The sequence below is a fragment of the Marseilla massiliensis genome, from assembly GCF_023336985.1.
GTDB lineage: Bacteria > Bacteroidota > Bacteroidia > Bacteroidales > Bacteroidaceae > Prevotella > Prevotella intestinigallinarum.
In genome coordinates this window covers 1-57,671 of sequence record NZ_JAMBLP010000019.1, presented here as the reverse complement: position 1 = coordinate 57,671, position 57,671 = coordinate 1, and the positions used below count along the sequence as shown (strand labels likewise).

37 protein-coding genes, 2 tRNA genes and 1 pseudogene are annotated in these 57,671 nt (G+C 55.1%); 31 read left to right on the top strand and 9 right to left on the bottom strand.

The window, feature by feature from the left end; genetic code table 11:
* Positions 1–421 precede the first annotated feature (421 nt).
* The 10 genes from M3089_RS12125 to M3089_RS12080 all read left to right on the top strand — a co-directional run bounded on the left by M3089_RS12125 (position 422) and on the right by M3089_RS12080 (position 18,106).
* Positions 422–3,418 (top strand): SusC/RagA family TonB-linked outer membrane protein, encoded by a 2,997-nt coding sequence (locus tag M3089_RS12125; RefSeq protein WP_249084388.1) that lies wholly within the window; start codon positions 422–424, stop codon positions 3,416–3,418.
* 32 nt (positions 3,419–3,450) lie between these two features.
* The gene (locus tag M3089_RS12120; protein WP_249084387.1) at positions 3,451–5,277 is read left to right on the top strand and encodes a RagB/SusD family nutrient uptake outer membrane protein; all 1,827 of its coding nucleotides are present in this window, start codon (positions 3,451–3,453) and stop codon (positions 5,275–5,277) included.
* A 28-nt stretch (positions 5,278–5,305) separates the two neighbouring features.
* Positions 5,306–6,415, top strand: a complete 1,110-nt coding sequence (locus M3089_RS12115; protein WP_249084386.1) for a starch-binding protein — start codon at positions 5,306–5,308, stop codon at positions 6,413–6,415.
* Between the two features lie 31 nt (positions 6,416–6,446).
* Positions 6,447–9,671: a DUF4886 domain-containing protein gene (locus M3089_RS12110; RefSeq protein WP_249084385.1), complete on the top strand. Its 3,225-nt coding sequence runs from the start codon at positions 6,447–6,449 to the stop codon at positions 9,669–9,671.
* 7 nt (positions 9,672–9,678) lie between these two features.
* Positions 9,679–11,055, top strand: coding sequence for an alpha-amylase family glycosyl hydrolase (locus M3089_RS12105; protein WP_249084384.1), 1,377 nt, complete (start codon positions 9,679–9,681; stop codon positions 11,053–11,055).
* 4 nt (positions 11,056–11,059) lie between these two features.
* Positions 11,060–12,631 (top strand): alpha-amylase family glycosyl hydrolase, encoded by a 1,572-nt coding sequence (locus M3089_RS12100; protein ID WP_205107371.1) that lies wholly within the window; start codon positions 11,060–11,062, stop codon positions 12,629–12,631.
* Positions 12,632–13,354: 723 nt separating this feature from the next.
* Entirely contained in the window at positions 13,355–16,147 is a 2,793-nt protein-coding gene (locus M3089_RS12095; protein ID WP_249084383.1) for a DNA gyrase/topoisomerase IV subunit A, read from the top strand.
* Complete coding sequence (locus tag M3089_RS12090; RefSeq protein WP_249084381.1) at positions 16,134–16,952, top strand: DUF3316 domain-containing protein; 819 nt, start codon at positions 16,134–16,136, stop codon at positions 16,950–16,952. Before M3089_RS12095 ends, M3089_RS12090 begins: the two co-directional genes overlap by 14 nt.
* Complete coding sequence (locus M3089_RS12085) at positions 16,949–17,965, top strand: S41 family peptidase (protein ID WP_249084380.1); 1,017 nt, start codon at positions 16,949–16,951, stop codon at positions 17,963–17,965. The genes M3089_RS12090 and M3089_RS12085 overlap by 4 nt, the downstream gene beginning before the upstream one ends.
* A 59-nt stretch (positions 17,966–18,024) precedes the next feature.
* A tRNA-Leu gene (locus M3089_RS12080) sits at positions 18,025–18,106 on the top strand.
* Between the two features lie 252 nt (positions 18,107–18,358).
* On the opposite strand, the gene M3089_RS12075 is transcribed toward M3089_RS12080, so the two are convergent.
* Positions 18,359–19,189 carry a helix-turn-helix transcriptional regulator gene (locus M3089_RS12075; RefSeq protein ID WP_249084379.1) on the bottom strand — a complete coding sequence of 277 codons (831 nt, stop codon included), beginning with the start codon at positions 19,187–19,189 and terminating at the stop codon, positions 18,359–18,361.
* A 133-nt stretch (positions 19,190–19,322) separates the two neighbouring features.
* On the opposite strand from M3089_RS12075, the gene M3089_RS12070 reads away from it, so the two are divergent.
* Together M3089_RS12070 and M3089_RS12065 are read left to right on the top strand one after the other, a co-directional pair.
* Positions 19,323–20,168, top strand: a complete 846-nt coding sequence (locus tag M3089_RS12070; protein WP_249084376.1) for an aldo/keto reductase — start codon at positions 19,323–19,325, stop codon at positions 20,166–20,168.
* Positions 20,169–20,364: 196 nt separating this feature from the next.
* A complete protein-coding gene (locus tag M3089_RS12065) occupies positions 20,365–20,979 on the top strand; it encodes a sugar O-acetyltransferase (RefSeq protein ID WP_249084373.1) in 615 nt (204 codons plus the stop codon).
* Between the two features lie 316 nt (positions 20,980–21,295).
* Here the strand turns inward: M3089_RS12065 and M3089_RS12060 are convergent, their stop codons facing one another.
* Positions 21,296–22,177 (bottom strand): helix-turn-helix domain-containing protein, encoded by an 882-nt coding sequence (locus tag M3089_RS12060; protein ID WP_249084371.1) that lies wholly within the window; start codon positions 22,175–22,177, stop codon positions 21,296–21,298.
* A 193-nt stretch (positions 22,178–22,370) separates the two neighbouring features.
* On the opposite strand from M3089_RS12060, the gene M3089_RS12055 reads away from it, so the two are divergent.
* From M3089_RS12055 to M3089_RS12045, 3 genes and pseudogenes are all read left to right on the top strand, one after another.
* Positions 22,371–23,399, top strand: coding sequence for an efflux RND transporter periplasmic adaptor subunit (locus M3089_RS12055; RefSeq protein WP_249084370.1), 1,029 nt, complete (start codon positions 22,371–22,373; stop codon positions 23,397–23,399).
* Positions 23,400–23,434: 35 nt separating this feature from the next.
* Positions 23,435–26,530: pseudogene (locus M3089_RS12050) on the top strand (efflux RND transporter permease subunit).
* Positions 26,531–26,594: 64 nt separating this feature from the next.
* Positions 26,595–27,896, top strand: a complete 1,302-nt coding sequence (locus M3089_RS12045; protein ID WP_249084368.1) for a TolC family protein — start codon at positions 26,595–26,597, stop codon at positions 27,894–27,896.
* Positions 27,897–28,336: 440 nt separating this feature from the next.
* Here the strand turns inward: M3089_RS12045 and asnS are convergent, their stop codons facing one another.
* The 4 genes from asnS to M3089_RS12025 all read right to left on the bottom strand — a co-directional run bounded on the left by asnS (position 28,337) and on the right by M3089_RS12025 (position 32,936).
* Complete coding sequence (gene asnS, locus M3089_RS12040) at positions 28,337–29,740, bottom strand: asparagine--tRNA ligase (protein WP_205107383.1); 1,404 nt, start codon at positions 29,738–29,740, stop codon at positions 28,337–28,339.
* A gap of 21 nt (positions 29,741–29,761) precedes the next feature.
* Positions 29,762–31,240, bottom strand: a complete 1,479-nt coding sequence (locus tag M3089_RS12035; RefSeq protein ID WP_205107385.1) for a pseudouridine synthase — start codon at positions 31,238–31,240, stop codon at positions 29,762–29,764.
* A gap of 136 nt (positions 31,241–31,376) precedes the next feature.
* On the bottom strand, positions 31,377–32,723 hold the full coding sequence (purB, locus tag M3089_RS12030; RefSeq protein WP_249084366.1) for an adenylosuccinate lyase: 1,347 nt from the start codon (positions 32,721–32,723) through the stop codon (positions 31,377–31,379).
* Positions 32,724–32,861: 138 nt separating this feature from the next.
* Positions 32,862–32,936 (bottom strand) — tRNA-Val (locus M3089_RS12025).
* Positions 32,937–33,485: 549 nt separating this feature from the next.
* Between M3089_RS12025 and M3089_RS12020 the strand changes: the two genes are divergently transcribed.
* A complete protein-coding gene (locus tag M3089_RS12020) occupies positions 33,486–34,343 on the top strand; it encodes an enoyl-ACP reductase FabI (protein WP_205107389.1) in 858 nt (285 codons plus the stop codon).
* A 746-nt stretch (positions 34,344–35,089) separates the two neighbouring features.
* On the opposite strand, the gene M3089_RS12015 is transcribed toward M3089_RS12020, so the two are convergent.
* Together M3089_RS12015 and M3089_RS12010 are read right to left on the bottom strand one after the other, a co-directional pair.
* On the bottom strand, positions 35,090–35,968 hold the full coding sequence (locus M3089_RS12015) for a hypothetical protein (RefSeq protein WP_249084365.1): 879 nt from the start codon (positions 35,966–35,968) through the stop codon (positions 35,090–35,092).
* A 148-nt stretch (positions 35,969–36,116) separates the two neighbouring features.
* Positions 36,117–36,815, bottom strand: coding sequence for an SIMPL domain-containing protein (locus M3089_RS12010; protein WP_249084364.1), 699 nt, complete (start codon positions 36,813–36,815; stop codon positions 36,117–36,119).
* Positions 36,816–37,648: 833 nt separating this feature from the next.
* Between M3089_RS12010 and M3089_RS12005 the strand changes: the two genes are divergently transcribed.
* The 6 genes from M3089_RS12005 to M3089_RS11985 all read left to right on the top strand — a co-directional run bounded on the left by M3089_RS12005 (position 37,649) and on the right by M3089_RS11985 (position 43,108).
* Positions 37,649–38,347: a hypothetical protein gene (locus M3089_RS12005; protein WP_249084363.1), complete on the top strand. Its 699-nt coding sequence runs from the start codon at positions 37,649–37,651 to the stop codon at positions 38,345–38,347.
* A gap of 60 nt (positions 38,348–38,407) precedes the next feature.
* Positions 38,408–40,027 carry a tetratricopeptide repeat protein gene (locus M3089_RS12000; protein WP_249084362.1) on the top strand — a complete coding sequence of 540 codons (1,620 nt, stop codon included), beginning with the start codon at positions 38,408–38,410 and terminating at the stop codon, positions 40,025–40,027.
* Between the two features lie 269 nt (positions 40,028–40,296).
* Positions 40,297–40,425, top strand: coding sequence for a hypothetical protein (locus M3089_RS15805; RefSeq protein ID WP_262922176.1), 129 nt, complete (start codon positions 40,297–40,299; stop codon positions 40,423–40,425).
* Between the two features lie 110 nt (positions 40,426–40,535).
* Positions 40,536–41,852 (top strand): IS5 family transposase, encoded by a 1,317-nt coding sequence (locus tag M3089_RS11995; protein ID WP_249084361.1) that lies wholly within the window; start codon positions 40,536–40,538, stop codon positions 41,850–41,852.
* A 54-nt stretch (positions 41,853–41,906) separates the two neighbouring features.
* Complete coding sequence (locus M3089_RS11990; protein WP_249084360.1) at positions 41,907–42,497, top strand: hypothetical protein; 591 nt, start codon at positions 41,907–41,909, stop codon at positions 42,495–42,497.
* Between the two features lie 35 nt (positions 42,498–42,532).
* A complete protein-coding gene (locus M3089_RS11985) occupies positions 42,533–43,108 on the top strand; it encodes a hypothetical protein (protein WP_249084358.1) in 576 nt (191 codons plus the stop codon).
* A 71-nt stretch (positions 43,109–43,179) separates the two neighbouring features.
* On the opposite strand, the gene M3089_RS11980 is transcribed toward M3089_RS11985, so the two are convergent.
* Positions 43,180–44,190, bottom strand: coding sequence for an aspartate-semialdehyde dehydrogenase (locus M3089_RS11980; RefSeq protein ID WP_205107400.1), 1,011 nt, complete (start codon positions 44,188–44,190; stop codon positions 43,180–43,182).
* A 183-nt stretch (positions 44,191–44,373) separates the two neighbouring features.
* On the opposite strand from M3089_RS11980, the gene M3089_RS11975 reads away from it, so the two are divergent.
* From M3089_RS11975 to M3089_RS11935, 9 genes are all read left to right on the top strand, one after another.
* Entirely contained in the window at positions 44,374–46,521 is a 2,148-nt protein-coding gene (locus tag M3089_RS11975) for a cation:proton antiporter (RefSeq protein WP_249084357.1), read from the top strand.
* A 16-nt stretch (positions 46,522–46,537) separates the two neighbouring features.
* Positions 46,538–47,251 carry an ABC transporter ATP-binding protein gene (locus M3089_RS11970; protein ID WP_249084355.1) on the top strand — a complete coding sequence of 238 codons (714 nt, stop codon included), beginning with the start codon at positions 46,538–46,540 and terminating at the stop codon, positions 47,249–47,251.
* Positions 47,248–48,084, top strand: a complete 837-nt coding sequence (locus M3089_RS11965; protein WP_249084354.1) for a CvfB family protein — start codon at positions 47,248–47,250, stop codon at positions 48,082–48,084. Before M3089_RS11970 ends, M3089_RS11965 begins: the two co-directional genes overlap by 4 nt.
* An 883-nt stretch (positions 48,085–48,967) precedes the next feature.
* Positions 48,968–51,874 carry a hypothetical protein gene (locus tag M3089_RS11960; RefSeq protein WP_249084353.1) on the top strand — a complete coding sequence of 969 codons (2,907 nt, stop codon included), beginning with the start codon at positions 48,968–48,970 and terminating at the stop codon, positions 51,872–51,874.
* Positions 51,875–51,886: 12 nt separating this feature from the next.
* Positions 51,887–52,954 carry a helix-turn-helix transcriptional regulator gene (locus M3089_RS11955; RefSeq protein WP_249084352.1) on the top strand — a complete coding sequence of 356 codons (1,068 nt, stop codon included), beginning with the start codon at positions 51,887–51,889 and terminating at the stop codon, positions 52,952–52,954.
* A gap of 54 nt (positions 52,955–53,008) precedes the next feature.
* Positions 53,009–53,620, top strand: coding sequence for a WG repeat-containing protein (locus M3089_RS11950; protein ID WP_249084351.1), 612 nt, complete (start codon positions 53,009–53,011; stop codon positions 53,618–53,620).
* Between the two features lie 562 nt (positions 53,621–54,182).
* On the top strand, positions 54,183–55,664 hold the full coding sequence (locus M3089_RS11945) for a reverse transcriptase domain-containing protein (RefSeq protein ID WP_249084350.1): 1,482 nt from the start codon (positions 54,183–54,185) through the stop codon (positions 55,662–55,664).
* A 2-nt stretch (positions 55,665–55,666) separates the two neighbouring features.
* Positions 55,667–56,584: a hypothetical protein gene (locus M3089_RS11940; RefSeq protein ID WP_249084348.1), complete on the top strand. Its 918-nt coding sequence runs from the start codon at positions 55,667–55,669 to the stop codon at positions 56,582–56,584.
* 16 nt (positions 56,585–56,600) lie between these two features.
* A complete protein-coding gene (locus M3089_RS11935; RefSeq protein WP_249084347.1) occupies positions 56,601–57,485 on the top strand; it encodes a DnaB-like helicase C-terminal domain-containing protein in 885 nt (294 codons plus the stop codon).
* Positions 57,486–57,671 lie beyond the last annotated feature (186 nt).

Below are 57,671 nucleotides of genomic sequence, written 5' to 3'. Positions count from 1 at the left end.
GTTAGTTCACCCGGCGGGTCCGTGACGGCATCCGTCGGCGTGGCTGCCGACAATCCACACGGCGCTCCGTCGCGATGCCTGCAGTAGCCCGCCGGCCCCGCCATGCTTCACGCCGGCCATCTTCAAGCTGTCGGGCATGGCTAACGGTTGCCAATAGGCTGTGACACCGTGGATGAAGCAGGCCGCACGGCCCCTACGGCCGACTTGGTTTACGGCAGTGCCGCCGGATGAACCATGGCAGATGGCAACGCTCATCTGGCATACCACGACACGTCTATGCAAGACGGCCACTGCCAATACGGCAGCCCGCCGGCATAGCCATACACCACAGCATGACGGCCTTAAGCGGCAGCGCACCAACTTGGCTTAATGAGAAACAATTGTTTAAATAACTCTAAAATAACATTAAAACCCCAAGAAAATGAAAAAAGCATTTGAATGTTCTTGCATTTCTGCAAGAGGCAAGGCCAAGCGTCCGCAAGCCAGACGAGGCCTGCGCCTTAAGGTTGCCATGCTTCTGGCAGCTGTGTTTATTGCCTTGGATGTCTCGGCACAGTCCACCATCAGTGGGCATGTGAAGGACGACGCCGGTGAGGATATCATCGGTGCCAGTGTCATGGTCAAGGGAACTCAGAACGGCACGGTGACCGACCTGGCCGGAAAATTCCAACTGAAGTGCAACGCCGGTGCCACGCTGGTAATCTCTTACGTTGGCTACAACCCACAGGAGGTGAAGGCCGCCGACAAGATGGAGGTGACGCTCAAGGAAGATGTGGCCCAGCTGAACGAGGTAGTAGTGGTGGGCTACGGCTCGCTGGCCAAGAAAGAGATATCAAGCTCCGTGGTGCAGGTTTCCAAAGACCAGTTCAACCAGGGTGCCGCCAGCGACCCCATGGCCCTCATAGCCGGCAAGGTGACGGGCCTGAACGTGGCCTCTACGGCCGACGCCAACCCTAACGCGCTGACCAACATACAGGTGCGTGGCGCCGGATCGCTGACAGCCAGCAACGGCCCGCTGATTGTAATCGACGGCATTGCGGGCGGCGACCTGCGCAACATTTCCATCCAAGACGTTGAATCAATCACCGTGCTTAAGGATGCCGGCTCGGCAGCCATATACGGAACACGCGGCGCCAACGGCGTTATTCTGGTGACAACGAAGAAGGGCTCGGGCACCCCGGGGGTGACCAACGTGACCTACGACAGCTACATAGCCCTGAACATTGCCAAGCCAAAGCCCGACATACTTACGACGGAGGAGTTCCGCCGCTCGCGCCGAGGCCAGGATTACGGCGCCGACACCGACTGGTGGAACGAGATAACGCGCCCGGTAAGCTACAGCCTCAACCAGTATCTGTCTATCGACAGCTCTACGAAGAACGGATATTTCGGCCTCTCCGTGAACTACAAGAAAGCCAACGGACTTGACATCGTGAGCGGACGGCAGGAATATGGCGCACGCTTCGTGGGCGAGCAGCGCGTGCTTGACAACCGTGTGCAATTCAACGCATCGCTCTCGGCGCGCAAGGTGCACGAGGACTGGGGCAACGACGGGCTGTTCGACACGGCCCTCACGATGAACCCGACCATACCCGTGAAAAACCCCGACGGGTCGTACTACCAGCCGAACTCACCGACGGACATACACAACCCGGTGAACGACCTGCGCGAAAATGTTTCAGAGGGCGACCGCATCTATGTGCTGGGCAATGGCGACGTGAAGCTGAACATACTGCAACTGGCACAACACAGCCTTAGCACATCGCTGAGTTACGCACTGCAGTACAACGACCTGAAGAGCAACTTCTACACCCCGTCGACATCGAGCGAAAGCTTCTGGAAAGGCTATGCCGGCCGCGCAAACGTGAACTACCAGAAGTGGTGGACCAACCGACTGGAGTGGTTGGTGAACTATACGCTGACGATGGACAAGCACCAGCTGAAGGCCGTGCTCGGCTATTCGTGGGAACGGTCAAAGTGGGAGCAAAGCGGCAACGAGAACATGGGGTTCGTATATGACTCCATGGGATGGTACGGCATAGGCAACGGCACCTATCTGAGCGAGGGAAAGGCCAACCTTTGGGGCGGTTCGTCGGAATCGACGCTCATCGGTTTCTTCGGGCGCCTTAACTACAACTACAACGACATTCTGTATGCATCGGCATCTATGCGCCGGGAAGGCAGCACCAAGTTCGGCGTGAACAAGAAGTGGGGCAGCTTCCAGTCTGCATCGCTGGCCTGGGAAATAGCCAACACACCGTTTGCCGAGGGCATCAAGCCCACCTTCCAGAGCCTCAAGCCACGCATAAGCTATGGCGTCACAGGCCGCTCAGACTTCGATGCCTACCGCTCTCTGTCGACCTACAGCGGATACGGGGTCTACCTGATTGACAATGAGTGGATAAAAGGCTACGCCCCATCTCTGAACGCCAACCCCGACCTGGCGTGGGAGAAATCGACCGCCTTCAACGTAGGCGTTGACTTCGTGGCCTTCGACAGCAGGCTGCGCGGTAGCGTTGAGTATTTCGACCGCCGTTCGCAAGACCTCCTGTACAACTACACCGCCCCGCAACCACCATTTATCTACAACACCATACTGGTGAACGTGGGCACAACGAAGAACACCGGCATTGAGGCAAGCCTTGAATACGACGTGCTCTCGAAGACAGCCTTCAAGTGGACAACGGGCGTAAACTGGAGCATGGGCGAAACCAAGCTGACCAAGCTGTCGAGCGATGTATACCAGATGGCCTACCTTGACCTATACCAAAAACCCGGCCCCGGCTCGAGCGAATATTTCTTCCGAATAAAAGAAGGTGGCAAGATTGGGCAGTTTTATGGCTACGAGCACGCCGGCGTCGACAAGAACGGCATGCTGATGGTATACGACAACGAAGGCAAGGCGCAGCCGGCCGCCCAGGCCGACCCGTCGTGGAAGCGCAACATTGGCAACGGGGCGCCCAAGCACTTCCTTTCATGGAGCAACTCGTTCAAGTACAAGAACTGGGACCTGTCGATGCTGTTCCGCTCTGCCCTCGGCTTCCAGATATTCAATATGCGCAAGTATGGCATGGGCCTTCAGGGTGCAGGCACCGACAACGTGCTACGCACGGCATACACCGAATACAGCGACATCAAGTCGAGCGGCAGCGTTGTGTCAAGCTACTTCCTCGAGAACGGCAGCTACTTCAAGCTCGACAACGTTACTCTCGGCTACAACTTCACGCCGAAGAACCGACAGCTAATAGAGAGCCTGCGTGTCTACCTTACTGCCAAAAACCTGTTCACAATCACTGGCTATGATGGCAACGACCCATCCATCGTGACCTCTACGGGCATCACTCCCGGCATTGACACCAACTCGGCCTACCCGCAGGCCACACAGGTAAGCCTGGGCGTGACCCTGCGATTCCATTAATCATTAAATATAAAACCACGAATTAGATCATTATGATTACCTTTAAACATTATATATTCGGTGTTGCCTGCCTGATGGCAGGACTAAATGCCTGCACTGACCTTGACGAGAAAGTGTACGACCGCATCGATGCCGGTGCATACTACCAAAATGAGGCCAGTGTGAAAGGGGCCGTGGCAGCCATCTATTACCAGACATCTTCGACCTTGGCAGGCGAAAACTTCTTCCATCTGTCTGAATACCCGGCCGACCAGCTTACCTGGCGCTCATGGAATGGGGGCCTGTGGGGTTGGGACGAAGCCATGAAGACCGTGCTCTCTTGGCAGAACTGGACTTCAGAGTCGACCATCATCAACAATGCCTGGACCGGGGCATGGACTGCCGTCGGCCTGGCTAACCTGCTGCTCAGCGACATGGAAAACCTGAATGCGGCCAGCCTGAACATGAGCAACGAGAAACTGGCCCAATACGTGGCCGAGGTTCGTACCATACGTGCATGGAACTACTATTGCCTGTTCGAGCTTTGGGGAGGCGCGCTGCCTCTGAATGTCTCTGCCGGCAGCGATGTGCCGGGCACGGCCGACGCCGACTGGGACGCTTCATGCAAGAAGATATACAACTTCATAGCCAGTGAGCTCGACGAGACCGTCGACGCGCTGGCCAAGGAAGACGGCAGCCACACCACGGTAAACCGTGCCAACCAAGCCATGAACCGCATGCTGAAGGCCCGCCTGCTGCTCAACGCCGAGGTGTTCATCGGCGAAAAGCATTACGACGAGTGCGAAGCCCTGTCGAAAGAAATCATCAGTGGCACTTACGGCACTTACGGCCTCGACAGCAACTACCGCAACCTCTACAGCATTGACAATGTAAAAAGCCCCGAGGTGATATTCGCGCTGGCAGCAGAAGACGGACAGGGTGCCGCCAACGCCATTAGCAACGTCCGCACCATGATAGGCATGTGGTACGGATATGCCGACTACTTCGAGCAGAGCTACGACGGCATCGGCGCCTGGAACTGCGTATGCCTCGTGCCTTCATACGACAACTATGGCACGGTGCAGCCCACGGGCGGAACGAAAGGAGCACGCTGCTTCCTCGACGCTCCCTACAACGACAAGCTGGGAGCACCCTACGAGCGGTTCGACGACCGCGACATACGCAAGCAGAACTATGTGTACGATGCGGCCACAAAGACCCACGGCCCGGGCATGTTCCTCAAAGGAGAGATGCGTGCCAACTTCGGCAAAGGCGACATACTTACCGCCGACGCCGACCGCGACGGGCAGGCGCTGGTATTTGTAGACCAGCTTGGTACGTTCTTGAACTTAGGCCGCAACCTCGAGGTGGTGATGAATCCACGCTGGGGCGAGACCAACTCCGGCGTGCGCCTGGTGAAATATCCGCTATATCCCAACGACGACAAGGGAGGCTTCAAGAGCATCGACGACGTGCAGTTCCGCCTGGCCGAGGCCTACTACAATGTGGCCGAATGCGAGATGCGCAAAGGCAACAGCGGCGAGGCAAAGAAATACGTTGACGCTGTTCGCCAGCGTTACTACCGCAGCGGCGACCGCGCAGCCGCGCTGAGCATCCCCGGACCCGGCTTCGACAGCTTCGACATGGACTGGATGCTCTCCGAGTGGGGCAAAGAGTATTTGGGCGAGGGCAACCGCCGACGCACCGACCTGCGCCGCTTCGACAAGTTCACCCAGGGCACATGGTGGTTCTGGGGGCGCGCAACCGAAGACGGAGTGAACCTGCCGGCAAAGCGCGACCGCAAGTACGAATGGTACCCGCTGCCGCAGTCGGCCCTGTCTGTCAACCCGGGCCTCATACAGAATCCTAACTACAAATAAGTATTGAAGCATTGTAAAATTAAGCATTATGAACAAAAGACTATATCATCTGGCCCTGACGCTGCTGGCCCTGACGGGGCTCGTGAGCAGCTGTTCGGACAAGGAGGACATCGTATTCGAACATGAGCGTCAGCAGTTTGAAACACGTGCCGACCGCATACTGCTGGAGTTCATCGCGCCTTTCGGCACCACCGCCGACGACAAAATATACATCATCGGGGCGTTCAACGGCGACAGCGCAGCCATAGGCCAGGAGCAGTATATGCTGACCAAGGCACCACAGAGTGACGTGAAGTGGGGCATCTACCTCGACCCCAAGAGCTTTGTTGATGGAAAGACGCTGGCCGACGGCTTCCGTTTCTACTCCGCCTCGCAGGGAATGGAGTACACCATCGGCGGCAAGGCGGCCCTGCACACAGACAATCCGGGCGTCGGGACATTCACCAACGTGTGGGGACAGCGCTGGGAGAGCTACTATTGGAGCGATGGCGAAAAGCCCGAACCCGAACACGACGGCTACGTGGTCTACGTTGACGACCAGACAGGTTGGGACGCCCTGACGCTGTATATGTGGGGCGACGTGAACGACCTGAACGGCGGGTGGCCCGGCATGACGCCTACAGGAACGCTGGAGAAGGACGGAACCAAATGGAAGTATTTCGACATGGGCGCCGCAAACACGGGCCTGGCAGAGAACCTGATATTCAACAATGGCGGCAACGGACAACAGTTGCCCGACTTCGCCTTCACCATCGACCGCGACATCTATCTGCGTATCACAGCCAATGGCGTTGAAGAAGTTGGCCAGGAACCAAGCGTCAAGCACGATGGCTTTGCCGTGTTTGTGTATGACGAGACAGGCTGGGACGCCCTGACGCTGTACATGTGGGGCGACGTGAACGACCTGAACAGCGGGTGGCCCGGCATGGAGCCCACCGGCAAGCAGACCGTCAACGGAGTTGCCTACAAGTATTTCGACATGGGTGCCGCCAACGCGGGGCTGGCAGAGAACCTGATATTCAGCAACGCAGGAAACAGCCAGCTGGCCGACTTCGCCTTCACCATCGACCGCGACATCTATCTACACATCACCACATCAGGCGTCACAGAGATAGACCCGGAAACATTCCAGCCTTGACCGTGCATAACCTGTAAACCGATTCGCAACAATGAAGAAACTATCCATTATGCTCGCCGCCGCCTTTTGCCTGCTATGCCAGGCAAAAGCTGGCGACGGCATAACCCTGACACCCGCCAACAACACCGCGACAGAGAACTTTGACGGCATGTGGGATGCCACGGCATCGGCCGCCACCCTAAACATGCCTGACGGCTGGCGCATCGAGCGCCAGATGGGCGCGCCGCGAATGGTGGGTTCCTACAGTGCTGCCGCCACCGAAGTGATGTACTCCGGTGGCGCCGGCCTGCCGGGAAATGCAAAGAACGGCACTTGGAACTTCGGCTCGAGCGCCGCCCCAACAGACCGTGCCGTCGGCGGCCTGTCAACGACAGTAGACGGCGGCACGCGCTGCGTAAACGTCATGACCCGGTTGGTCAATGGCGGTACAATCCCCTTGAACAAGCTGACAATAAGCTACGACATAGAGAAATACCGGAAAGGCGGCAATGAGAACGGCTTTACGGTACAGCTATACTACTCTGCCGACGGCAGCAACTGGAAGAAGGCCGGCAGCGACTCCAAGACCGACTTTGCCAAGGACGACGAAACGCTCGGTGCTGCCGACGTGCCCATTGCCACAGCTTCGGTCGGCGGGAAGCAACTGAACACGGCCGTGGCTGCGGGCGGTTCGATTTACCTGGCATGGAATATCTCCGTGTCAAGGGGCACCACGCCCAACAAGGCCATGGGCCTGGCACTCGACAACGTAAGCCTGACGGCATCGTTTGGCGAGCCCCTTCCCGACCCCGACGGCGAAGACCCGTCACGCCCGCCCTTCGTGGCGTCGGGCATCTTCCTCCGTGGCGAGGTAAACGGGTGGCTGGCCGACAGCGCTTGGGAGTTCAGCGACGAGGGCAATGGCACTTATGCAATATACGACAAGGAACTGTCGGGCAACTTCAAGATAGCCGATGCAAAATGGACTTCGCTCTGCAACTACGGCAGCAACGGCAGCGCCATCATGGCCGACAGGCCCTATGCGCTGGTGCCGGGCACCGACGACAACATACCGTGCGGCTACATTTTCGACTGCAAGCGCATACTGCTGACCATTGCCGACACCGGGGCGACCCTCATGCTGGAAAGCAAGGAGGGGGGCAAACCCGGCGAACCGTCTGCATTGCAGTCGGTGGCATTGCAGCCTGCCGACGTAACGCTCGTGCCGCAACTGCCCGCCAAGGTCAAGGTGCTGTCGCTTAACAACAGCCTGATACATTACAACGACCAGGACTTCATGTTCAACGACATTGCCAGGGCCATGGGCAAGGACGTCCACTGGACCAAGCACACACTGCTTGGCAAGCCCCTGAGCACACATTGGGACGAGGGCGACGGACTGGCCGCCGACGGAAATCCCGGCGCCAAGATGCTAATACGCAGCGAGGCATGGTCGCACATCATACTCCAGGAGCAGAGCTCGCTGCCAAGAACCGACCCCGAGGCGTTCCGCAACAATGTCAGGAAGTGGGTTGAATACATACGCGAGCATTGCCCCAACCCCAATGCCGTGGTCATTGTACCAATGAACTGGGCGTACAGTGGCGACTGGACAAACTTCACCGACTTCAACAGCACGCTCCTGAACAACTGCCAGGACGTGGCACGCGAGACGGGTGTCACCATCTGCCCCGTTGGCCTTGCCTACCAACAGGCGTTCGACGCCGAGGGGGCGGAAGGCATTGCATCGTGGTACCAGGACGACCGGCACCCCACAGACAAGTCTACCTATATGGCTGCATGCATGGAATATGGCCTCATCTTCGGCGAGAGCCCGGCCACCATCAGTTATCACCCGGCCGCCGTTACCGACGCCGAGGCGGCCTCGATGCGCAGCTATGCAGCCAAGGCCCTGGCGAAGTTCACCAACTATGTAGACCACACAGCGGCCACCGTGCGCTTTACGGCTGTGGCACGCGACCAATATGGCAACGAGATGGAGGCGCCGGCCGATTTGGCCTACACTCTGACCGGCGGCGGGACGCTGGGCGACGACCATGTGTTCAGGAGCGACAAGACCGAAGGAACATTCAAGGTGAGCGCGCAAAACAGCCTGTTCAGCACCGTGGCAACGGTGAAAGTGGCACACGCAGAGACCGAGGTCACCGTATTCCCTGCCATAGAGATGGACGCCGACCACCTGTCGGCGGCCGAAGACTTCAACGCCATGGGCAGCGACGCCGGCGCCCGGCTCCCCCTGGCATGGCGCATTGACAGGCAGACAACGGCCCCGCGCAACGTAGGCAGCTATGCCGCAGCCCTCGACAACACGATGTATGCCGGTGGCGCCGCCCTGCCACCGAACGCAAAGAACGGCACGTGGAACTTCGGGGCGGACAATGGCGCCGACCGCGCCGTGGGCGGCATCTCGACCGGCGTCGCCGGCGGCACACGCTGCGTAAACATCTACGCCCACTTCATGAACAGCGGACGCAAGGACATCGGGAAACTTCACATAAGCTATGATGTTGAGAAATACCGCATGGGAAGCAACCCGGCAGGCTTCACCGTACAGATGTATCACTCCACAGATGGGCGCAACTGGACGTCGGCCGGCAATGACTTCTGCACCAGGCTGGCCCCCGATGCCACCACCGGGGGATATGACGACGTGCCCGGCGAGACAATACCGGTAAGCGCCGAGCTGGACGCAAGGATGCAGCCAGGCGTCGACTTCTTCCTGGCATGGAACATCACGGTGTCTTCCGGCGACGCGGCCAACAACGCCATGGCCCTTGCCATCGACAATTTCAGGCTCTGCGGCGAACTGCCTGCCGTACCCACGGCCAAGCATTACATCTATGTCATCGACGAGACGGGCTTCGACGCCCTGGGGCTGTATGCCTGGGGTGACGGCGAACTGTTTGGCGCATGGCCCGGCCAGGGCTGGGTCGACGAGAAGACCATTGGCGGCGATGCTTACAAGGTGTTCCTGCTTGATGCCGACGGCGGCACATACAACCTGATATTCAACAATTGGAACAATGGCAGGCAGGTGGCCGATTTCACCGTAACGGCCAACCGCGACTACTACCTGCGCGTCAGCGCCTCGGGCGTAACAGAGCTTACGCCGGCCGGCATCGCTGCCGTAGGCCTCCAACCGGCAGCCGACGGCAGCCACGCATACTACCTCAACGGCCGCAAAGCCGGCCCTTGGGGCAGCGGCAGGGCCAAAGGCATATACATTGTCAACGGCAAGAAATACGTCAACAAATAAAAACGGCATGAAGACATTTTACATTCCACTGCTCGCCTCGGCGCTGTTGGCTGCTGCATGCGGGCAGGGGGCACAGCAATTTGACATAGACAACACCAAGCCGGTGACGCCAGACAACCGCGTCATCTACCAGATGAACATCGGAGCATTCACGCCCGAGGGCACTTTCGCCGCGGCAGGGCGACAGCTGGGCCGCCTCGACACGCTCGGGGCCGACATACTCTGGCTCATGCCCATCTACCCGCGGGGCCACAAGATGAACAGCCCTTACGCCTCGATGGACTTTACCAAGGTTAATCCGGCCTACGGCACGGCAGACGACCTGAAGGGATTTGTAGGCGAAGCCCACAGGCGCGGCATGAAGGTGTGGCTCGACTGGGTGCCCAACCATGTGGCCGTCGAGAACCGATGGGTGGCCGAACACCCTGAGTTTTTCACCAAAGACGCCCACGGGCGGATGATACACCCGCACGGATGGGGCGACGTCTACGAGCTGAACTACCACGACGAGGGCCTTGTCGAGGCAATGAACTCGGCCATGAGGCAATGGATAAGCGTGGCCGACGTCGACGGGTTCAGATGCGACTACGTCAGCAGCCCCACCATACCGGTGAAGTATTGGCAAGACATCATTGCCGAGCTGAACAGCCACGGCAAGACCATAGAGTTTCTGGGCGAGACCGACATATCCAACCCTGAGAACAGACGCATCGACTCGTGCGGCTTCGACTACGACTACGCATGGGATTTCCAGGGAGAACTGGCCCGCAAGTTCAACGACAGCGACAACGCCGACTCGCTCCGGGCTATCTGCGACAGGCTTTTGGCGGCCTCGGCCAAAGTGAAGAACAAGCGGATGGTATACCTTACCAACCACGACCAGAACTACAACGACGGAGGCAACACGCTAAAAGACTTCTACGGCGACAACCGCTACCTGCTCACCGTGCTGGAGTTCACCTTCCATGGCATGCCGCTAATATACCAGGGGCAGGAAATAGGCGACCCCGACACACTCAACTACTTTACCGACGCCAAGGTGAAGTGGCACTTGGCAGACCGCAAGATGCTCAACACCGTGCGCACGCTGGTGGCACTGCACCACACCTTCGCCTCGCTTTCGGCAACAGCGCCCGTTGAATACATCGAGACTGCAGGCTCGCAGGTGCTGGCCTACAGGCGCGGCCCGGTGGTGGTGGCGCTCAATCTTGGCAGGGAGCCGGCGGCCGTGCAGCTAAGCGGCATCGAGGCGGGCCTCTACCAACAGTGGCTCGACAGCCGCACCATTGGCAGCGGGCCTGCCATGGCCGACGTCAAACTGGCACCCCAATCGGCCATACGGCTGCAAGGCAAGGGATATGCGGTATACGTTAAAAAACAGTGAACCTATGGGAAAGACGTCAAGACTGATTGCAGCGCTGCTGTGCTGCTGGGGCCTGGCCGCGCCACGCGCCATGGCAACCGACTATGTGGACGACATCAACAACGGTCATCACGCCGACGGACAGCATGTGGTCTATGAGATGAACGTGGGGGCCTTCACCGCCGAAGGCACCCTTGCCGCGGCACAGGCCCGGCTCAAAGAGTTGAAGCGCATAGGCGCCGACATTGTGTGGCTAATGCCCATTTACCCCCGTGGCGGGGGCATCAACAGCCCCTATGCCGCCACCGATTTCCAACAGGTAAACCCGGCCTACGGCACCATAGACGACCTGAAGGCCTTTGTCGGGGCCGCCCACGCCCTCGGCATGCAGGTATGGCTCGACTGGGTGCCCAACCACACGGCAACCGACGCGAGGTGGGTGGGCGAGCACCCTGAGTATTACAAGAGGTCGGGAGGCAGCTTTGTGCATCCCAACAACTATGCCGACGTATATCAGCTGGACTACGGCAACGGCGAACTGCGCAAGGCCATGACCGGATGCATGAAGTTCTGGATAGACCGGGCCGACATCGACGGCTACCGGTGCGACTATATCAGCAGCCGCGAGATTCCCGTGAGCTATTGGCAGGAAGCCATACCTGAGATAAAGGGCTGCAAGGCCGGCAAGGCCATCACGTTTCTTGGCGAGGCCGACATTGCCGCCGACGCCACACGCCTCAAGGCGGCCGGCTTCGACTACGACTACGCATGGCAGTTCCAGAGCCAGCTGGCCAATTTCGGCAACGGCACCGCCGCCGCACGCCCCAGGGCCTTTGCCAACACGCTGATGGCCCACCAGGACGGCATTGGCTTCGGGCGCATGCTCTACCTTACCAACCACGACCAGAACTACAACGAGAAGAAGAAGACGCTCACCCATAAGTATGGCGACAACCGCTACCCGCTCACGGTGCTCTACTTCACCGTCTGGGGGATGCCCCTTGTATACAACGGCCAGGAAACGGGCGGCAACCAGGCGCTAAACTACTTTACCGACGAAAAAATAGACTGGGCGCAAACCGACAGCAAGATGCTCAACACCATACGCACGCTGTCGGCCCTGAAACACTCGGTGGCTGCCTTCCGCGACGGCAAAGCCGCCGCCGACAACCACAGCGTCAGCTGGCTCACGGTGAACAACAACACATCGGTGCTGGCCTACAGCTGCAAGCAGGGCGACAGCGAGGCCGTGGTGGTGCTCAACTTCGGCACATCGGCCACCGCCGCAACCGTATCCGGGCTCACCGCCGGCGAATACGGGCTGTGGCTCGACAGCGAGACCATCGCCCGGGGCACGGGCCGCAAGGCCGTCAGCCTCGGCGCCACCCACACGTTTGAGCTGCAGGCCAAGGGCTACCGGGTGTACGTGAAGGGCCACTTCGCCGACGAGGGCACGGCAGCCATGAGCGCCATCACAACCGGCGCCGCCGCGGGCGGACCCGTCTATTCGCTCGGCGGCCAACGGCGTGGCAGCAGCGGCCAGCTGCCCGGCGGCATATACATCAGCAACGGCCGCAAATACGTGAAACGCCATTGACTCTTCATGATTTTAATAATTCTGTTTGTTAAGTAGCTATTGATAATCAATTATCATCAGGTTGTGCGCAGTTCGGTGAATGTCTTAGTAAGGCCGGAAGAGGTATCGTAGCCTGCTACGCTACCGACGAGGCCTTTGAAGACAACCCGGAAGAGCGCGCAAGGCGATGGTAAAGACAAGATGTCCGAATAAAATGGCTTGGCATCGGTTAATTTTTCAACAGATACTCATGTTTGGATGGCCGCCCTTGCCGGGCGGCCATTTTTGTTTCCTCCCCAAAAGCCACCCGCAGCGGCAGTCATTTTCATGCCGAGCCGTGCCGCAAGGTTGGCACCGGTCAACAGCCTGGCACTCAGCCGGTTGCACAACGGGCCGCATTCCATTCCAAAACCTGCCGTCTCAAGACATGGAACGGCCCCCCTTACCCCGCAATACATGCCATCTTGCAAACCGGTGCGGCGCATACCCAAACAAAAGGATGCAGCTGGCGGCTTCGGGAGCATTGACTCTGACGTGGTTCATGACCTTCCCGGTCACGGGCCGCCTGCAACGGCCCACCCTTGCCTTTGCATAAGGCAATGGCAGCAACAGCGGCCCGAAAACCACCACGAGAGCCGCCGGCAAGCCATGAGCACAAGCCCGCCGAAACCTTTTGCTGCGCAAAACTTGCCGAAGTCAGAAAAAATAAGTAACTTTGAGGCAAATTTGCGATAACAACAATTTATGAGCGACGAAATAAAAGACAACGACACCCTCGAAGAAACCAACGCCAACAGCACTGACAACACAAGCAACGAGACCGACGCCAAGCCGGCGGCCGGCAACCACACCGACGACACCGACGACGAGAACGAAACCGACGGAGAGCCCACAAAGCACTCCGACTACAAACCCGTAGACAGGTTTGACGCCTCGGCGGTGCACCACCTGAGCGGCATGTACCAGAACTGGTTTCTCGACTATGCCTCGTACGTTATACTGGAGCGCGCCGTCCCCCACATCGAGGACGGCCTGAAGCCCGTGCAACGGCGCATACTGCACTCGATGAAACGAATGGACGACGGGCGCTACAACAAGGTGGCCAACATCGTGGGCCACACCATGCAGTTCCACCCCCACGGCGACGCGTCGATAGGCGACGCCCTGGTGCAGCTCGGACAGAAAGACTTGCTTGTAGACACTCAGGGCAACTGGGGCAACATACTGACGGGCGACCGGGCCGCCGCGCCACGATACATCGAGGCCAGGCTGTCGAAATTCGCGCTCGACACGGTGTTCAACCCCAAGACCACCGACTGGCAGCTGAGCTACGACGGGCGCAACCGCGAACCGATAACGCTGCCCGTCAAGTTTCCGCTGCTGCTGGCACAGGGCGCAGAGGGCATTGCCGTGGGCCTGAGCTCGAAGATAATGCCGCACAACTTCAACGAGCTGTGCGACGCGGCCGTGAGCTACCTGCACGGCGAGGAGTTCAACCTGTACCCCGACTTCCCCACGGGCGGCAGCATCGACGTGAGCAAATACAACGACGGGCAGCGTGGCGGGACGCTCAAGGTGAGGGCAAAGATAGAGAAACTCGACAACAAGACGCTCGTAATACGCGAAATCCCCTACGGCAAGACCACCAGCACGCTCATCGACTCTATACTAAAGGCCATCGAGAAAGGCAAGATAAAGGCACGCAAGGTAGACGACAACACTGCCGCCGAGGTAGAGATTCAGGTTCACCTCGCGCCGGGAGTGTCGTCCGACAAGACGCTCGACGCCCTCTATGCCTTCTCCGACTGCGAGGTGAGCATATCGCCCAACTGCTGTGTCATTGCCGACGACAAGCCGCAGTTCCTCACCGTGAGCGACGTGCTGCGCAGCTCGGTAGACCGCACCATGGGCCTGCTGCGCCGCGAACTGGAGATTCGACGGGGCGAACTGCTGGAGCAACTGCACTTCTGTTCGCTCGAAAAGATATTCATCGAGGAGCGCATTTACAAAGACAAGAAGTTTGAAGAGGCCCCCGACGTCGACGCCGTATGCGAGCACATCGACAAGCGGCTCACGCCCTTCTACCCGCAACTGGTGCGCGAGGTGACGCGCGACGACATACTGCGCCTGCTCGAGATAAAGATGCAGCGCATACTGAAGTTCAACAAAGACAAGGCCGACGAGCTCATGGCGCGCCTCAAGGCCGAGATAGAGCAGATTGAGCGCGACCTGGCCAACATGGTCGAGGTGACGGCCAACTGGTTCCGCTTCCTCAAGGAAAAGTATGGCAAAGACCACCCGAGGCTCACGGAGATTCGCAACTTCGACACCATCGAGGCCACCAAGGTAGTCGAGGCCAACGAGAAACTGTACATCAACCGGCAGGAAGGCTTCATCGGCACGGGGCTGAAAAAAGACGAGTTTGTGTGCAACTGCTCCGACATCGACGACATCATCGTGTTCTACAAAGACGGCAAGTACAAGGTTGTGCGCGTGGCCGACAAGATTTTCGTGGGCAAGAACATACTGCACGTGGGCGTGTTCAAGCGCAACGACAAGCGAACCATATACAACACGGTATACCGCGACGGCCGCAACGGCCCCTACTACATCAAGCGGTTCAACGTGACGGCCATGACCCGCGACCGCGAATACGACCTCACCAAGGGCACGCCGGGCTCAAAGGTGGTATACTTCACGGCCAACCCCAACGGCGAGGCCGAGGTGATAAAGATAACGCTCGAGCCAACCGAGGTGAAGCGGCGCACCAACATATTCTTCGACCGCGACTTCTCGAAGATTGCAATCAAGGGCCGCGCCGCACAGGGCAACCTGCTCACGAAGAAAGCCATACACCGCATAGGGCTGAAGAGCCACGGCCACTCTACGCTCGGAGGGCGCAAGGTGTGGTACGACCCCGACGTAAACCGGCTGAACTACGACGACCACGGAAGGCTGCTGGGCGAGTTCCTCGACGACGACCAGATACTGGTGGTGCTCGAGGGGGGCGACTTCTATGCCACCAACTTCGACGCCAACAACCACTATGAGGACAACATTGCACGCATAGAGAAGTTCGACCCGCACAAGGTATGGACGGCTGTGCTCTACGATGCCGACAACGAGGGCTACCCATACGTCAAGCGTTTCTACATGGAAGCCACCAAGCGGAAGCAGAACTACCTGGGCGACAACCCCAACAGCCGCCAGGTGCTGCTCACAGACGTGGCCTTCCCGCGGCTGCAGGTGACCTTCGGAGGCAACGACGCCACCCGCCCGCCTATGGAGATTGACGCCGAACAGTTCATTGCCGTCAAGGGATTCAAGGCCAAGGGCAAGCGCATCACCACCTGGAACGTGGAAAGCATAACCGAACTGGAACCCACCCGGTTTCCCGAACCAGAAGAACAGCCAGACGACGACGACACCGACGACGAGCAGCAGGAAAACCTTGACCCCGACGCCGGCAAGTCGCAACAGCAGGTAATCGACGAGATAAACGGACAACTTAGCCTCTTCAACGATGAAGACCTTTAGAATGGCCATGGCCGCCATGGCCGCCCTGCCGCTGTGCTCAGCCGCCCAGGAGGCAGACTCGACGGCATCCGGACGGATAACAACGGCCGCATACATGGTTGGCGCGGGCCGGACAAAGGTGCTCGACACCTATCTGTCGCAAGAGCATTTTGCCGGGCCGGGGTTCACCTTCCTGGCCTCGGTGGAGCGGCAGCGCCCGGGCAGCCGCTGGCTGACGGCCATGCAGCACCAGGCCAACATATCGACAACGCGCGACCGAAGCCGACAGTCGCGCCAGCTGGAGGGCTCTTACAACTTCTACTGGGGGCGATACCACTGCTGGCAACTGGCAGCCGACAGGCTCACACTGATGGCCGGGGGAATGGTCGACGCCAACATAGGCTTCATATACAATACGGGCAACGGCAACAACCCGGCCCAGGCGCGGCTCCACCTCAACGTCATGCCGTCGGCGGCGGCCGCCTACAGGTTTTCAATCGGCAAATGCCGCATGGCCATACGCTACGAAGCGCAGCTGCCACTCATAGGCGTCATGTTCAGCCCCAACTACGGGCAGTCTTACTACGAGCTGTTCTCGCGCGGCAACTACGACCACAACGTGGTGCCCACAACGCTCGTCAGCGCCCCATGCCTGAGGCAGCAGCTCATGGCCGACGTCAACATCGGGCGCCGGACGACGCTCCGCTTCGGATATCTGGGCGACTACCAGCAGGCCGATGTCAACAACCTGAAGTCGCATGTCTATTCCCACCGCTTCATGATTGGCTTCGTCAAGCGGTTCAAACTAATAAGCTACCGCCCATGAAGCGCTTCATATCATACGTCATCATTGCCGTTGCCATGGCTGCAACGGTCACTTCTTGCGTCGACGAAGAGGAGTTCGACGACTCGCCCACGGGCAACTTCGAGGCCCTGTGGAAAATAATCGACGAGCACTATTGCTTCTTCGACTACAAGAAACAGGAATACGGGCTCGACTGGGACGATGTATACGCCAAGTACAGGGTGCGCATCAGCGACAACATGACGTCCGACCAACTGTTCGAGGTCATGGCCGACATGCTGTCGGAACTGCGCGACGGCCACGTCAACCTGTCGCGGGCGGCAGACTTCGCGCGCTATTGGAGCTGGAAAGAGGACTATCCCTCGAACTTCAGCGACACGCTGCAACGGCGCTACCTCGGCACAGACTACCTGATAGCGTCGGGCATAACATACCGCGTTCTCGACGACAACATCGGCTACATATACTACGAAAGCTTCAGCGACGCCATCGGCGAAGGCAACCTTGACGAAGCAATCAACAGGCTGATGCTGTGCAACGGCCTGATAATAGACATACGCAACAACGGCGGAGGCAACCTGACAAACGCCGAGAAACTGGCGGCGCGCTTCACCAACGAGGCTGTGCACGTGGGCTATATCTGCCATAAGACAGGGCCGGGCCACAACGACTTTTCAGAGAAGGAGGAACAATGGATTGAGCCTTCGTCAAACATGAGGTGGCAGAAAAAGGTTTGTGTGCTCACCAACAGGAGCGTCTACAGCGCCGCCAACGAGTTTGTGAAATACATGGCGTGCATGCCTTCGGTGACAATAGTGGGCGACAGCACCGGCGGCGGGGCCGGCCTGCCGTTCAACAACTCGCTGCCCAACGGGTGGGCAGTGCGCTTCTCGGCCTGCCCTATGTACGACACCGAGGGCCAGACAACCGAGTTTGGCATAGCCCCCGACTATAAGGTGTCTATCACTGACGATGATTTCGACAAAGGCATCGACACCATAATAGAATTCGCCCGCAACCTGCTAAAAGAATAAAAAAGCCGGGATATATTTGCAATTTAAGCAAATTATTCTTAACTTTGCACCGCTAAAATGCGCTTGTGGCGGAATTGGTAGACGCGCCAGACTTAGGATCTGGTGTCTCGCGACGTGTAGGTTCGAGTCCTATCAGGCGCACCCTGTCAAGCCCTAAGTCTCGGTTCCGATGACTTAGGGCTTGACTGCGTATTATGATGCCGCCCAAGCCAAGCCCACCCGATGAACACACAGGATTGCTGCCCGCCACGCCAAACGCCACCATTGCGCACGGAAGGCGCTACGGCCGCAACGACCCTGATTGCACCAACAGGCAAAGCGGCAAAGCCATCCAACCGCATGCCGCCGCCAACCGGGGCTGTGGCATTGCGGCACACGCCGGGAGCCACAAGGCTAAAAGCGCCCGGAGCGATACTCCGACGGGGTGATGCCGAGGCGTGAACGCACATAACGGCTGAAATAAGACAGCGACGAGAATCCCAGGCGCTCGGCTATCGACGTGAGCGTAAGGTCGCGACGGGCCAGCAGCATCACCACCTCGCGCATGGCAAAGCGCTCTATCCAGTATGAGGCCGGCCTGCCACTGACACTGCGGCACACCTCGGTGAGGTAGTGGGGAGTGACGCAAAGGCGCGAGGCATAGGCGGCAACGCCATTGCGGGCCGTCGGGCCACCATCGTAAAGCATCGATATGAAGTCGCGCACAATCAAGGCCGCACGCTCCATGGGCTGCTGAAGGCTGTTGCTACGGGCGTGAATGTCATACAGGTCGAGTATGTGCACCATGAGCAGGTGGCCCATCATCTCTTTGCGAAACAGGTGGCCGGGCCGCCCCACCCTGTCTGCCAGCAGGCCCATCACCTCGCGGCAGGTGCGGCACTGCGCCTCGGTAAGCCGCATGACCGGATTCTGCAGCAGCGACAGGTGGCCCACCACGCCGTAATTGCTGCGCAGGGCCATCGAGGCCACAAACGCCTCCGACAGGCTCATGGCCATGCAATTGCAGTCGGCCGAGGCGCTGATGGGCGAGGCAAACGACGTGTCGGGCATTATGACATAGTCGCCGGCACCTACGTTATAGGCCACCCCGCCAAACGAAAAGCTCATGCCCCCGCCCAGGCAAATCATGTGCAGCACCCGCCCTTGGCCCTGCCTGGGGTCATAGCCGCCGGCAATGTCTACAAACTCGATGCCGGCCATTTCCTCATCTTCTGCCAATCCCATTCCAACTTTGTCTTTATGTTTTATGCAAAGATACGCCAAAACCACGAAAAGTGAAAATTTCGAGCCGCTTTTCATAACGCCCGTTTGCCCTGAACACAGTAACTTTGCCATGAAAACATAAATACATCCGACGATGAAAGAAACAAGACTGAACAACGGGGTGACTATGCCGGCCATAGGCTTCGGCGTCTACCAAATTCCACGTGAGCAAACAGAACAGGCCGTAACCGACGCCATCGAGGTGGGCTACCGCATGATTGACACCGCAGCCTCTTACTTCAACGAGCGCGAAGTGGGCAACGCCATACGCCGTTGCGGCGTGCCGCGCAGCCAGCTGTTCGTAACCACAAAGCTGTGGGTGCAAGACTACGAGTATGACGACGCCCTGAGAGCCTTCGACGCGTCGATGGACAGGCTGCAGACCGACTATCTCGACCTGTGGCTGCTGCACAAGCCATACGGCAATTACTATGCGGCGTGGCGCGCAGCCGAGCGACTCTACAAGGAGGGGCGCATAAGGGCCATCGGCGTGACGAGCTTCTCTGACGAGAGGCTGCAAGACCTCTTCTTGCACAACGAGGTGAAACCGGCCGTCAACCAGATTGAGACGAACCCGCTTTTCCAGCAGAAAGCCTCAAACAAGTTCCTCAAGGGCGAGGGAATACAGCACGAGGCGTGGGCTCCATTCGCCGAAGGCCAGTGCGACATCTTCAACAACCCGACGCTGAAGGCCATTGCCGCCAACCACGGCAAGACCACGGCGCAGGTAGTGCTGCGCTGGCTCAACCAGCGGGGAATAGCCGTCATACCCAAGAGCGTGCGCCGGGAGCGCATGGAAGAGAACATCAGCATACTCGACTTCACGCTCTCCGACGTCGAGATGGAGGCCATATCGCTACTCGACACGGGCCGGAGCCCCATTTACGACGACAGCGACCTGAGCGTGACAAGATATATAGGCACACTGAAAATACACTGACCGAGATGAATACCCCAACACACGGAACAACGCCGCCACGCCCGGCCCGGCCAGCGGCGGCGGCAGGCATGGACGGGAACGGTGGCGAAGGCTGGCGCCACCGATTCTGTTATATCTATACAAACACAAGTAATGCGTCTACCGGCGGGAGGCGCCAAAATTGCTAATTTTGCCGGCGCAAACAAACAAAAGGCTCATGACAATGGCAACAGAGAAAGAAAACACAACAACAGACATCTTCGAGAAAGACCTCTCGGGGGCTATGGTGTCGCCCCTCGAACCGGGCTACGACCGACTAATCGGCGCCATTTTCGACACCATGAAGACGGCATACGAACTGAACGAGGGCTACCACACGCCCGACGAGGTGCGCTCATACCTCTCGCGCATCACCGGGCGCGAGGTAGACCCGAGCGTAACGCTGCTCCCGCCATTCTATGTCGACTATGGCAAAAACATCAGAATAGGCAAGAACTGCTGGATTCAGCAGGGCTGCACGTTCTTCGACCGCGGTGGCATAACGCTCGGCAACGGCGTGTTCATAGCCCCAAAGGTAAACCTGATTACCATCAACCACGACCCCGACCCGGCCAACCGGAGCGCCACCTACGGCCGCCCCATCGTCATCGAAGACAATGTGTGGATAGGCATCGGGGCAACGGTGCTGCCCGGGGTGACCATTGGCTACGGCTCTATAGTGGGGGCCAACAGCGTGGTGACGCACGATGTGCCGCCGATGACTGTGGTTGGCGGCAACCCGGCACGCTTTATCAAGAAAATAGTGACCGGCGGGGGCGACAGCGCCGACTGACACCCGGCGCCACCCGGAGGGCCGGGCCGCTGCACGCCGCAGCCCTCGCGCCACAGCCGGCAGTCAGGCCCCTGCGCCCTATGCGGGCCGGCAAGCCAAGCGGCCCCGGGGCGGCTGCCACCTGCCGGCAGGCAGCAGAGGGCGACAACCACAGATACCATTGCGCCATACGGCCCGTCTTGCAATGCAAAACGGGCCGTATGGCATCTCGTTACAGGCCGTTCGGCGTGGCCCGGCGCCCCTTCATCCCTGCCCGGCCATCAAGAACGGCAAGAGTGCATGCCGCGGGCCGCAGGGCCGCGGGCCCGGCGCCACGTCACTTGCGGCGCTCCCTGTACTGGCGGGGCGACATGCCCAGCGTCTTTCGCACATAAGTACCGAAAAACGAAGGGTTGGGGAAGCCCAGCTCGTTGCATATCTCCTTCATGCTCTTGTCGGTGTCGTTGAGCAGCCTAAGTATGTCGTTCGACACGAAATTGCTTATCAGTTTCAGGGCCGTCATGCCGCTCACCTGCTTGCATACGGCCGAAAGATACTTGGGCGTGATGCACAGTTTGTCGGCATAGAAGGCCACACTGCGCGGCCGCGGATATGTAGACGACAGCAGGCCGATGAAGTCGCGGAACACCTTCTCGGCCGAATGGCGCGGCCGTTGCTGCGGGTCGAGGAAACGCTCGAGCAGCCCGTAAAAATCGTATAGGCAGGCCTGGAACAGGGTTTCAACCAGCTTCTTGCCGTAACGGCGGTCTTGGCGGTTTATCTTGGCCTTTATTATGTCATAGTACATCTTGAACGACTGCGCCTCAGACGGCTCGAGCCTCAGCACCGGATTCTTGCTCAGAAAGAGTATCGCGTTCCACAAGTCGCCGCTGTTCATCTGCGACAGCTGCTGCACATAGTCCTTCGACATGCAGATGCAGCACCCGCAGATGTCGCCGCTGGTCTCGCTCCGCGATATGGTCATGCCCGGCAGGCACACCAGCAAGTCGTATGTCGACACTTCGTGCTCAACGCCATCGATGGTCAGTGTGGCGTGGCCACTCTGGCACAGGCTCAGCAGCAGGGCGTCGATGTTGACGTTCCTCACGGTGGTCATCCTGTCTGTGCTCTCAAACAGGGCCACCCCCTCGTCACTATAGGCTACCTTCTCGCTCAATTTCCTGTTGTTCAGCATTTCCGAAACTTTGTCTGTGTTCATTATTTCTTCTCCTATCCGGATGCAAAATAAGTCATATTTTACCACAAAGCCGTGTTTTACAATGCTATATTAGTGTCTAATTTTACCTCATTTGCTCTGATATGGAAAAATTAAACACTATTGAGGAACAAGCCCGGCGACATATATCACACTATTGGCATATTTTTGTAGCCCAAACAAACCAACCAACGCAATGAAAAATATGAACAAGAAATGCTATCCATTGCTACTCTCAGCAGCACTGCTGGCGGGCGCCTGCAACGACGCCGGGCAAGGAGAGAGCGCAGCCGGCGGGCCGGTATGTGTGAAGACCATGGCCGTGGCGGCCCCCACGGGGTATGCCCCCGACGAATACCAAGGCACGGTGGAAGAGGCCAACGGCACCGACCTGAGCTTTGCCACCATGGGCACTGTGAGCTCAATCAGGGTGAACATGGGCGACAGGGCGGCCAAGGGGCAGCTCATAGCCACCCTCGACGCCACAACGGCACGCAGCACCCACGAGGCCGCCCTGGCACGGGCCGACGACGCCTTCGGGCGCATGAGGCAGCTGCACGACAGCGGCAGCCTGCCCGAAATAAAATGGGTTGAGGCGCAGAGCAGCCTCAGGCAGGCCCGGGCTGCCGAACAGGCAGCGCGCAAGCAGCTGGCCGACTGCCGGCTCACGGCCCCGTTCGGCGGCGTGATAGCCGCCAAGATGGCCGATGCGGGCCGGAACGTGATGCCCGGCACGCCCGTGGCCCGGCTCGTGTCGGCCGGCGGGCAGCAGGTGCGCATGTCGGTGCCCGAGGCCGAAATAGGGCAGATAAATGTCGGCGACAAGGGCCGCATCGACGTGGCTGCCCTCGGAGGCAAGAGCTACCGGGCCACCGTCACCGAGAAAGGCGTCACCGCCAATGCCCTGTCGCGCTCGTACGACGTGAGGCTCAAGGTGGACAACGCCGACAGCCGGCTGCTGCCGGGCATGGTGGTCAGCGTTACGCTAAGCAGCCGCGGCGCTACGGGATACCCGGTGGTGCCGGCAGGAATAGTGCAGATTGACGAGCGCAACAAAACGTTTGTATGGGTGGTAAGCGACGGCAAGGCTGCCCGGCGCGACATCAACTGCGGCGAATACGTGGGCGACGGGGTGACGGTGACGTCGGGGCTGAAAGCCGGCGAGCGCGTCATCGTCGAGGGAAGCCAGAAGGTGTGCAACGGCACAAAGGTTAAGACAATTTGACAACTGCACCACTCTACGACAAAAAGCAATACATGATGGAAAACAAAAAGCGTAATTTCGTTGAATGGGCCATGCACTACAGGCAGATCATAATATTGCTGACGTGCTGCCTCATGGCCTTCGGCATCTACAGTCTGCCGCAGATGCGCAAGAACGAATTCCCCGACTTCACCATAAGGCAGGGCATGGTGGTGGCCGTGGCGCCCGGCAACAGCGCCCGGGAGATGGCCGAGCAGGTGGCCAAACCCCTCGAAGAGTACATCTTCAGCTACAAGGAGGTGAAGAAAGAGAAGACTTTCTCGCAGAGCCGCGACGGCATAGTGTACATCCAAGTGCAGCTCAACGACGACATAAACGACAAGGACGCCTTCTGGAGCAAGTTCAAGCACGGCGTGGCAACGTTCAAGTCGCAGCTGCCCGACAACGTGCTCGCCCTGCAGGTGCTCGACGACTTCGGCGACACCTCGGCGCTGCTCATTGCCATGGAGAGCGAAGACAAGACCTACCGCGAGCTCAACGAATACATGGATAGGCTGCAAGACCGGCTCAGGCTAATCCCGTCTGTGGGGCGGATGACGGTCAGCGGCATGCAGAAAGAGCAGATTTCGGTATATGTCGACAACGCCAGGCTGACGAAATACGGCCTGTCCGACCGCATGCTCGCCGCCAAGCTGATGCAGAAGGGCTTTGCCACCAGCGGCGGCCGGCTGCAGACCGACGTGCAGGTGCAGCCCGTCTACGTGGCACGGTCGCTCAACGCTGTGCGCGACGTCGAGCAAATGGTTGTCTACGCCGACCCTAAGGGCAACATAGTAAGGCTGAAAGACGTGGCCAGGGTGGCCAGGGAATACCCCAAGGCCGACAGTTACATAACATACAACGGCAAGAAATGCCTGCTGCTGTCGGTAGAGATGAAGAAAGGGCAGGACATTGTCAAGATGGGCAACGACGTCAACAGGGCCACCGAAGAGTTCAGGTCGGAGCTTCCTTCAGATGTGGGCATCTACCGCATCACCGACCAAAGCCGGGTGGTAAGCGACAGTGTGGCCACCTTCCTGCGCGAACTGGCCATAGCCATCGTGGCTGTCGTCATAGTGGTAATGCTGCTGCTGCCGCTAAGGGTGGCCCTGGTGGCCGCCTCGACCATACCCATCACCATATTCATATCGCTGGGCCTGCTCTACTGTTTCAACTTCGAGCTGAACACGGTGACGCTGGCCGTGCTCGTGCTGACGCTCGGCATGATTGTAGACAACTCTATCGTCATCATCGACAACTACCTCGAGAAGATTGGCGAGGGCATGTCGCGCTGGCATGCCTCGATAGAGAGCACCACCCATTTCTTCAAGTCCATACTCTCGGCAACGCTCGCCATAAGCATCACTTTCTTCCCGTTCCTCTTCACAACGACGGGAATTATACACGACTTCCTGCTCACTTTCCCCTGGGCCATCACCGCCGTGCTGGGCGTGTCGCTGCTGGTTGCCACGCTGCTCGTGCCGTTCTTGCAGTTCTGATTCATACGCAAGCCCATGCAGCACAGGCAGAAGTCGTTCTCGGTGCTCGACCTGCTGCAGCGCCACTACAACCGGCTCATAGGCTTCTGCTTCCGCTGGCCAAAGGCCACGGTGGCCGCCGGACTGGCCACCGCCGTTGCCGGCATCATGCTCATAGGCACATTGCCACAGCAGATGATGCCCACGGCCGACCGCAACCAGTTTGCCGTGGAGATATACCTGCCGTCGGGGGCGGCCATCGAACGCACGGCAAGGGTGGCCGACAGCCTGGAGCACATACTGCGACGCGACCCGCGCGTGGTGTCGGTGGCATCGTTCAAGGGATGCTCTTCGCCACGGTTCCAAAACAGCTACGCCCCGCAGATAGGCGGAACCAACTACGCCCAGTTCATTGTGAACACCACGGGGGTGGACGAAACCATCGAACTGCTCGACGAATACACGCCACGCTACCATGCGGCCTTCCCCGATGCGCTCGTCAGGTTCAAGCAGCTGAGCTACAGCGAAGCCGTCTACCCGGTGGAGTTCAGGCTCAGCGGCAACGACTGGGACTCGCTGCGCACCGATGCCGGCAAGCTGCTGGCGATGATGCGCGCCATGCCCGAGCTGACGCTGGCACACTCTGACAACGACGAACCGCTGCCCACGGCAATGGTGAAGCTGAAGGAAGACGAGGCCGCACGCCTCGGGGTGAGCAACACCACCGTGGAGACCACGCTGGCACTGCGCTACGGCGACGGACTGCCGGTGGCCAAGGTGTGGAACGGCGACTACGACCAGAACGTGGTGATAAAGGGCGAACACGCCGACAGCGCCCTGCCGCGCGACCTGGGCAACGAGCCCATACCGGTGGCCGGAGGGCTCGGCGACGTGCCGCTGAGGCAGGTGGCCACCGTGACGCCCGCGTGGCAGGAGGGCCGGATGGTGCGCCGCAACGGCGTGTACACCATTACGGTGATGGCCGACCTGCGCCGCGGCGAGAACGGCATGGAGCAGATGCAGCGCATAACCGAGCTGCTGCCCACGCTGAACCTCTCGGCCGGCACCACTGTTGCACCCGGAGGCGACGTGGAAGACACCAACGAGAAGATTCCGCCCATACTCGCCGGGCTGGGCATAGCGGCCGTGGTGATACTCTTCGTGCTCATAGCCCACTTCAAGAAGGTAGGCCCGTCGCTGCTGCTGTTTGCCTCTATGCTGCTGTGCCTGTTCGGAACGTCGCTCGGCGTGATTATCCAGGGCGTCGACTTCGGCGTGACTTGCTTCCTCGGCATCGTGGCACTGATGGGCATCATCGTGCGCAACGGCATCATAATGTTCGACTATGCCGAAGAGCTCAGGGCCAAAGAGCACATGCACGTGCGCGATGCCATCTACCAGTCGGCACGCCGCAGGATGCGACCCATATTCCTGACGTCGGCCGCGGCGTCGATGGGGGTGATACCGATGATACTTGGCAAGAGCGGGCTTTGGATGCCAATGGGCACCGTGATTTGCTACGGCACACTGATAACCATGGTGTTGCTGCTCACGGTGCTGCCCGTGGCATACTACATCTGCTTCCGCGGCTCGACCAAACGGCGCGCCAAAGCCATTGAGCTGGAGTCGATGTGACGACGGGGCAGATGCCTCACGGCGGATTGGCTCAATCTTTATACAACAATAAACATTAATGGTAATGACAATGAAAACTGCATACAGACTGCTCATGGCCGCCGCCACGATAACGGCGTGGGGGCAGGCCGGCACTATGGCGGCACAAAACAGGCTCACGCCCGAGAGTTGCGTGGAAATGGCGCTGGGCAACAATGCGCGCACAAAAAGGGCCGCCAACGAACTGGACATGGCGCGCGAGGGGCGCAAAGAGGCCCTCACCCACTACTTCCCCACGGTGAGCGCATCGGGCGCGGGCTTCATGGCCGACAAGGGAATGATAAGCCTCGACATCGCACCGGGCATGGGAATGTCGATGATGAAAAACGGCATCGTGGGCGGGGTGACGGCCACGCAGCCGGTATTCGCCGGCGGACAGATTGCCAACGCCAACAGGCTGGCCAAGGTGAACGTCGAGAAATACGGGCTCATGAACCGCCAGGCCGAAAACGAGGTGAGGCTCACGGCCGAGAGCTATTACTGGCAAGTGGCGGTGCTGAAGGAGAAGCTGCGCACCATCGCTACCGTAGAGAGGCAGCTGGAACGCCTCGACAAAGACGTCGAAGCATCGGTAAGGGCCGGTGTTTGCACCCGCAACGACTTGCTGCAGGTGAGGCTCAGGCGCAACGAGATGGCCAGCACGAGGCTTACCGTGGCCAACAACCTGGCCCTGTCGAAACGCTTGCTGGCTCAATACATCGGGCTGACGCCGGCCGACAGCATCGACGTGGCTTTCAACGCCGCCACCGACACGTTGGCAGCGGCGCCCGACGCTCTCTACGCCGACCCTGCAGCAGTCCTGTCGGCCACGCCCGAATACGGACTGCTGCAGGCACAACTGGCGGCCTCGAAGCTCGAGCGGAAGATGGCAACAGGCAAGAGGCTGCCGACGGTGGCCGTGGGCGGTGGGTATATGTACGACAACCTGACCGACCGCGACAAGCCGTTCTGGATGGGGTTTGCCACGGTCAGCGTGCCGCTGTCTGACTGGTGGGCCGGCAGCCACGACATAAGAAAACAGAAAAAGGCCGTGGCCAACTCTGAGATTCAGCTCAACGACCAGAGCCAGCTGCTGATGATAAGGATGCAGGGCGCCTGGGACGAGCTCAACGAGGCCTACAGGCAGATAGGCATTGCAAGAAGCTCGATAGAGCAGGCAGACGAGAACCTGCGCCTAAACCAAGACTACTACAGGGCGGGGACTGCCACAATGAGCGAGCTGCTCGACGCCCAGGCCATCTACAGGCAAAGCTGCGACAGCTACGTGGAGGCCAGGGCGAAATATGAAATAAAGAAACGCGAATACTTGCAGGCCACCGGAAGGTGACCCGTGGCGGCCGATAAAGGCCAGGCTACAGGCCGGATTGCACAACAGCTGAATGCGGGCCGGATTGCAAGACGGGCCGTCCTGCACGTCGGGACGGCCCGTCTTGGCAGCCGACACAGCGCATGCCGCTGCCCGGGAAAGGCCGTTTCACGCCAATGCGGCTGTGCGGCAACCGGCTGCCGGCCGCCATGGCGCCTGCCACGACATGCTTTCCATGCCTCTCGGACGCCAGCCTCCAACAGGCACCCGCCGGCAGCTGCATGGCCCCTATGCCGCCCGCCATGCTGCAACGGCACCGGCAACGGAGGCAGAAACGCCCAAAAGCAACCCCGCCCGCCGGCACCATCAGATGGTGCAGGCGGGCGGGACATTATGTGGTTACTGCCGCGCCGCCGGCCGTGGTCATGGCGGCGGGGCTACGATGCGGCGCAGGCCAACCGTCAGAACTCGGCCGACTTCGGCGTACGCGGGAACGGTATGACGTCGCGTATGTTCTGCATGCCGGTCACGAAGAGAATGAGGCGCTCGAAGCCCAAGCCGAATCCGCCGTGGGGGCACGACCCGTACTTGCGCGTGTCAAGATACCACCACATGTCCTTCATGGGTATGTTGCGGCTCTGTATCTCGCCGAGCAGCTTGTCGTAGTTCTCCTCGCGCACACTGCCGCCGATGATTTCGCCAATCTGCGGGAACAGCACGTCGGTGCCCTGCACGGTCTTCCCGTCTTCGTTTATCTTCATGTAGAAGGCTTTTATCTCCTTCGGGTAACCGTGCATTATCACCGGCTTGCGGAAATGTTCTTCCACAAGGAAGCGCTCATGCTCGCTGGCCAGGTCCATGCCCCAGCTCACCGGGAACTCAAACTTATGGCCTGCGGCCACAGCCTCTTCCAGAATCTTTATTCCCTCGGTGTACGACAGGCGCACAAACGTGTCGCCCAGCACCGAGTTGAGGCGCTCTATGAGCGTCTTGTCTATCATCTTGTTGAGGAACTCGAGGTCGTCCTTGCAGTTGTCGAGCGCCCAGCGCACGCAATACTTTATGAAATCCTCCTCGAGGTCCATCAGGTCGTCCTGGTCGATGAAGGCCACCTCGGGCTCAATCATCCAGAACTCGGCCAGGTGGCGCGGCGTGTTGGAGTTCTCGGCGCGGAACGTCGGGCCGAAGGTATATATGGCCCCGAGCGCCGTGGCGCCGAGCTCGCCCTCGAGCTGGCCGCTCACCGTGAGCGAAGTCTGCTTGCCGAAGAAGTCGTCGTCGTAAGTTATCTTGCCGTCCTCGCCCTTCTTGAGGTCGTACAGGTTCTTCGTCGTGACCTGGAACATCTGGCCCGCCCCCTCGCAATCGCTCGCGGTGATGAACGGGGTGTGGAAATAGAAGAAGCCATGGTCATGGAAATACTTGTGTATGGCGATGGCCATGTTGTGGCGTATGCGCATCACGGCACCGAAGGTGTTGGTGCGCAGGCGCAAGTGGGCATACTGACGCATGTACTCAAAGCTCTGCCCCTTCTTCTGCATGGGGTAATCGCTGCCGCAGAGACCGTAGATCTCGATCTCGCGGCACTGCAGCTCGACAGCCTGGCCGGCGCCCTGGCTCTCTACGAGCTCGCCGTTGACAGAGATGCAGGCGCCCGTTGTCACCTGCTTCAACAGCTCCTGGTCGAACGCTGCAGGGTCTACCACAATCTGCACGTTCTTTATGGTGGAACCGTCGTTCAGGGCGATGAAGTCTACTGCCTTGCTGCTTCGGTGGGTGCGCACCCACCCTCTGACGTTAACCAAAGAGCCGAAGTCTGTGCGCGACAGCACATCCACGACTTTTGTTCTTTTTATGCTTTGCATTGTAACTTCCTGATAATTGGTTTATTCATAAGATCCCATGCGCAGGCGCACAACCTCTTCCTCGGTGAGGTAACGCCAGTCGCCACGGCGCAGGCCCTTCTTTGTCAACCCGGCAAACTGCACGCGGTCGAGCTTGGTAACCCTGTAGCCGAGCTTCTCGAATATGCGGCGCACGATGCGGTTCTTGCCGCTGTGAATCTCGATGCCCACCTGCTTCTTGTCCACGGGGTCGGCATACTGCACGTCGTCGGCCTTTATCTCGCCGTCTTCGAGCGTGATTCCGTCGCGTATCTGCTGCAAGTCGTGTGCCGTGACGTTCTTGTCAAGATGCACATGGTATATTTTCTTCTTGAGGAACTTGGGGTGTGTGAGCTTGCTGGCCATGTCGCCGTCGTTGGTGAGCAGCAGCACGCCCGTGGTATTGCGGTCGAGCCTGCCCACGGGATAGATGCGCTCGGGGCAAGCGTTCTTCACAAGATCCATCACGGTCTTGCGCTGCTGCGGGTCGTCGCTTGTGGTAACATAGTCCTTGGGCTTGTTGAGCAGCACATAGACCTTCTTCTCAAGCGACACCGGCTGGTCGTGGAACTTCACCTCGTCCGACCGCAGCACCTTGGTGCCCAGCTCGGTCACCACGGCGCCATTTACCGTCACTACACCTGCCTGTATGAATTCGTCGGCCTCGCGGCGGCTGCACACACCTGCATTTGCCAGGTACTTGTTGAGTCGCATGGGCTCGTTGGGGTCGATGCTGTCGTCCTTATAGTCGATGCGCTTCTTGAAACCGGCCTTGGGGTTAGGCGCGAAGCCCCCGCCTTGCTGGCGGAAGCCGCCTTGGCGGTTGTTGTAGCCGCCACGCTGCTGGTAGCCCCCCTGTCGGTTGTTGCCATAGCCCTGCCGGCCGCCGGCGTTGTATCCGCCGCGCTGCTGGTAGCCGCCCTGGCGGTAGTTGCCGTAGCCCTCGCCCTCGTTGTTGTAGTTTTGCTGGTATCCTCCGGGGCGGTTGCCGCCGTAGTTGCCGCGCTGCTGGTAGCCACCCTGGCGGTTGCCGCCGCCGTAGTTGCCGCGCTGCTGGTAACCGCCCTGGCGGTTGTTGTAGCCGCCACCCTGCTGGTAGCCTCCGCGGTTGCCGTATGACGGGCGCTGCTGGTAGCCTTCCTCGCCCTGGGCCTGGCCGGCGTTGTAGCGCGGGCGGTAGCCTTTGTTGTTATCGTTGTTGCCATAACGGGGGCGGTACTGCTGCCTTGCGGGGCTCGACTGCAATCCGGCGCCGAAGCCCTCGGGGCGGAATCCGCCTTCGTCATTGCTGTTCTTGCTGCTGTAGCCGCCGCGCTCCTGGTTGTAAGGGCGCTGCGTATGGATGCGCGGACGCGGGGAACGCCCCGGCGCGCGGAACTTGGGATAGTCACCCGACTGCCCTGCCGCCTGATAGCCCTCACGGCTTCCGGCACTCTGCTCTGCAGACTTCTCTTCCTGTTTCTTCTCGTTTTCTAATTCCATAATGATAAAATTGTTTATTAAGCCCGGCCTCACGGCCTTTGTTGTTGGTTACATGCGGCGGGGTAAACCGCCATTGTTCATTCTCTTTATGCTTGTGCCGGCCGCCGTGCGGAGGCCTTCGCACTGATCGGTGTGTTCAGATGCCCGTATAGTTGTATGGCGTTATGGCCATGAGCTCGGCCTTGACGCTGTCGCTGACGTCCAGCCCGCCGATGAAGTCGTGTATGGACTCCTCGGTGATGGCGGCATTGGTGCGTGTCAGCGCCTTGAGGGCTTCGTATGGATGGGGGTAGGCCTCGCGCCTGAGCACGGTCTGTATGGCCTCGGCCACCACAGCCCACGTGTTGTCGAGGTCTTCTTTCAGTTTGGCCTCATTGAGTATTAGCTTGCGCAATCCCTTCAGTGTGCTCTCGAAAGCGATGACGCTATGCCCCATGGGCACGCCGACGTTGCGCAGCACAGTGGAGTCGGTGAGGTCGCGCTGCAGGCGGCTCACGGGCAGCTTCCGGGCGAGGAACTGCAGCAGGGCGTTGGCCACGCCGAGGTTGCCCTCGCTGTTTTCGTAGTCTATGGGGTTGACCTTGTGCGGCATGGCGCTCGACCCCACCTCGCCGGCCTTTATCTTCTGCTTGAAATACTCCATCGAGATGTACATCCAGAAGTCGCGGTCGAGGTCGATGACTATGGTGTTGATGCGCCTCATGGCATCGAACACGGCCCCGAGCCAGTCGTAGTTGCTTATCTGGGTGGTGTACTGCTCGCGCGCCAGCCCGAGCTTGCCGGCCACGAAGCTGTCGCCAAACTGCTTCCAGTCGTACTGCGGATAGGCCACGTGGTGGGCGTTGTAGTTGCCTGTGGCGCCGCCGAACTTGGCCGTCAGCGGCACGGCCTTGAGCGAGGCCAGCTGCTGCTCGAGCCTGTAGACGAACACCATTATTTCCTTGCCAAGCCTTGTGGGCGAGGCGGGCTGGCCGTGGGTCTTGGCCAGCATGGGCACGTCTTTCCACTCATCGGCGTATTGGCGCAGCTGTGCTATGAGCTCCTCGACGAGCGGATAGTACACGTCGGCCAGAGCGTCCTTTACCGACAGCGGCACGCTGGTGTTGTTGATGTCTTGCGAGGTGAGCCCGAAGTGGATGAACTCCTTGTAGGCGTCGAGCCCGCCAATCTTGTCGAGCTGCTCCTTGATGAAGTATTCCACTGCCTTAACATCGTGGTTTGTCACCTTCTCTATTTCCTTGACGCGGCGCGCATCGGCCTCCGAGAAGTCGGCATAGATGGCGCGCAGGCGGCCGAAAAGGCTATGGTCGAAAGTGGCCAGTTGGGGCAGCGGCAACTCGCACAGGGCGATGAAGTATTCTATTTCGACGCGCACCCTGTAGCGGATGAGCGCATATTCTGAGAAATAGGCGGCCAGCGGCTCCGTCTTCCCGCGGTAGCGGCCGTCAATGGGCGATATAGCTGTCAGTGCGTCTAATTCCATTGTGTTATACCCTTGTATATATTTTGAGGCCACAAAGTTAATCATTATATTCGACTTAACCGAAAAACAACCGATAAAATTTGCCGGGGCACAAAAAAAGATTCTGCCAACCGGGATGCGGTGCAGAATCTTCCGTTGTGGGCGCTGAGGGATTCGAACCCCCGACCCTCTGCTTGTAAGGCAGATGCTCTAAACCAGCTGAGCTAAGCGCCCGTGCTTCTTGTAAGCGGGTGCAAAGGTAATCACTTTTTCCGAAACGCCAAAACTTTTTCGGGAAAAATTTGCATCCGCCTGCAAAAAAGTTGCAAAAACGACGCTCCGGCGCCTCCGCCACGCCTGCACACGGTGGCCACGGCCCAACCGGATGGCCGCCGGCACAGCGGCGCACGGCGGCGCCCGGGGGCCACCCCGCCGCCAGGCCACGCAACAGGCCCCGTTTCAGGCTGCCGCAAGGCCCGTTTGGCACGCCAGCGGCGGCCGTTTTGCAAGCCCGCCCCACACGCGGGCGGAAAACAGCTGTGGCACAACGCGTTGCGCGGCAGGCGGAAGGACGCAACAACCCACGCCGCCAGCCCGCCTCCGGCCCCGCCGGCCACCGGCCCACGCGATGCCCACGGCAACACCACCCGACACCCCCGAGCCGCCCCAAAATGGCCTCGCACACGCGCCCGCAATGCATCTTTTGCCCGAAAGATTTGCCAGTGTTGCACATTTGTTGTAATTTTGTGCCGCAAATACAACATCATTTAATTTGGAACTACAATGACTCACAACTTATTGCAAGGCAAGCGCGGCATTATCTTCGGCGCGCTCAATGAAGAATCCATAGCATGGAAAGTAGCTGTAAGGGCCGTGGAAGAAGGCGCAAGGATAACTCTGAGCAACACCCCGATGGCCCTGCGCATGGGAACGCTCAACGAACTGAGCGAGAAACTGGACGCCCCCATCGTGGCTGCCGACGCCACCAGCGTGGAAGACCTGGAGAAGGTGTTCAGCGAGTCGGTGAAGCTGCTCGGCGGAAAGATTGACTTCGTGCTCCACTCCATAGGCATGAGCCCCAACGTGCGCAAGCACCGCACGTATGACGACCTGGACTACGGATACCTGCAGAAGACGCTCGACATATCGGCAATATCATTCCACAAGATGCTCCAGGTGGCCAAGAAGCAGGACGCCATAGCAGAATACGGCTCGGTGGTGGCACTGACATACGTGGCTGCGCAGCGCACTTTCTTCGGATACAACGACATGGCCGACGCCAAGAGCATGCTCGAGAGCATAGCCCGCAGCTTTGGCTACATCTACGGCCGCGAGAAGAACGTGCGCATAAACACCATCTCGCAGTCGCCCACGCCCACCACGGCCGGAAAGGGCATCAAGGACATGGACAACCTGATGGACTTTGCCAACAAGATGTCGCCGCTCGGCAATGCCACGGCGGAGGACTGCGCCAACTATTGCGTGATGATGTTCTCTGACTTCACACGCAAGGTGACCATGCAAAACCTGTATAACGACGGCGGTTTCTCGTCGATGGGCATGAGCCTGCGCGCCATGAACCAGTATGCCAAGGACCTGGCACCCTACGAAGACGAGAACGGCAAGATAATTTACGGATAAAGCCCACTGCCGCCACGCCCACAGGCTACAGGCGAGCGGCACGGTTTTGGCCTCTGACCAGGGCGCGCCCCATGGCCTGAACGGCCAGGGCGACACCACACAAAGAAAGCGGCAACCACCCGGAAATACGGATGGTTGCCGCTTTTGGCTCACTAAATAAATCCAGGAGGCTTTTTAGGAGTTCAGGAGTACAGGAGTACAGACAATAGTTTAGTATATATTTTGGAGTTAAGGAGTTAGGAAGTAAAGGAGTTAAGACAATAGCATTTAGTGTATATTTAGGAGACGGTAGGCAGGAGTACAGGAGTTAAGACAATAGCATTTAGTGTATATTTAGGAGACGGTAGGCAGGAGTGCAGGAGTTAAGACAATAGTTTAGTGTATATTTAGGAGACGGTAGGCAGGAGTACAGGAGTTAAGACAATAGTTTAGTGTATATTTAGGAGACGGTAGGCAGGAGTACAGGAGTTAAGACAATAGTTTTGGAAACATTGGTGCCCTGGGAGCATGGCGAAAGTGTTGCAGGAAGATAGTCAAATGCTATTGTCTGTACTCCTGTACTCCTGCCTACCGTCTCCTAAATATACACTAAACGACGGCTCCGTGCACGTGCAGCCAGCCGCCGATGCCTGTCACGGCATGGATGGCAACTGCCCCCGCGGCATGCCGGCGGCAAGGCCACGGCCTGCCCAATTGCGCTTGCGGGGGCGCGGCAGCGCAAGCAAGCCGCGGCCGCGCCACGGCGGTCAGCGGGCAAACGAGCCCTTGCGCACGGGGCCCGACCGGGCTTTGCGCAAGTCGGCCATGCGCGTCTTGGCGGCCATGGGCGCGCCCCTGGTGCCGTTGATGTAAGGTGTCCAGTCGAATCCCGACGTGGCCGTGTAGGCAAAGCCAAACTGCTGGGTGCCGTAAAGCACCGTCCCGGTGAAACGGGTGTCGGTGAGCGCATAGTTGTTGAATACGGCGCGGGGCAGCGAGTTGCCGTCGGCGTCGGCCACATAGTTTACCACTATCACCCCTCCGGTCTGCGTCCATGTGAACGGACTGTAAGCATAGTCGTCGCGCGGGCTGTATATGTTGTAGTCGAGCTGGGTGCCCTCGCCGTTTGACGCAAACTCGCACACGGTGGCATAGCTGTCGCCGGTCTGGCCAAGCACGGCCTGGTAGTACCCGTTGATTGCTCCTTCCCACTGGCCCACGAGCGGGTTGCCGGTGTCGTCGGGGGCCTGGCCGTTGTTGGCCACGAGCGGTATGCCGTCTACATACAGGTGGTTGTCGGCATAATAGTATTCCATCTCGCCCTTGCTGCCGTCCGACTTGTAGACCACGGTGAGCCGCTTTGAGTTGGCCCGCCACGTGAAATCGTCGCCGGTGGTCTGCCCGTTGTTCACCGACTTGAAGCTACCGGTGCGGTCGTCGCGCAGCACGAGGTAGAACGGTTTGCTGGGGTCGTCGTCGGATACGTAGCTCCCCACGAGGTTTTTCTCATATTCGTTGAGGGCCCCGTCGTTGCCCCCGCCACCCGGGCGCCACCCGGGCGGGTCGTAATAATCGTCGCCGCCGTCGCAGGCAGCAAACAGCAATGGCATCATGGCCATCATAAGGATTGAAAGAATCTTTCTCATGACATTATCATATTATAAGTAGCTATTCAAAATTAACCGATACAATAGACCTTTGGGGCCGCCCGGCCGCACACCCCGCGCCCCCGGCGCGAGCCTCGGCAGGCGGCGGGGCGGGAAACGCCTGCCTGGCAACACCCAAGGGCGGGCCTCAGTCCTTCAGCGAGTAGGTCACTGTAATCACTCCGCGCACATTCTTTATGTAAGGGGTGTTGGCGTCGCGGTCGTCGATGGAGAACTGCCCTTGCGATGCCGACATTATCTTGCCCAGCTCGCTGTTGCTGTTGTCGGCAAACTGCTGAGCCGTCTTCTCGGCGTTCTTGATGGCCTCCTCCATCATCTCGGGCTTCATCTTCTGGAACGACACATACTCGTAGGTAACACCGTTGTCGTATCCGCCGTCGACCACGGCCACGCCCTGGCGGAGCAGTTCGCCCTGGCGGGCTATGATGCCGCGCACGAGCTTGACGTTGTGCGACGTCACGGTGATTGTCGACGTGATGTTGTAGCGGTAGCGGTGGTTGTCGCTGCCATACCGCTCTGCCTTCAGGTCAACCACCTCGGGGGCGTTGACGCTTATCTCTTCGTCCTTCACTCCGTTCTGCTTCAGAAACCGCTTCACCTTGTCGGTGGTGGCGTTGATTTTTGTGTATAGCGAAGGCAGGTCGTCGCCCAGCTCCTTTGTCTGTATGGGCCACGTCACCTTGTCGGCAGCCACCTCCTTCTCGGCCAGCCCCTTCACCGTCACCGTGCGGTCTTTGTTGGCAAAATCGTCGATTCCCCACTTTATGCAAAGCCCCAGCACCACCAGTCCTATGGCCAGCAGCGCAGCTTCCTTCACTCTGTTCATGATTGCTTGAATTTTTACGTTAAACTTCTGTTCACTCCCACTGTGGCCCTGCCTACGCCCCGGCATGCCATGCACAGGGGGCCGAATGCCGCCACATTGTTTCTACAAAGATACTAAATGTATCAATATATAGGCTTGCAGCCGTGCTTATTTACGGATAATTAACTTAAGCGGCTGTTCGAAACCAACCGATACAATTGAGCTGGCAGGTGTCCTCTATATCTTTGCCACCATCTTGTGTGCCCTTTCGGGCAGCATACCAAAGCCTCATCGGCAGTGAGGCCCGCCCCACTCCATTCTTCTCTATTTGAAAGACATCAACGCAACCGCGCACACTTGACGACAATAAATTTACCGGAAACAATTGCATTGACACGCCTGCCCCAACGCCCCCACGGCCATTCAGACCGGGACACAGGCCACGCCCGTAACGGCAAAAAACTGTCCAGGCTGGCCATAAAACAAGCCCGGAAGCAACTGCAAGCTGTTTTGCAAACTGTTTTTCTTGCACGCGCGGGCATAAAACCGTATTTTTGGACATCAACAATTCCGCCTAAGTAGGTGTACAAAATTAATTGCCATCAAATTGTGCGCTATTTCGGAGATGCATGCCAAAGTCCGAAGAGAGAGCGTAGCGGGCTACGCGACCGATGAGACTTTGGCATGCGGCCCGAAAGAGCACACAAGATGGTGGCAAAGATATAGAGGACACCTGCAAGGGCAATTGTATCGGTTAATTTTGAACAGCTACTTAGCGCCCACAGCTACGCGCCACGCCGACACAAGGCCGCGCCATGCCGCCGGGGCCGCAGCGCAAACAACACCCAACGGACATGAACAAAAGACAATTGATTTGGTATCTGCCTATCGCGGCAACGGTGGCCAACGCCATTGTGTTCGCAAGATTTCTGGCCACCGGCCTTTGGCAGGAAGTGGCGTCGGCCATATCTATAATGTGGTGCGTTTGCGCCGTGGCAGCCATCATGATGCGCAAGAGCCAGGCCGAGAAAGACAACTACCAGTTTACGCTGGCGGCCGATGCGCTAATAGCCGGGGGCATCGTGCTCACGCCGAGCCTCACTGGATGGGAAGGCGCCCGGATGCTGCTGTGGCCCGCCCTGATACCCGCTGCCGACGTGGTACGGTTTTTCTGCCTCAGGGACGAGGCCCGCTGCCGACGCACGCCAAGCCCTGTCGATAAGCCGTTTGTGGCCTCGGAGGCCCTGATGCTGTTTGCTGCCGTTGGCAGTGTGATAGTATGGAACGGCACGGAAATGTCTGCTGCGAACATTGCGTCGATGGCGTGCGCAGCAATTCTGTTCGCAGTTGGCATGTCGCTCCTTGCCAACAAGAGGCTCAACCTCACCTATGCCGACGAGGCGAGCCTGCCCATGACGCTCATCTTTGTGGCCGTGGGCATTGCCATATACAGCCTGAAATACAGCCGTGACACGGCAGACAAGGTGTTCTACACCATCATTGCCGCTACGATTGCACTCATTGTCTGGCTCGACCGCATAAGGAGCAGATAGCCCCGACGGCCGCTGTAACACACCCGCCGTTGGCAACGGCAACGAAAAACGACAACCACCATGCACATACAACGCACAAACATACTCGCCCCCGCCATAGCCGCACTGGCCATAGCGGCATTCCTGCTGATGCAAGACAGGCAAGGCACCGTATACCCCGAGGCATTGCTCAGGGCCGACAGCATAGTGAGCAAACAGCCGGACAGTGCCGCCGTGATACTCGACGGGCTGGAGCAAGGCATGGCTTCGGCCCCCGAGGCCGTGAGGATGCGCTACCGGCTCATCCGGCAGAAGCAGATTGCATATTCGTTCGGCCGCTTCACATCCGACAGCGCCGCCCGCGCCTTGGTGGAATACTACGAGACCAGGGGCGAGCGAAGCCGGCTTCCTGAGGCTTACTACTATGCAGGCAAGACATACATGTCGCTCAACGACTCGCCCATGGCCATGGAATATTTTTTCAAGACGCTCGACGCCGCCGCCGAGTCCGACCTCAACCTGCGCGGCAGGACATACAGTCAGCTCGGATATATATTCGACCGCCAATGGCTGGACAGCGAAGCCCTCGGGATGTTCAAGAAGGCGTATAGGTGCAGCAACAAGACAAACGACACGGTATCCATGATATTTTCATTAAGGGACATGGGCGGAATGTATGTCGACTTGAGCAAGCCGGACAGTGCCCTGGCATGCTACAACAAGGCGTTGGCGCTGGCCGAGGCAAGCCACGACAAGCCGATGGCAATCACTGTAACGGGGCAACTGGCGCGGTTCTACAGCCAACAGGGAGATTACGAAATGGCTTTCAAATGCCTGAACAAGGTTATCGGCGAAGACAGCTGCTGGGACCGGGGCAGCATAGCAGGCATAGCCGCAAAGTGGTATGAGGCCAACGGCAAGCCCGACTCGGCCATCATGCTATACAAAGAGGTGGCCGACATCGGGACGGTTTACACCAAAGCGGATGCCTACAAGGCATTGGCAGACCATTATCTGGCGCAAGACAACCTGAAAGAGGCCGCCCTATGCCTCACCAATTACAAAAAAGCGATAGACTCGATACAAGGGATAACAACGACAGAAGCCATAAAACAGACAAGCAACTTGCGTGAATACCGCTTCAGGGAAAGCGAGTTTCGGAGGCTGCGGCAAAAGAACAAGGAGCAAAGAGCCATAATGGCGATACTCGCAACCATTGGTTCGGTTGCAACATTGGCGTTGGCTTTCCTTTCGGTATATCTCAGGCGGAAACGCAATTTGCAAAGTATGAAACTCGGACGCCGGCAAACGGGCAAGGCTTCCGAACCCGGGCATGAAGCAGGCAACGGCATGAAAGACAGCCTGATGCACAGCGAAGAGATATACAAAAGCATCATGCTGATGGTAAACAACCCCAATGCAAAAAAGAAAATCACCGAAGAGATGTGGGCCGAACTGGCGCAAGCGGTAAACAGGATTTATCCCGGCTTCGACGAAAACCTGTACAGCCTGTGCAAGATGAGCGAGTTTGACTATCGCATCTGCCTGCTCATCAAGATAAAGATACAGCCGTCGCACATAGCCGCCATGGCCAACCTGAGCACATCGGGGGTGAGCACCCTGCGCTCAAAGCTATTCATGAGGGCTTTCGGCAAAAAGGGACGGCCCTCTGATTGGGATGACATAATAAACTCATTGTGAGATTGTTGCGAGCGCCTGCAAGCCGTCTTGCAAACTCCGCAAAACGCCCTTTACGCATTGCAAGCTGTTTTGCAAACTATATTTTGAGGGCAACAAGCCCGCCTTTAGCTATATTTGCAACAACAAAAGCAACACGCCTATGAAGTGTTTAAATTTATCATCGATTGCCCTAACGATGCCTACGGTCGGCATCACAGCGCGCAAGGCAGTACAGTAACGACTGTTTGCCTTCTGGGAAAACAACATTATCAACCACAAAATTCACCATCATGAACAAAAGACATGCTTCTGTATTCATACTGCTCCCTACCGTTCTCGGTATCGCCGGGGCTATGACAATCAACAAGTACACTGCGGTTGGAGCCCTGTCGGTTGCACTGGCCACCGTGCTTACATAGTTGTCCCTTAAAAATCACTTTATAGTTTGATAATCAGTAAATTAATGTTCATTTTTCTTTGATATATCTGCAAGTTTTTGTAACTTTAAGCTCTAAAACTTGCAGATTATATGATTAAGAAGCCTCTATCAAGTCCCTCTTTATTCAGTTCTTTGGCCGACCAGTTGAACCAAAAACATCCCTTGTACATCCTTGCGGACAAAATCAGTTGGTCTCGTTTTGAAGAAGCCTTCACTCCGTTGTATTGTGCCGATAACGGACGTCCCGGTAAGCCTATCCGACTGATGTGCGGCTTGCTGATCCTAAAGCACGTACGGAATCTTTCCGACGAGTCCGTTGTTGAGCAGTGGAGCGAGAATGCTTATTACCAGTACTTTTGCGGCATGTCGGAGTTTACGCCATCTTATCCATGCAATGCGAGCGAGCTTGTTCATTTCCGTAAGCGTATCGGTGAGAGTGGTATGGAGCTTATCCTGGCAGAAAGTATTCGTGTCAATCAGGAAAATGATGACAATGACGACAATGACCATTACGACACGGCTTTCATCGACTCCACCGTGCAGGAAAAGAACGTGACTTGTCCCACGGATGCGAAGCTGCATAAAAAGATAATCCGTAAGGTTATGTCCATTGTAAGGTCGTTGAACCTTCCCTTGCGCCAGAGCTATACGTTTGTGCTTAAAAGGATTTACCGGGACCAACGTTTCCGTAACCATCCGAAGAATCGTGCCAAAGCCTTAAAAGCAGACAAGAGACTACGGACAATAGCCGGACGATTGGTAAGGGAACTCAGACGCAACCTGAAAGAAAACCATGAATACGACAAGCTGCTCAGTCTGTTTGAAGGGGTACTTTCACAGAAACGCAGTTCCAAGGAAAAGATTTATTCACTGCACGAACCTGAGGTGCAGTGCATAAGCAAAGGCAAGGAGCATAAGAAATATGAGTTCGGAAACAAGGTTTCCATCATCCGATCGCTGACAGGTATAATCTTGGGAGCCGGCTCGTTCCGCAACGAATACGACGGACATACAATAGAAAAATCCCTTTTGCAGGTTGAAAGAATAACAGGACGGAAAATAAAGAAATTGGCCGGAGACAGGGGGTACAGGGGAAAGAAGAAAGTAAACGGTACTCAAATACTAATCCCTGATGTTCCCAACCGAAAGGACAGCTACTATATTCGAAGAAAGAAACACCGCCTCTTCTGCAAGAGAGCCGGAATCGAGCCGACAATCGGGCACCTGAAATCAGAATGTCGTCTTGGGCGCAACTTTTATAAAGGGGTCTTCGGAGATGCTGTCAATGTACTGTTGGCTGCGGCTGCATATAACTTCAAAAGAGCCATGAGGGTTCTTTGGCGACTTGTTGAAAAATGCTGCGGAATGCGGTTTAATTACAACATTCCGCAGAAATGGGCTTTTTAAGAAACAACTTTTTAAGGGACGATTACATACCTTGTGCCGATAAAAAGCCCCGGGTTGCTCGTCAAACACAAGCCGTCGGTAATGGGCAGCATGCTGAGCCTGTATGCCTCAATGGCCGTATTGCTGGTGCTCGGCGAAGCCTTGACCGACGGCTTGCTCGGCTGTGTGCGCCTGATTCTCATGGCCTCCTGGCTTGATTTCGTGCTGAACGCATCTATGGCAATAAACGACCCACACTGCATCAAGCCCGAGAGCACAACACGAGGGGAGCACATCACGGGCATGGCACAGGTGGCAGCAGCCATGGCGACGTTTGTCGGCAGTGCCTGCTACGGTTTGTCGTCGGGCCATGCAGCCATAGGCATTGCGGGGCTTTCGATTGCTGCAAGCATGGCAGCAATGCTCATAGTGACATTCAAAAAAGGAAAGTCATGGCGCACGGCCGTGGCCACCACGGCCCACATGGCGCATGCAGACTTTATCATCATAATAATAATGGCTGTGATATGCTGCTTTTTCGATGGTGACAACAAGGCGGACGCCGTGGCAATGCAGACCCTTGTACCATTGGTGGCACTGCTGCTTCTGGACGCGTTCAAAACAGCATTGCACGACAGCAAGGCAAAGGGCAGCACAGCATGCTGACCTTCAGAGCAACATGAAGAATGACTCCGGCAGCAATGACAAAGAACAATACAAGCATGACAGGCATCTTTCAACGCTTAGCCGCACTGGCAATAGCGTGCCAACTGGTTTGCTCCTGCGGCACGGTTTCCATCAACACATCGGGTTACGCCACGCTGACCGATGTCCAGCGGGCAAGGGTGAAGCCGTGCGCGGGAGCTATAAGCAGCCTCAGGGCAGACAGCAACATATATCAAGTGACGGCGGCACAAGTTAAGGAACATATCGCCGGACAGGGAGAAGTGATAGTGTATGAATTCACGCCTTGGTGCAACGGCTACCAGTGCGTTATACCATGGGCAGCCGAAAAGGCCATCAGGGAGCGCGGCTACGGGTTCTGCCTCGTGGCCATAGGCTACGACCACCCGGAGCGGCTGGCCGGGGTGAGCAGCCCAAAGCTCGTAATCAACACCACGGCCTACGGCACAGACAACTTCAAGAAATACTGCCGCAAGTTCTTCGGCGAACTGACCGGGGCCGACTGGCGCGACCTGCAAGGCAACTTCCACCTATTCAAATACGGGCGGTATGTATACACATACAATGAACTAAAAGACATCCCGGCTGTATAAAACAGAAAAACCGGCGGGAGACTGTGGCTAAGCCCTTGACTCCCGCCGGCTCTTATATATCAAAAGACCTATTACTTCACGTTGCCCACCTTGACAAGGTATTCGGCTATCTGCACGGCGTTGAGTGCCGCGCCCTTGCGTATCTGGTCGCCCGAGAGCCATAGCGTGAGGCCGCAGTCGTCGGCCAGGTCCTTGCGTATGCGGCCCACGTAGACGTCGTCCTTGCCGGCCGTGTCGAGCGGCATGGGGTAAACAAGGTTGGCGGGGTCGTCCTCGACGGTGACGCCGGGGGCTGCGGCAAGGGCCGCGCGTGCCTCGTCGACCTCGATGGGGCGCTCGGTCTCTATCCACACCGACTCGGAGTGGGCGCGCAACGACGACACGCGTACGCACATGGCCGAGCAACGCACGTCGCTGTGCATTATCTTGCGGGTCTCGTTGAACATCTTCATCTCTTCCTTGGTGTAACCGTTGGGCTGGAACACGTCTATCTGCGGAATGACGTTGTAGGCCAGCTGGTGGGGGAACTTGCTCACGGTGACGGGCTTGCCGTCGATTATCTCGCGGTACTGCTGCTGCAGCTCGGCCATGGCGGCTGCCCCGGCCCCGCTGGCGCTCTGGTAGCTGGCTATGTGGATGCGGCGGATGTGGCTCAGCCTCTCTATTGGCTGTAGCACCACAACCATCATTATGGTGGTGCAGTTGGGGTTGGCAATGATGCCGCGGGGGCGGTTGAGGGCGTCTTCGGCGTTGCACTCGGGCACCACCAGTGGCACGTCGTCGTCCATGCGGAAAGCGCTCGAGTTGTCTATCATCACCGCCCCGTATTTGGTTATGTCGGCGGCAAACTCCTTTGACGTGCCTGCCCCGGCCGAGGTGAAGGCTATGTCGACGCCCTTGAAGTCGTCGTTGTGCTGCAAAAGCCTCACCTCATACTCCTTGCCACGGAACGTATACTTGCTCCCCGCGCTGCGCGACGAGCCGAACAACAGCAGGTCGTCGACGGGGAAATCCCTCTCTGCGAGCACGCGCAGGAACTCCTGCCCTACGGCTCCGCTTACTCCTACAATAGCTACTTTCATGTCTTTACACCTTGATAAATTACCTATTTCGGTTGCAAAATTACAACTTTTAGCCCAAATGCCACTTATTTATGATTTTTTTTTTGCACCTTTGCAGAAGATATGCGGCGCGGGGCAAACAGCTGGCCCGCAACGATGCCTGCAAGCCCGCGCCCTAATTGCTAACGAATACCAACACTACCTATGTCTATCCCCGACATCAACAGTTATCTGCCGGTAACGTCTCCGACCATGTCGTTCTTCATTGTGCTGTGCATAATACTGTTCGCCCCCATCGTGATGGGCAAGTTGCGCATACCGCACATCGTAGGCATGGTGCTGGCTGGAGTGGCCGTAGGCCCCCACGGCTTCAACATACTGGCCGACGACCGCTCGATGGAGCTCTTCGGGCACGTCGGGCTGTACTACATCATGTTCCTGGCCGGCCTGGAAATGAACATGGGCGACTTCAGGAAAAACCGCATACGGACGTTCACCCACGGCATCATGGCCTTCATAATTCCCATGGCCATAGGGTTCGGGCTAAACGTGACGCTGCTGGAATACGGCTTCGTCACATCGGTGCTGCTGGCCAGCATGTATGCATCGCACACGCTGATAGCCTATCCCACGGTGCTGCGCTACGGCCTGTCGCACCAGCGCAGCGTGACCATCGCCGTGGGGGCCACCGCCATCACCGACACGCTGACGCTGCTGGTGCTGGCCGTAGTGGGCGGACTGTTCAAGGGCAACATCACCGGCGGCTTCTGGTTTCTGCTCTTGGCAAAGATATCCGTGGTGTTCTTCGTGATATTCTTCTTCTTCCCCCGCATAGCCCGCTTCTTCTTCCGGCGCCACGAAGACAACGTAACGCAGTTCATCTTCGTGCTCGCAATGACGTTCCTCGGCGCATGGATGATGGAGTATATCGGCATGGAGGGGCTGCTCGGCGCCTTCCTCGTGGGCCTGGTGCTCAACCGATATGTGCCCAACGTCTCGCCGCTGATGACCCACCTCGAGTTTGTGGGCAACGCCATCTTCATACCGTATTTCCTCATCGGCGTGGGGATGATGGTCAACGTCAACATACTATTCAGCGGGCTGGGCACGCTACAGGTGGCCACCGTGATGATTGCGGTGGCCCTGGCGAGCAAATGGCTGGCGTCGCTGGCCACGCAGAAGCTGTTTGGCATGAGGGCCGTAGAGCGCGAGATGATTTACGGGCTGAGCAACGCACAGGCCGGGGCCACACTGGCCGCGGTGCTGGTGGGCTACAACCTGCTGCTGCCCGACGGCCAGAGGGTGCTCAACGACGACGTGCTCAACGGCACGATAATACTGATTCTGGTCACATGCGTGTTCAGCTCGTTCACCACCGAGAACGCCGCCAAGCGCATGGTGCTTGAGACACGCGCCACCGCCCCGCAGGAAGACACGGGCGACGACGAGAAGATAATGATACCGGTGAGAGACCCCGCCACAGCCGAAAACCTGGTTTCGATGGCCGTGATGATGCGCAACACCAAGCTCAACAGGGGGCTCGTGGCCCTCAACGTGGTTTACGACGACGCCAACAGGCTGGCCAACCAGGAGCAGGGGCGGCGGCTCATGGAACGGATAACCAAGGTGGCGGCCTACTCCGACGTGAGGGTGCAGACGCAGGTGCGCATCGCAACCAACATTACAAACGGCATAAAGCACGCCTTCAAGGAGTTCAACGCCTCGGAGATAGTGCTGGGCATGTATCCGGGCGGCAACCGCCCGCACAAGTACATGGGCGAACTGGCACAGAGCCTCTATAGCGGCCTGAGCCGGCAAATAATACTGGTGAGGTGCCTCCAGCCCCTCAACACGCTGAGGCGCATTGAGGTGGCAGTGCCCTCGAAGGCCGAATTTGAGCCGGGCTTCTACAGGTGGCTCGAACGGCTGGCCCGGCTTGCGTCGAACCTGGAGTGCAGGCTGCAGTTCCACGGGCGCCAGCAAACGATGTCGCTCATCAGCGAATACCTGCAAAACACGCACCCGGGGATAAGGACGCAATACACGCCGATGGGACATTGGAACGAGCTGCCGCAGCTGGCCTCGTCGATAGACGACGACCACCTGTTCGTGGTGGTCACGGCAAGGAAGGGGACGGTGTCGTACAAGGCGGCACTCGAACACCTGCCCGACGAGCTGGCTGCCAACTTCCACGGCAAGAACCTCATGATAGTGTTCCCCGACCAGTATGGCGAGGCTGCCAACATGATGACCTACGCCGCGCCGCAACAGCACGAAGACCGCAGCGCATATACCGCGCTGAGGGAATGGATTGACCGCAAGATGAAGCGCAAGGACAAACAAAACGCATAAAACAAGAACCCCATATATGATAGACATAAAAGGCATAACAAAGAGTTTCGGCCCGCTGCAGGTGCTCAAAGGCATCGACTTGCACATAGGCAAGGGCGAAATAGTGAGCATAGTAGGGCCCAGCGGAGCCGGAAAGACCACGCTGCTGCAGATAATAGGCACGCTCGACAGGCCCGACAGCGGCTCTGTGGCCATCGACGGCATAGACACATCCACGCTCGGCGGCAGCAAGCTGGCCGACTTCCGCAACCGCCACGTGGGCTTCGTCTTCCAGTTCCACCAGCTGCTGCCTGAGTTCACGGCAAAGGAAAACATCATGATACCGGCATACATAGCCGGCACGCAAGCCAAGGAGGCCGAACGCAGGGCAGCCGAGCTGCTCGACTTCATGGGGCTGGCCGACCGTGGAAGCCACAAGCCGGCCGAACTCTCGGGAGGCGAGAAGCAAAGGGTGGCCGTGGCACGCGCACTGATGAACAACCCCGACGTGATACTGGCCGACGAACCTTCAGGAAGCCTCGACAGCAAGAACAAGGCCGAGCTGCACCAGCTCTTCTTCGACCTGCGCGACAAGTTCGGCCAGACTTTCGTCATCGTCACACACGACGAGCACCTGGCTTCCATTACAGACAGGACAATAAAAATGAACGACGGGATGCTTGCCGGCGACAACGGCAACAACGGCGCGGAGCAAGGCACCCCAGACGACACTAACACCACAGAACAATGAAAGGAATACGACTGGGAGATTACAACCAACTGAAGGTTGTGAAGAAAGTAGACTTCGGACTTTACCTGGACGGAGGCGACGAAGGCGAGATTCTGTTGCCGTCACGCTACGTGCCGGAAGGAAGCAAGGTGGGCGACGAGCTCACCGTGTTCATCTACCTCGACCAGGAGGAACGCCCCGTGGCAACCACCGAGCACCCGCTGGCAAAGATGGGCGACTTCGCCTACCTGCGCGTGGCCTGGGTCAACGAATACGGCGCGTTCCTCGACTGGGGGCTCATGAAAGACATATTCTGCCCGTTCAAGGAGCAGAAGATGAGGATGGTGAAAGACAACTACTACATTGTGTACATAAAGCTCGACGAGGAAAGCTACCGCATCATGGCCACCGCGAAGGTGGAGCGATACTTCGCCCCGCAACCGCCGTCATACCTGCCCGGCGACGACGTCGACCTGATTGTGTGGCAGAAAACCGACCTCGGCTTCAAGGTGATAATAGACAACTGCTACCCGGGACTGGTCTACGAGAACCAGGTGTTCCGCCCGCTGCACGCCGGAGACCGACTCAGGGGCTACATCAGCTGCGTGAGGCCCGACGGGAAAATCGACGTGATGCTGCAGCCCACCGGCCGCCAGCAGACCGAGGAGTTTGCCAACACGCTGCTCAACTACCTGCACGACAACGGAGGCCACTGCAACCTCGGCGACAAGAGTCCGGCCGAACTCATAGCCGACACGTTCAAGGTGAGCAAGAAAACGTTTAAGAAGGCCGTCGGCGACCTGTACCGCCGAAAGCTAATCACGATTGCCGACGACGGCATAACGCTGGTCTGAACAGCGCCGCCCGGGCTTTGACAACGCGGCCGTGGCAACCTTTGCGTTGCCACGGCCGCATTGCATTAAGCCATGGCCCGCGGCAATTTGCGGGTGAGCCGTGGCATGCCCCACGCCGACATGGCAAGCGAGCGACGAAACAAAAGCGACAAAAAGGGAATGATGCCAACTTGTGGGTTTACTCCAAGGAAAATAAACAACCTACAACTAATGTGTCATTTTTAAGGCTATCTGATATCCCCATGCTGAAGAAACCATCTTCATCAGCAACAGTATTGACATTACGATGCTGGGAAAGAAAGACATATGCGGCAAAAACAGGCTCTTTGTCCTCATAAACTATTCCTGTTATTGAAGTATGGCAAAAAAGCTGCCAATGTGACAAACAGAATATGCCACGTTAGCATGAACAGCCTATAAGTTTTCTATTTCTTCAGTGATGGTTCATTCGGAAATTCCTTTATCGCCATATTATAATATTTATGGATTTTTCTTTCTGTCCAGAGCCACGTAAGGCTTCTATAAAGTCTGGATTGATACGTCAAAGTTGGATAAGAAAAAGCTGTTCAATTGCTTGTGCATTATCAGGTATTTCCTTTCCGCTGTATCTCCAAACAACAACTTTAATGAAAAAATTGCAGACTTGTTATCCAAGTTCCCGTCAATAGACATCAATGCTATGGGATTTTGTAAAGATTGGAAGAACGAATGCCTGTGGCAGTAGGTAATCGTTTGCTAATCAACGTGTAATATAAAGGGCACTTAAAAGTTTTGACTGAAAGTGCCCTAATTATAACGTAATTTGCGAGATTTAGCCATGTTACGAATATAGAGTTCGTATTTTATTTATAACTTTGCACATAAATCTATAGAACAGGTAATTATGGCAAAGTTATCAGTCCATCCACATCAAGGATATTTGAATACAAAGTTTACCATCCAGTCTTTTTCCAGAAATCACAAGATGGTCAAGATAACACCCAAAGACAATGGAACGCCTTTACTTCATGAAAATGATTTTAGACCAATATTGTCATTTGAACTCTTGGATGACCAAACTTTACAGTTACAAGAAACATTCCCTTTTCCAGGTAGATATGTCATTGAGTTCCCCGACGACAAAGATAGTGCAGTTGAAATTGAAGTAAAAGATGCCATTAAATTTGGTGGTAGCACACATAAAAATAGTTATGTGTTCGATGAAACACCGTGGTGCTTTATTGTCATGAAAGACCGTACATATTTTTATAATCGTGATAGTGGTGAAGAATATGTGGAAAGCATATCTCCTGACAAGATTTCTTGTGTGAATAAGGACATTGTGCTATTAAGCAATGATAAACATAAAGAGAAAACTTTATATTCATTGACAGAACAAGCTCCCATTCTCACATTTACCGATGAAATTTTATTGCAAGATGACATTTTGATAGTTAAGGATGAAACAGATAATGCTACGAAGTTGAATGTTTATCGGTTTACAGACATCATCATTGACAAAAAAGAGTATAGATACAAAGATTTTTCAGTTTTAAAAGAAAGTAGAATCCTTTGTATATATACAAACCAACAAATTGATGTTATATCATTGGACTCTCTTGAAACGATAAAAAATATTTTCAATGAAAACGAATTTATTAAGTTTACAAATGAGCACTATTATGTTGAACTTAAACCATATTTAAGCAATACGGTAATATCGGTGAAAGATATTTTATCGGACCAATCATGGTATATATCCTCCGAATATCCCATATCTTCCTGTGAAGGCATGGTCGTAACTGATGTTCAAAACGAGAAGATAAAAGTGGACAGACTTGTTGATATGGCTGCTGAGCTTGATTTATACAATGAAGACAAACCGCAGCTTCTTGGAGGTATAGACATTTCCTATAAGTACAATGAAATACAAGGGCTTTATGTCTTATCAAACCAGCTTTACTATTTGGTAAATGAATGTTCATACACGATAAACAGATATTGCGCAAAACGTAAAAGAAGCAACACATTTTTGAAGATGTCTGGTTGTGACTTCAAATTAGAAGTCAATAATAATTTCCCCACCGTATGGTTTGGGGGAGACTGTCTGTGCATTATAACTTTTAACCATATATCCGTAATAAAAGGCAAAGAGGTTATATATAATGCGGATGCAACTACACATCAATTCAAAAACAAAATCATAATTTCCAGAAAAAACAATTATGGAACTGAAGATGTTTATGAACTCTCTAATGGCAAGACCATTCATCAAATAAGAGGTATTTTTGATTGGGGATATTTTGAAAAATATGGGATATTGGAGCAAAAAGAGGAAAAAGCATTGTATGCTTTCTCTCCACAAGAAAATGCATCATTCCATAAATTGGATTTTAATAACTCTTCGTCTTATTTGTCTGAATATCCTGTACAGAATACTTTAAAATACGGAGGAAAGTATTTATATTATCGTGGAGTAATCTTGTGGAATAAAGAAATTATACTGCCTGAAAATATTACGGCTTTGTCTGAAAAGAAAAATTATGCTATTTCCATCCGAGGCAGCCATGTTTTTCTTGGCAGGATATCACGATCTAAAGACAGCTTCGTGAATGAGGAAATATTAAAGTCTTTGTTTGATTCCTCATATTATGGGAATGTGCTAATGTCTGATGACGGAGAAAATATCATTTTCCAAAAAGACAAAGAAATGTTTTTGATGAATACAAGAACAAGAGAAGTACAAGACTTTCCAAATCTGAATTTCATATCCCAAATTAACGGGTATCGCCCACTGTTCAAAGTTGACGACAGTCACCGTCGTCCGAGGATAATAGATCCGTTAACTAAAGAGTATATAAATCCAGATTTTGTCACAAATTATGGCTTTATCAGCCCTGATGGCAAGTTGTATGCGGACAGCACATTAAGCAAGTATGTAAAATATTATGATAAAGCGAACGATACATTTATATCAAAAGAACAATGGCATGACTTGGCTGAAAAATATGATTATGGATGGGAAATAGATGATAAAACGAAAGACGAAAAGAAAGAATCTCGTAAAGAATTCATCAATGCTCATGAGAACTTCTTTAACGGCAAAAAAATTGACAACCTTCTTAAAGTTAATAATTTCAGAGACATGATTGCAGAGGAACTTGGGTATGCAATAATACGGAAAATTGGAACGGATGAAATTTATTGCGAAATAGAGCTTGGACACGTATTGTGGTTCTTAAACTATATTGCCTTTTCATACGATTCACGATATGTGGCAATCGCCGGACGCTATCCCAATGACACGGAAATAAATGGATATTATGTCGGTGGATTGTTCATGGTTTACGACATGACAGAACAAAAGGAAATAGCAAAAAGTACGACTTCCTATGCTGTGTGGACTGCCGCTTTCACTAAAGATAGTTTTTATGCAGCTTATGATAGTCATCCCATACTTTTATATGGAAACGTTTGCAATAATGAAGATATAAAAGAAGTTGAGAATAGAAACTTTCTCGCATTTAGCCCTGATGGTAAATATATGGCTTTATCCAATCAGGGGTATGTTTCATATAGTTCAGATAACTCTAATTGGGGACATCAACCGTCAACAAGCGTATATATCCACGCCGTAAATGATCCTGACAAACAAATTATGCCGACCATAGACGATTTATCTGATGCAGGAATAGCCGATACAAAAGAAACAAAATCTGTATCTTCATGCTCATTCTCGCTTGACAATAAAAAACTGATGATGGTTGGTAAGGATGGTACTGTCGTAATACGAAATCTCCACCTCGACTAAAAATTAAGAATCATGCCGAAAAACAAAAATGCAATGACAAGGTACAAAATATTGGACGAACTATTGTCCAATAGGTACCATAATTATTCTCTTGACGACTTGACCGAAGAGGTGAACAACCGTCTTTCCGACATAAATCCAGAGACTGACGGTATTGGTCGCAGGACGATAGAAAAAGACATTGAATATATTGAATACAAAGGCCCGTTTGAGGGCGTGGACATCGAACGTTATTATGTCGCAGCCGGAACAAATGGTCGGAAGAAAATGTGCCTTCGCTACGCAAGTCCTAACTTCTCTATATTCAGCAAACCCCTTACAGATGACGAGGAATATTTGCTGAAGGAGGCCTTGTCGCTGTTGGGACAGTTTGAAGGGCTTCCAAGCCTGGAAGGCTTGGAGGGCTTGAGGCTTGGTCTTGGTGTAAGGTATAACGAAAGAAAAATTGTATCATTCACAAAGAGTCCGCTTGAAAACTCCAACATCTTTGGCAAGCTATTCACAGCCATTTCCGAGCGCCAGGTAATAGAATTACATCACCATAAATTCAATGATCCAAATAAAGGGCTGGCGGTTGCAATATATCCGTATTTGCTGAAAGAGTATAATCGCCGATGGTATTTGTTCGGTTCTGCCGAGAGCGACCTGAAACTTTTAAATTTCGCCCTTGACCGCATTGACGATGTCGTACCACTGCCTTCACATAAATATGTTGACTATGATGGCGACCTCAATGAACGGTTTGAAGACATCGTTGGTGTGACATTGTTTGATGACAGTCCTTTGCATGAGATATATTTTTGGGTGAGTGACATGTCAAAGGATTACGTTGGCACTAAACCAATTCACGAATCACAACGCACACTGAGTGATGCAAAGGTATCGGAACTCCGAGAGAGATACCCTGCACTTGACGGCGGACGTTTCTATCGGATTGACTGCAAAGAAAATTATGAACTTATACGAGAATTGGCCTCTTTCGGCAAGGAGCTTGTAGTGCTTGAGCCATCAGAGATTCAAGACAAGATTTGGGAGCGGATATGCGGAATGGAAGCAGAATATATGAAAGTACGAAAATAGAGTTCGCAACACACTGCTACCTTTGCAGCAGAAAAACAAACAATGGAGGTGAAAATGAAGAATATTGTAGAGAACAATTACGGTGAGGTTACTGTTGTTCGAAACTCAGATTATGAATGGGGCGTAGTAGATAACGAGGAAAATATAATTGTGCCTTTCGGTAAGTATGGCTGGATAGACGGTTTTGATAACGGTCTGGCTCGTGTAAGGACGAATAAGAAGCTGGGCTTATCAAATAATCCTCCTGTATGCATCATAACCCCAAATAATAAATTAATATTAGGTACGGAAAATATTAAAGCATACATAGAGAAGGATAAGAAAGAGCATCCTGATAATTATGCCAAGTGGGGCATAATCAATGAAAAGGGTGAAGAAGTCCTGCCGTGCGAATATGATGAGATATGGCGTTTTTATGGCAAAAATCGTTACTCCACGAGAGTTGTCAAAGATGGCATTGCAAGAGAAGTCTATTTCCACGACCTTAATCCGTCATTGCCTAAGCGGGGCATAAAATGCCACTGCTATAGTGATAAATATCTTGGGGAAAAGAAAACCTATGATGACTACAATGGAACTTATGTCCAAGATGTAATGGGATGGAGTGACCAAGATATAGATGATGCTTTGGACGGAGAGCCTGATGCTTATTGGAATATTGACTGAGCAATAAAAATGGCTCAAATAAGTAGGTGTTCAAAATTAATTGCCATCAAATTGTGCGATATTTCGGAGATGCATGCCAAAGTCCGAAGAGAGAGCGTAGCGGGCTACGCGACCGATGAGACTTTGGTATGCGGCCCGAAAGAACACACAAGATGGTGGCAAAGATATAGAGGACACCTGCAAGGTCTATTGTATCGGTTAATTTTGAACAGCTACTTACAAATTTATCTTTTATTACGAACAAAGATTTCGCAGTAATGATGTAACTTTGCAACCGAATAATTAAACAAGGCGGTCTTTGGCAAGTCTGTCGGCTGAAACAACATTTTGAACTTCGTCTTGCGTGGCGTAAGCCCTGCTCTTTCGGGAGTGGATTCGCAGGATGTCTTCTTGCTCATCAGGGCTTGAAGATAACAATGTCCATCCGTTAACGTGAAACTTATGGACTATGTCATTATTAAGGTAATAAACCTAATTATCATAACTATAAAAAATTACATAAAGAAAAGAACGTTTCAGCACAGATGGCCCAATTACCGCTTTTTACTTTGTATTAACTAAAATGGATAAAACAGAAATAGCAGCATTGGCACACCGCATGGAGAACAAGGATGATATTCTTGCTCTGCTCAATCGTCTCAAACAAGATGAAATGGCGGAAATGGGGCAGGCGGACAGGTTTTATCCATTTACAATGAAACATATAACCTTTTATTGTAACCCCAATCACACGTTCCACCGCTACAAGCAGTTCAAGATAAAGAAGAAATCCGGCGGTTACAGGCAGATTACCGCGCCGAGGAATCAAAGTTTCATGTTGCTGTTGCGATATGTAAACGAAATTTTCAAGGCCGTTTACTCGCCATCAGACTATGCAATGGGCTTCACCGAGCAAAGGTCTGTCGTGACCAACGCCAATGTACATAAGGGCCAGAACTATATATTAAACATAGACTTGAAAGACTTCTTCCCAAGCATAGAGCAGCCGCGTATCTGGAAGCGCCTGCAACTAAAGCCTTTCAACTTTCCCATACCTGTGGCTAATGTGCTGGCAGGTATGTGCTCGATGAAAGAAACACGCACGCTTGAAGACGGAACCAAGAAAGACTTTTATGTGTTGCCACAAGGTGCGCCTACGTCTCCAATCATTACAAACATGATTTGCGACACGCTCGACCGCAGGCTTGCCGGACTGGCCAACCGTTTCGGGATTCGCTACACACGTTATGCAGACGACATTACTTTCTCGTCAATGCACAATGTGTATCAGGAAGACGGGGATTTCCGCAAAGAGCTGGCACGGATAATACAAAGCCAAGGCTTCACAATAAACGAGAAAAAGACACGCTTGCAGAGGATAGGCGGCAGGCAGGAAGTGACCGGCATTATTGTAAGCGACAAGCTGAACGTGACCCAAAAGTATGTGCGCGACATACGCAACTTGCTTTACATCTGGGACAGGTATGGCTACGGTGTGGCGTATTCCAAGTTCTTTCCGAAGTACAAGGAGGAAAAAGGGCACGTGAAGAAAGGCAATCCTGACCTCGTGAATGTTCTTTACGGGAAGCTTTTGTACATGAAAATGGTTAAGGGTGAGGACGACAGCGTCTACAAGCGCCTGCATGATAAGTTTGAGAAACTTGTCCGTGAGACGCGTGACCCGTTGAAGACCACCGCCCACTCAATCACCTACGTGGAAACCACGCCGGTGATGGATTTTGAGAAGAAAAACGCCACGGAAGTGATTATGACAGAGTCTGACGCGTCAGAGGAGCTGGCTGTGACGGATAGCGGAGAGCAGGCCAAGCCACACCGTTATGCTTACTTCATGCTCGACGGTAAAAAAATATTCGCATCTGTAAACAAGGGCGTAAAGCCGGAGATGGAAAAGCGAAAAGAGCAGTTGTCGATATCAATATGCCGCGACAAAAATGACAAGCAGTTCTGGCTTGTCCATCTCAGCAAGAAAGTCACTGTGCCGCAGTCAGGGCCAGTAGACGTGGATGAATTGAATAAAGAATTGGACGCATTGTTAAAAATATGAATATGGACTCAAACAAAGAAGATGCCATAGAAAAGATTTACCGCTTGACCTTGCAGGACGCAGAATTTAATGCGGCACTGCGGAAGAAACTAAAAATAGAATCTTCCGCCAATGTCGTTTTAGATAATGATAGACGTTTAGATGAAATATACGAATTGTGCATAGAAAAAATTACTCGTAAACAGGGAGATGAGTTTTATGCAGATTTTCCTATAACATCTTTACGCTCAACATTAGCTTACGATTACAACAGGATGGAACGATTTAGGAGAAAAGATGATTTCGGAGACTTCTGTCTGGCTATGTACCAACAAATCGAAAACATCACAAATTACATCTGTTCAGATCCAGTTGTGGACAAGGTCGCTTCCAAAATGTGGGCTTATCCTGCATATATAAAAACGGGCGAAGGCATAATTCCTGCATTAGAAAACCGCATAGGCACATATTCAATAGCCAAGCTTCTTTTTTTAGGTGAGACAGAAGGAAAACCAAATTATTTGTTAAAGTCTGGCAGACGGCTGCCAGACCTTTACGTTTTGGACAAAATGCGTAATATTGTTTATTATATTGGCTATAAGGCAGAGATGAAAAGCAGCGATTATGACAGCTTTAATGAAATATGTCATTTACTTTTTGAATTGTATCAATGCCGAAACACAAACCACAGACATACAGGACTGCCTGAATCATCAGATCGTTCAAAACAAACCTTAGACAAAATAAGGCCAATAAAATCTTTCTATTATTCTAAATTCCATGGACTATTGTCACAATATGTAGAATATGTAAAAAAGGGCTATCCAATGTCAAACAAATTAATTAATTATGCAGACGGACTTGTGCCGATTGATGTTAAACCTAAAATAGAAATTAATATAAAGGGAAAAATAGATTTAAATAAAATTCCCAAAAGATGATTTTACTTTGATGCGCATGAACAAATTTATATCTATCAAAGAACTCACAAGTTGCCTTCATAAAGAACAAAAGAATAATAATGTCCATTTAGACAACGTTACTACAGGATTTAAGCAACTTGACGAATTAATATATGGTGAGGCGCTGCCAAGCAAACTTATCGTTATCGGAGGTCGTCCAGCAATGGGCAAGACAACTTTTGCTCTTAATATGGCGGTCAAAGAGGGCATTGACGGTGTCCCTGTGGCTTATATTTCTACTTGCTTGAATGAGCGCCAACTTCTGTCAAGGGCATTGTCCATTGTCAGAAGTGCTTCATATGATTCATCATTATCACAACGTGACATTGAGAATTCACCGATCCTAAAATTTACATCATCACCTTTTTTCTTATATTTCAATCAAGACTTGACAATAGACATACTTATAAGCGACCTCAAACAGTTTGTCAGGCAAAACGATATAAAAGTAGTCTATGTGGACTATCTTCAGTTTATAGCTTACAATGAGGGTTTTGACGACAGTGACACTATTGGCAAGATTTGTTTCCTGTTGAAGAAACTGGCTGCCGAAATGCAGATTACAATCGTCGCAATTTCAGAACTTAACCGCAACTTGGAACACCGTGAGGGAATAGACGGAAAAATCCCTCAACTTTCAGATTTGCGTGGTTCTTGCGTCATAGAAGAACTTGCCGATGTCGTACTGATGGTTCACAGACCTGAATACTTTGGAGTGCTTTGCGATGAATGCGGAAATGATTTGCATAATCTGTTCGAGGTCATAATGAGCAAAAATTCTTTTGGCCATACAGGGAAAGTTAAATTACGTTTTAACAAAGACAGTGGTTGCGTGTGCAGTTGGGATGATTCTCAATGTCTTGATTCTCCTAAAATGTGAGGATATTCATACGCATCCCACATTAGTTAACCAATATTATTCACCATACTTTCAACTGTCAGTTTTGTTTTCTTCACTTCTCACTTTCTCAAGTTGTCTTTGGAACACTGCCTGCGTGGAATCCATGCCAACCGTTTCCCCAGCTTCTCGTATGCCCCAACGGGTACGGCAAGCTACGGGTAAGTT

What these genes read in the sequence shown, in the direction of transcription:
- M3089_RS12125 (WP_249084388.1), top strand. Translation starts at nt 422, where the DNA reads ATGAAAAAAGCATTTGAATGTTCTTGCATTTCTGCAAGAGGCAAGGCC.
- M3089_RS12120 (WP_249084387.1), top strand. Translation starts at nt 3,451, where the DNA reads ATGATTACCTTTAAACATTATATATTCGGTGTTGCCTGCCTGATGGCA.
- M3089_RS12115 (WP_249084386.1), top strand. Translation starts at nt 5,306, where the DNA reads ATGAACAAAAGACTATATCATCTGGCCCTGACGCTGCTGGCCCTGACG.
- M3089_RS12110 (WP_249084385.1), top strand. Translation starts at nt 6,447, where the DNA reads ATGAAGAAACTATCCATTATGCTCGCCGCCGCCTTTTGCCTGCTATGC.
- M3089_RS12105 (WP_249084384.1), top strand. Translation starts at nt 9,679, where the DNA reads ATGAAGACATTTTACATTCCACTGCTCGCCTCGGCGCTGTTGGCTGCT.
- M3089_RS12100 (WP_205107371.1), top strand. Translation starts at nt 11,060, where the DNA reads ATGGGAAAGACGTCAAGACTGATTGCAGCGCTGCTGTGCTGCTGGGGC.
- M3089_RS12095 (WP_249084383.1), top strand. Translation starts at nt 13,355, where the DNA reads ATGAGCGACGAAATAAAAGACAACGACACCCTCGAAGAAACCAACGCC.
- M3089_RS12090 (WP_249084381.1), top strand. Translation starts at nt 16,134, where the DNA reads ATGAAGACCTTTAGAATGGCCATGGCCGCCATGGCCGCCCTGCCGCTG.
- M3089_RS12085 (WP_249084380.1), top strand. Translation starts at nt 16,949, where the DNA reads ATGAAGCGCTTCATATCATACGTCATCATTGCCGTTGCCATGGCTGCA.
- M3089_RS12075 (WP_249084379.1), bottom strand. Translation starts at nt 19,189, where the DNA reads ATGGGATTGGCAGAAGATGAGGAAATGGCCGGCATCGAGTTTGTAGAC.
- M3089_RS12070 (WP_249084376.1), top strand. Translation starts at nt 19,323, where the DNA reads ATGAAAGAAACAAGACTGAACAACGGGGTGACTATGCCGGCCATAGGC.
- M3089_RS12065 (WP_249084373.1), top strand. Translation starts at nt 20,365, where the DNA reads ATGACAATGGCAACAGAGAAAGAAAACACAACAACAGACATCTTCGAG.
- M3089_RS12060 (WP_249084371.1), bottom strand. Translation starts at nt 22,177, where the DNA reads ATGAACACAGACAAAGTTTCGGAAATGCTGAACAACAGGAAATTGAGC.
- M3089_RS12055 (WP_249084370.1), top strand. Translation starts at nt 22,371, where the DNA reads ATGAAAAATATGAACAAGAAATGCTATCCATTGCTACTCTCAGCAGCA.
- M3089_RS12045 (WP_249084368.1), top strand. Translation starts at nt 26,595, where the DNA reads ATGACAATGAAAACTGCATACAGACTGCTCATGGCCGCCGCCACGATA.
- asnS (WP_205107383.1), bottom strand. Translation starts at nt 29,740, where the DNA reads ATGCAAAGCATAAAAAGAACAAAAGTCGTGGATGTGCTGTCGCGCACA.
- M3089_RS12035 (WP_205107385.1), bottom strand. Translation starts at nt 31,240, where the DNA reads ATGGAATTAGAAAACGAGAAGAAACAGGAAGAGAAGTCTGCAGAGCAG.
- purB (WP_249084366.1), bottom strand. Translation starts at nt 32,723, where the DNA reads ATGGAATTAGACGCACTGACAGCTATATCGCCCATTGACGGCCGCTAC.
- M3089_RS12020 (WP_205107389.1), top strand. Translation starts at nt 33,486, where the DNA reads ATGACTCACAACTTATTGCAAGGCAAGCGCGGCATTATCTTCGGCGCG.
- M3089_RS12015 (WP_249084365.1), bottom strand. Translation starts at nt 35,968, where the DNA reads ATGAGAAAGATTCTTTCAATCCTTATGATGGCCATGATGCCATTGCTG.
- M3089_RS12010 (WP_249084364.1), bottom strand. Translation starts at nt 36,815, where the DNA reads ATGAACAGAGTGAAGGAAGCTGCGCTGCTGGCCATAGGACTGGTGGTG.
- M3089_RS12005 (WP_249084363.1), top strand. Translation starts at nt 37,649, where the DNA reads ATGAACAAAAGACAATTGATTTGGTATCTGCCTATCGCGGCAACGGTG.
- M3089_RS12000 (WP_249084362.1), top strand. Translation starts at nt 38,408, where the DNA reads ATGCACATACAACGCACAAACATACTCGCCCCCGCCATAGCCGCACTG.
- M3089_RS15805 (WP_262922176.1), top strand. Translation starts at nt 40,297, where the DNA reads ATGAACAAAAGACATGCTTCTGTATTCATACTGCTCCCTACCGTTCTC.
- M3089_RS11995 (WP_249084361.1), top strand. Translation starts at nt 40,536, where the DNA reads ATGATTAAGAAGCCTCTATCAAGTCCCTCTTTATTCAGTTCTTTGGCC.
- M3089_RS11985 (WP_249084358.1), top strand. Translation starts at nt 42,533, where the DNA reads ATGACAAAGAACAATACAAGCATGACAGGCATCTTTCAACGCTTAGCC.
- M3089_RS11980 (WP_205107400.1), bottom strand. Translation starts at nt 44,190, where the DNA reads ATGAAAGTAGCTATTGTAGGAGTAAGCGGAGCCGTAGGGCAGGAGTTC.
- M3089_RS11975 (WP_249084357.1), top strand. Translation starts at nt 44,374, where the DNA reads ATGTCTATCCCCGACATCAACAGTTATCTGCCGGTAACGTCTCCGACC.
- M3089_RS11970 (WP_249084355.1), top strand. Translation starts at nt 46,538, where the DNA reads ATGATAGACATAAAAGGCATAACAAAGAGTTTCGGCCCGCTGCAGGTG.
- M3089_RS11965 (WP_249084354.1), top strand. Translation starts at nt 47,248, where the DNA reads ATGAAAGGAATACGACTGGGAGATTACAACCAACTGAAGGTTGTGAAG.
- M3089_RS11960 (WP_249084353.1), top strand. Translation starts at nt 48,968, where the DNA reads ATGGCAAAGTTATCAGTCCATCCACATCAAGGATATTTGAATACAAAG.
- M3089_RS11955 (WP_249084352.1), top strand. Translation starts at nt 51,887, where the DNA reads ATGCCGAAAAACAAAAATGCAATGACAAGGTACAAAATATTGGACGAA.
- M3089_RS11950 (WP_249084351.1), top strand. Translation starts at nt 53,009, where the DNA reads ATGAAGAATATTGTAGAGAACAATTACGGTGAGGTTACTGTTGTTCGA.
- M3089_RS11945 (WP_249084350.1), top strand. Translation starts at nt 54,183, where the DNA reads ATGGATAAAACAGAAATAGCAGCATTGGCACACCGCATGGAGAACAAG.
- M3089_RS11940 (WP_249084348.1), top strand. Translation starts at nt 55,667, where the DNA reads ATGGACTCAAACAAAGAAGATGCCATAGAAAAGATTTACCGCTTGACC.
- M3089_RS11935 (WP_249084347.1), top strand. Translation starts at nt 56,601, where the DNA reads ATGAACAAATTTATATCTATCAAAGAACTCACAAGTTGCCTTCATAAA.